Origin of the sequence: Paenarthrobacter sp. PPS72, assembly GCF_048537125.1 — a bacterium.
Lineage (GTDB): Bacteria > Actinomycetota > Actinomycetes > Actinomycetales > Micrococcaceae > Arthrobacter > Arthrobacter nitroguajacolicus_E.
The window spans coordinates 1-57509 of record NZ_JBLYIE010000016.1 but is presented as its reverse complement, the minus strand read 5'-3'; the positions used below and the strand labels follow the sequence as shown (position 1 = coordinate 57509).

At 62.0% G+C, this 57509-nt stretch carries 52 protein-coding genes and 1 pseudogene (1 of these 53 running past the window's edge); 39 read left to right on the top strand and 14 right to left on the bottom strand.

All coding sequences use genetic code 11. The annotated features are described in order from the left end of the window. Positions 1 to 1376 carry the 5' portion of a mercury(II) reductase gene (merA, locus tag ACLRGI_RS07545; RefSeq protein ID WP_419201050.1) on the bottom strand. Its footprint begins 55 nt before the window's first position, so 1376 of the gene's 1431 nt are visible here — the first part of the coding sequence; it begins with the start codon at positions 1374 to 1376; its stop codon lies beyond the left edge, outside the window. A 103-nt stretch (positions 1377 to 1479) separates the two neighbouring features. Between merA and ACLRGI_RS07540 the strand changes: the two genes are divergently transcribed. The 4 genes and pseudogenes from ACLRGI_RS07540 to ACLRGI_RS07525 all read left to right on the top strand — a co-directional run bounded on the left by ACLRGI_RS07540 (position 1480) and on the right by ACLRGI_RS07525 (position 6087). After that, positions 1480 to 1869, top strand: coding sequence for a heavy metal-responsive transcriptional regulator (locus tag ACLRGI_RS07540; RefSeq protein ID WP_419201049.1), 390 nt, complete (start codon positions 1480 to 1482; stop codon positions 1867 to 1869). 239 nt (positions 1870 to 2108) lie between these two features. After that, positions 2109 to 2681 (top strand): recombinase family protein, encoded by a 573-nt coding sequence (locus ACLRGI_RS07535; RefSeq protein ID WP_419201048.1) that lies wholly within the window; start codon positions 2109 to 2111, stop codon positions 2679 to 2681. 78 nt (positions 2682 to 2759) lie between these two features. Continuing rightward, positions 2760 to 5526 (top strand): annotated as a pseudogene (locus tag ACLRGI_RS07530) (Tn3 family transposase). 204 nt (positions 5527 to 5730) lie between these two features. After that, positions 5731 to 6087 (top strand): cupin domain-containing protein, encoded by a 357-nt coding sequence (locus ACLRGI_RS07525; protein ID WP_419201047.1) that lies wholly within the window; start codon positions 5731 to 5733, stop codon positions 6085 to 6087. 80 nt (positions 6088 to 6167) lie between these two features. On the opposite strand, the gene ACLRGI_RS07520 is transcribed toward ACLRGI_RS07525, so the two are convergent. From ACLRGI_RS07520 to ACLRGI_RS07500, 5 genes are all read right to left on the bottom strand, one after another. Further along, entirely contained in the window at positions 6168 to 6866 is a 699-nt protein-coding gene (locus tag ACLRGI_RS07520) for a GntR family transcriptional regulator (RefSeq protein WP_419201046.1), read from the bottom strand. A 32-nt stretch (positions 6867 to 6898) separates the two neighbouring features. Continuing rightward, the gene (locus ACLRGI_RS07515) at positions 6899 to 8353 is read right to left on the bottom strand and encodes an NAD-dependent succinate-semialdehyde dehydrogenase (protein WP_419201045.1); all 1455 of its coding nucleotides are present in this window, start codon (positions 8351 to 8353) and stop codon (positions 6899 to 6901) included. Between the two features lie 26 nt (positions 8354 to 8379). Beyond that, positions 8380 to 9633, bottom strand: coding sequence for an aspartate aminotransferase family protein (locus ACLRGI_RS07510; protein ID WP_419201043.1), 1254 nt, complete (start codon positions 9631 to 9633; stop codon positions 8380 to 8382). 77 nt (positions 9634 to 9710) lie between these two features. Continuing rightward, on the bottom strand, positions 9711 to 10844 hold the full coding sequence (gene solA, locus ACLRGI_RS07505) for an N-methyl-L-tryptophan oxidase (protein ID WP_419201042.1): 1134 nt from the start codon (positions 10842 to 10844) through the stop codon (positions 9711 to 9713). Positions 10845 to 10846: 2 nt separating this feature from the next. Next, a complete protein-coding gene (locus ACLRGI_RS07500; protein WP_419201041.1) occupies positions 10847 to 11023 on the bottom strand; it encodes a hypothetical protein in 177 nt (58 codons plus the stop codon). 342 nt (positions 11024 to 11365) lie between these two features. Between ACLRGI_RS07500 and ACLRGI_RS07495 the strand changes: the two genes are divergently transcribed. The 17 genes from ACLRGI_RS07495 (at position 11366) to ACLRGI_RS07415 (ending at position 31102) form a co-directional block, all read left to right on the top strand. Next, positions 11366 to 12040, top strand: a complete 675-nt coding sequence (locus ACLRGI_RS07495; RefSeq protein WP_419201040.1) for a haloacid dehalogenase type II — start codon at positions 11366 to 11368, stop codon at positions 12038 to 12040. A 28-nt stretch (positions 12041 to 12068) separates the two neighbouring features. After that, positions 12069 to 13346 (top strand): NAD(P)/FAD-dependent oxidoreductase, encoded by a 1278-nt coding sequence (locus ACLRGI_RS07490; protein ID WP_419201039.1) that lies wholly within the window; start codon positions 12069 to 12071, stop codon positions 13344 to 13346. 17 nt (positions 13347 to 13363) lie between these two features. Then, complete coding sequence (locus ACLRGI_RS07485; protein WP_419201038.1) at positions 13364 to 14914, top strand: aldehyde dehydrogenase family protein; 1551 nt, start codon at positions 13364 to 13366, stop codon at positions 14912 to 14914. Further along, positions 14911 to 16026, top strand: coding sequence for a tartrate dehydrogenase (locus tag ACLRGI_RS07480; protein WP_419201037.1), 1116 nt, complete (start codon positions 14911 to 14913; stop codon positions 16024 to 16026). Before ACLRGI_RS07485 ends, ACLRGI_RS07480 begins: the two co-directional genes overlap by 4 nt. A 2-nt stretch (positions 16027 to 16028) precedes the next feature. After that, the gene (locus ACLRGI_RS07475) at positions 16029 to 17024 is read left to right on the top strand and encodes a D-2-hydroxyacid dehydrogenase (RefSeq protein WP_419201036.1); all 996 of its coding nucleotides are present in this window, start codon (positions 16029 to 16031) and stop codon (positions 17022 to 17024) included. A 17-nt stretch (positions 17025 to 17041) separates the two neighbouring features. Then, complete coding sequence (locus ACLRGI_RS07470) at positions 17042 to 18598, top strand: ABC transporter substrate-binding protein (protein WP_419201035.1); 1557 nt, start codon at positions 17042 to 17044, stop codon at positions 18596 to 18598. Positions 18599 to 18623: 25 nt separating this feature from the next. Further along, the gene (locus tag ACLRGI_RS07465) at positions 18624 to 19565 is read left to right on the top strand and encodes an ABC transporter permease (RefSeq protein ID WP_419201034.1); all 942 of its coding nucleotides are present in this window, start codon (positions 18624 to 18626) and stop codon (positions 19563 to 19565) included. Beyond that, positions 19549 to 20394 (top strand): ABC transporter permease, encoded by an 846-nt coding sequence (locus tag ACLRGI_RS07460; RefSeq protein ID WP_419201033.1) that lies wholly within the window; start codon positions 19549 to 19551, stop codon positions 20392 to 20394. Before ACLRGI_RS07465 ends, ACLRGI_RS07460 begins: the two co-directional genes overlap by 17 nt. Next, positions 20387 to 21970, top strand: coding sequence for an ATP-binding cassette domain-containing protein (locus ACLRGI_RS07455; protein WP_419201031.1), 1584 nt, complete (start codon positions 20387 to 20389; stop codon positions 21968 to 21970). The genes ACLRGI_RS07460 and ACLRGI_RS07455 overlap by 8 nt, the downstream gene beginning before the upstream one ends. Before the next feature lie 174 nt (positions 21971 to 22144). Beyond that, the gene (locus tag ACLRGI_RS07450) at positions 22145 to 22549 is read left to right on the top strand and encodes a tautomerase family protein (protein WP_419201030.1); all 405 of its coding nucleotides are present in this window, start codon (positions 22145 to 22147) and stop codon (positions 22547 to 22549) included. A 162-nt stretch (positions 22550 to 22711) separates the two neighbouring features. Further along, a complete protein-coding gene (iolC, locus tag ACLRGI_RS07445) occupies positions 22712 to 23731 on the top strand; it encodes a 5-dehydro-2-deoxygluconokinase (protein ID WP_419201029.1) in 1020 nt (339 codons plus the stop codon). Continuing rightward, positions 23728 to 24690, top strand: coding sequence for a Cgl0159 family (beta/alpha)8-fold protein (locus tag ACLRGI_RS07440; RefSeq protein WP_419201028.1), 963 nt, complete (start codon positions 23728 to 23730; stop codon positions 24688 to 24690). Before iolC ends, ACLRGI_RS07440 begins: the two co-directional genes overlap by 4 nt. A gap of 6 nt (positions 24691 to 24696) precedes the next feature. Beyond that, positions 24697 to 26643, top strand: a complete 1947-nt coding sequence (gene iolD, locus ACLRGI_RS07435) for a 3D-(3,5/4)-trihydroxycyclohexane-1,2-dione acylhydrolase (decyclizing) (protein WP_419201027.1) — start codon at positions 24697 to 24699, stop codon at positions 26641 to 26643. Positions 26644 to 26673: 30 nt separating this feature from the next. Then, positions 26674 to 28185 (top strand): CoA-acylating methylmalonate-semialdehyde dehydrogenase, encoded by a 1512-nt coding sequence (locus tag ACLRGI_RS07430; protein WP_091467171.1) that lies wholly within the window; start codon positions 26674 to 26676, stop codon positions 28183 to 28185. Between the two features lie 32 nt (positions 28186 to 28217). Continuing rightward, complete coding sequence (locus ACLRGI_RS07425; RefSeq protein ID WP_419201026.1) at positions 28218 to 29135, top strand: sugar phosphate isomerase/epimerase family protein; 918 nt, start codon at positions 28218 to 28220, stop codon at positions 29133 to 29135. 68 nt (positions 29136 to 29203) lie between these two features. Next, a complete protein-coding gene (locus ACLRGI_RS07420; protein WP_419201025.1) occupies positions 29204 to 30217 on the top strand; it encodes a Gfo/Idh/MocA family protein in 1014 nt (337 codons plus the stop codon). Positions 30218 to 30229: 12 nt separating this feature from the next. Beyond that, positions 30230 to 31102, top strand: coding sequence for a sugar phosphate isomerase/epimerase family protein (locus tag ACLRGI_RS07415; protein ID WP_419201024.1), 873 nt, complete (start codon positions 30230 to 30232; stop codon positions 31100 to 31102). Between the two features lie 31 nt (positions 31103 to 31133). On the opposite strand, the gene ACLRGI_RS07410 is transcribed toward ACLRGI_RS07415, so the two are convergent. Both ACLRGI_RS07410 and ACLRGI_RS07405 read right to left on the bottom strand, forming a co-directional pair. Continuing rightward, positions 31134 to 32135, bottom strand: coding sequence for a sugar phosphate isomerase/epimerase family protein (locus ACLRGI_RS07410; RefSeq protein ID WP_419201023.1), 1002 nt, complete (start codon positions 32133 to 32135; stop codon positions 31134 to 31136). Continuing rightward, the gene (locus ACLRGI_RS07405) at positions 32132 to 33310 is read right to left on the bottom strand and encodes a Gfo/Idh/MocA family protein (RefSeq protein WP_419201021.1); all 1179 of its coding nucleotides are present in this window, start codon (positions 33308 to 33310) and stop codon (positions 32132 to 32134) included. The genes ACLRGI_RS07410 and ACLRGI_RS07405 overlap by 4 nt, the downstream gene beginning before the upstream one ends. A gap of 148 nt (positions 33311 to 33458) precedes the next feature. On the opposite strand from ACLRGI_RS07405, the gene ACLRGI_RS07400 reads away from it, so the two are divergent. The 7 genes from ACLRGI_RS07400 (at position 33459) to ACLRGI_RS07370 (ending at position 40798) form a co-directional block, all read left to right on the top strand. Then, positions 33459 to 34472 (top strand): LacI family DNA-binding transcriptional regulator, encoded by a 1014-nt coding sequence (locus ACLRGI_RS07400; RefSeq protein ID WP_419201020.1) that lies wholly within the window; start codon positions 33459 to 33461, stop codon positions 34470 to 34472. A gap of 145 nt (positions 34473 to 34617) precedes the next feature. Continuing rightward, entirely contained in the window at positions 34618 to 35613 is a 996-nt protein-coding gene (locus ACLRGI_RS07395; protein WP_419201019.1) for a substrate-binding domain-containing protein, read from the top strand. Between the two features lie 64 nt (positions 35614 to 35677). After that, positions 35678 to 36736, top strand: coding sequence for an ABC transporter permease (locus ACLRGI_RS07390; protein WP_419201018.1), 1059 nt, complete (start codon positions 35678 to 35680; stop codon positions 36734 to 36736). Between the two features lie 14 nt (positions 36737 to 36750). Next, positions 36751 to 37677 carry an ATP-binding cassette domain-containing protein gene (locus ACLRGI_RS07385; protein WP_419201017.1) on the top strand — a complete coding sequence of 309 codons (927 nt, stop codon included), beginning with the start codon at positions 36751 to 36753 and terminating at the stop codon, positions 37675 to 37677. Positions 37678 to 37716: 39 nt separating this feature from the next. Continuing rightward, positions 37717 to 38715 carry a Gfo/Idh/MocA family oxidoreductase gene (locus tag ACLRGI_RS07380; RefSeq protein ID WP_419201016.1) on the top strand — a complete coding sequence of 333 codons (999 nt, stop codon included), beginning with the start codon at positions 37717 to 37719 and terminating at the stop codon, positions 38713 to 38715. Continuing rightward, complete coding sequence (locus ACLRGI_RS07375; RefSeq protein ID WP_419201015.1) at positions 38712 to 39767, top strand: Gfo/Idh/MocA family protein; 1056 nt, start codon at positions 38712 to 38714, stop codon at positions 39765 to 39767. Before ACLRGI_RS07380 ends, ACLRGI_RS07375 begins: the two co-directional genes overlap by 4 nt. Next, positions 39764 to 40798, top strand: coding sequence for a Gfo/Idh/MocA family protein (locus tag ACLRGI_RS07370; protein ID WP_419201014.1), 1035 nt, complete (start codon positions 39764 to 39766; stop codon positions 40796 to 40798). Before ACLRGI_RS07375 ends, ACLRGI_RS07370 begins: the two co-directional genes overlap by 4 nt. Before the next feature lie 69 nt (positions 40799 to 40867). On the opposite strand, the gene iolB is transcribed toward ACLRGI_RS07370, so the two are convergent. After that, a complete protein-coding gene (gene iolB / locus ACLRGI_RS07365) occupies positions 40868 to 41761 on the bottom strand; it encodes a 5-deoxy-glucuronate isomerase (protein WP_419201013.1) in 894 nt (297 codons plus the stop codon). A gap of 46 nt (positions 41762 to 41807) precedes the next feature. Then, on the bottom strand, positions 41808 to 42548 hold the full coding sequence (locus ACLRGI_RS07360) for a GntR family transcriptional regulator (RefSeq protein ID WP_017199821.1): 741 nt from the start codon (positions 42546 to 42548) through the stop codon (positions 41808 to 41810). A gap of 228 nt (positions 42549 to 42776) precedes the next feature. Between ACLRGI_RS07360 and ACLRGI_RS07355 the strand changes: the two genes are divergently transcribed. From ACLRGI_RS07355 to ACLRGI_RS07330, 6 genes are all read left to right on the top strand, one after another. After that, entirely contained in the window at positions 42777 to 43202 is a 426-nt protein-coding gene (locus ACLRGI_RS07355; RefSeq protein ID WP_419201012.1) for a ChaB family protein, read from the top strand. A 149-nt stretch (positions 43203 to 43351) separates the two neighbouring features. Further along, complete coding sequence (locus ACLRGI_RS07350) at positions 43352 to 44374, top strand: 3-oxoacyl-ACP synthase III (protein WP_419201011.1); 1023 nt, start codon at positions 43352 to 43354, stop codon at positions 44372 to 44374. Next, complete coding sequence (locus ACLRGI_RS07345; protein ID WP_419201010.1) at positions 44368 to 47064, top strand: alpha/beta fold hydrolase; 2697 nt, start codon at positions 44368 to 44370, stop codon at positions 47062 to 47064. Before ACLRGI_RS07350 ends, ACLRGI_RS07345 begins: the two co-directional genes overlap by 7 nt. Further along, positions 47061 to 48119 carry an NAD-dependent epimerase/dehydratase family protein gene (locus tag ACLRGI_RS07340; RefSeq protein WP_419201009.1) on the top strand — a complete coding sequence of 353 codons (1059 nt, stop codon included), beginning with the start codon at positions 47061 to 47063 and terminating at the stop codon, positions 48117 to 48119. Before ACLRGI_RS07345 ends, ACLRGI_RS07340 begins: the two co-directional genes overlap by 4 nt. Positions 48120 to 48526: 407 nt before the next feature. Then, complete coding sequence (locus ACLRGI_RS07335) at positions 48527 to 48733, top strand: hypervirulence associated TUDOR domain-containing protein (RefSeq protein ID WP_419201008.1); 207 nt, start codon at positions 48527 to 48529, stop codon at positions 48731 to 48733. A gap of 4 nt (positions 48734 to 48737) precedes the next feature. Further along, positions 48738 to 49934, top strand: a complete 1197-nt coding sequence (locus tag ACLRGI_RS07330; RefSeq protein ID WP_419201007.1) for an NAD(P)/FAD-dependent oxidoreductase — start codon at positions 48738 to 48740, stop codon at positions 49932 to 49934. 66 nt (positions 49935 to 50000) lie between these two features. Here ACLRGI_RS07330 and ACLRGI_RS07325 read toward each other — a convergent pair whose 3' ends face one another. Together ACLRGI_RS07325 and ACLRGI_RS07320 are read right to left on the bottom strand one after the other, a co-directional pair. After that, positions 50001 to 50204 carry a cold-shock protein gene (locus ACLRGI_RS07325; protein ID WP_014921815.1) on the bottom strand — a complete coding sequence of 68 codons (204 nt, stop codon included), beginning with the start codon at positions 50202 to 50204 and terminating at the stop codon, positions 50001 to 50003. A 232-nt stretch (positions 50205 to 50436) separates the two neighbouring features. After that, the gene (locus ACLRGI_RS07320; protein ID WP_419201006.1) at positions 50437 to 51687 is read right to left on the bottom strand and encodes a cation:proton antiporter; all 1251 of its coding nucleotides are present in this window, start codon (positions 51685 to 51687) and stop codon (positions 50437 to 50439) included. Between the two features lie 194 nt (positions 51688 to 51881). On the opposite strand from ACLRGI_RS07320, the gene ACLRGI_RS07315 reads away from it, so the two are divergent. Then, entirely contained in the window at positions 51882 to 52490 is a 609-nt protein-coding gene (locus ACLRGI_RS07315) for a dihydrofolate reductase family protein (protein ID WP_419201005.1), read from the top strand. A gap of 27 nt (positions 52491 to 52517) precedes the next feature. On the opposite strand, the gene ligD is transcribed toward ACLRGI_RS07315, so the two are convergent. Further along, a complete protein-coding gene (ligD, locus tag ACLRGI_RS07310) occupies positions 52518 to 53762 on the bottom strand; it encodes a non-homologous end-joining DNA ligase (RefSeq protein ID WP_419201004.1) in 1245 nt (414 codons plus the stop codon). Between the two features lie 155 nt (positions 53763 to 53917). Between ligD and ACLRGI_RS07305 the strand changes: the two genes are divergently transcribed. The 3 genes from ACLRGI_RS07305 (at position 53918) to ACLRGI_RS07295 (ending at position 56276) form a co-directional block, all read left to right on the top strand. Beyond that, entirely contained in the window at positions 53918 to 54052 is a 135-nt protein-coding gene (locus ACLRGI_RS07305; protein WP_419201003.1) for a hypothetical protein, read from the top strand. 37 nt (positions 54053 to 54089) lie between these two features. Continuing rightward, positions 54090 to 54440 carry a DUF3846 domain-containing protein gene (locus tag ACLRGI_RS07300; RefSeq protein ID WP_419201002.1) on the top strand — a complete coding sequence of 117 codons (351 nt, stop codon included), beginning with the start codon at positions 54090 to 54092 and terminating at the stop codon, positions 54438 to 54440. A gap of 87 nt (positions 54441 to 54527) precedes the next feature. Beyond that, a complete protein-coding gene (locus tag ACLRGI_RS07295; RefSeq protein ID WP_419201000.1) occupies positions 54528 to 56276 on the top strand; it encodes a pyruvate dehydrogenase in 1749 nt (582 codons plus the stop codon). Between the two features lie 87 nt (positions 56277 to 56363). Here ACLRGI_RS07295 and arfB read toward each other — a convergent pair whose 3' ends face one another. Continuing rightward, positions 56364 to 56783, bottom strand: coding sequence for an alternative ribosome rescue aminoacyl-tRNA hydrolase ArfB (gene arfB / locus ACLRGI_RS07290; protein WP_419200999.1), 420 nt, complete (start codon positions 56781 to 56783; stop codon positions 56364 to 56366). Positions 56784 to 56907: 124 nt separating this feature from the next. Here arfB and ACLRGI_RS07285 point away from each other — a divergent pair, with 124 nt between their 5' ends. After that, on the top strand, positions 56908 to 57369 hold the full coding sequence (locus tag ACLRGI_RS07285; RefSeq protein ID WP_419200998.1) for an iron chelate uptake ABC transporter family permease subunit: 462 nt from the start codon (positions 56908 to 56910) through the stop codon (positions 57367 to 57369). Positions 57370 to 57509 lie beyond the last annotated feature (140 nt).

Genomic DNA, 57509 nt, shown 5'->3' with positions numbered 1-57509 from the left:
CTGATGCCCTCGGCCATGGTCAGGTACGGGCTCCACATGGCGGCGACCTGGGCGGTGGTCATGCCCGCCTCGAGGACGTAGACGCCGGCGGCAGCGAGTTCCCCGGCGTCCTTGGCTACGGCGGTGAGGCCCAGGATCCTGCCGGTGTCACGGTCGGCGACGACCTTGATGAAGCCGCGGGTGTCGCGGTTGACCAGCGCCCTTGGGACATTTTGCAGGGGCAGGACCCTGCAGTCACAGCGGATCCCGGCAGCGACCGCGTCCTTCTCAGTCAAGCCGACGGCACCCACAGCCGGGCTGGTGAACGTCACCCGGGGCAAGTACCGATAGTCGACCTCGGCCACGGAGTCGGTGAAGGCGTTCTCCACGGCCAATGTGCCGTGAGCCGCGGCGACGTACACGAACTCCCGATGGCCGGTCACGTCCCCGGCGGCCCAGACCCGCGGGTTGGAACTGGCCAAACGCGCATCGACCACAATCTCGCCGGACGTGCCGGTCTTTACACCGACGGACCCAAGGTTCAGGCCGTCGGTGACAGGCCGGCGGCCCATGGCCACGAGCAGCCGGGAGGCCCGGAATACTTCCTGGCCTCCGGCCACGGATGCGGTGGCGATCACCCCGCCGGCGGCCTCATCCAGGCTCACCGAATCCACGGTGGCCCGCCGGACCACCCGGATCCCCTCGTCCGCGAAGACACCGGCCAACGCCTTGGATACCTCCGGCTCCTCCTGCGAGGTCAACCGGGAGCGAACCAGCATGGTGACCCGGGTGCCGAGCCGGGAGAACAGCTGCGCCTGCTCCAAGGCAACATAGCCCCCGCCCAGGACCAGCATTGTTTCGGGCACCTCGTCCAGTTCCATCGCCGTCGTCGAGGTCAGATACCCGGTCTCCGCCAGTCCCGGAACAGGCGGCGCCCATGGTGTGGAGCCTGTGGCCACCAGGTAATGTCCGGCCTCGATGGTTCGCACCGCACCCTCCGTTGAGGTGACCTGGAGCAGCGGCGCGTCCTGGGTCCCGGTGAACGCCGCGTCCCCCTGGACCATGGCCCAGCCGTAATCCGCGGCCAGATCGATGTACTTCTCCGTCCGCATGCTTTCAACAAGCGCGGCCTTGCCCCCGACGAGGGCCGCCATGTCCACAGGGGCCGCCGAGGCCACGATGCCGGGGAAACGGGCCGCGTCCAACGCCAGGTGACGGGCATCCGCGGCAGCCAGAAGCGCCTTCGACGGCACACACCCCGTGTTCACGCACGTCCCGCCCACGGTCCCGCGCTCCACCATCACTACCCGCTTGCCCAGCCCCCTGGCCCGGATCGCAGCCGCAAACGCCGCTCCACCGGACCCAATGATCGCAAGATCGAACCCTTCGTTATCCATCCCGTCGTCCTTCCCCGTGACTTGAAAGTTCCTATGGCACCATCATGAACCTTCCAGTACGGTGGAAGGTCAAGTCGGGCGGCCACTGAAAGAATCAGCGCACATGAGAATCGGACAGCTTGCAGAAGCAACCGGAACCACGACCAAGACCCTGCGGTTCTACGAGGAGGCGGGTCTGCTCCCGCCCGCGGAACGCATGGCCTCCGGGTACCGGGACTACACCGACGACGCTGTGGGACGGGTCGGGTTCATCCACCGCGGCCAGGCCGCCGGGCTCACCCTCGCCCAGATCGGGCAGATCCTGAGGATCCGCGAACACGGCCAGCCGCCGTGCTCGCACGTCCGGGACCTGCTAGGCGAGCGTCTGCGGGAACTCGATGCCCAGATCGCCGAGCTCCTTACCCTCAGGGAAACCATCTCCCAACTGCACACCCCGGCCGCCGAACCGGAACCGGACACGTGCTCCGCTGACGAAGTCTGCCGCTACCTCTGATCGGCACTCACAGAATAAACGGGAGACATGCCGACACCGGCATCGAAACGGGGCCAGAAATAACCGTCCCACGCTGTGGACTGTCCAGTATCGCCTTTCTCAGCAGCGTCCGGTAACGATCGTTCGCAAGACACTCCCAGTCGAGTTCGAAGAAATGCGGAAACATGGTACCTCATTTGTAATGCTTCGCGTGTACCCTCCTATGTAACGTCCAGCAGGGTTACTGATACATTTTAGGGATGCGTATCGGATACGGACGGGTCTCCACCCATGACCAGCACCCCGAAGCCCAGCACGACGCCCTGACAGCGGCCGGCTGTGAGCAGATCTTCATTGACACAGCCTCCGGAAAACTCGCCCGCAGACCCGAGCTCGACAAAGCGCTGCTCTCGGCCAACCGGGCGGGTGATCAGCTCGTCGTCACCAAACTCGACCGGCTCGGCCGGTCGCTGGAAAACCTCATCGATTTATCCAACACGCTGCGGGAACGCGGCGTTGACCTGGTCGTCCTTGACCAGGGCATCGATACGTCCACCTCCATTGGGCGGATGTTCTTCCAAATACTTGGCTCGATCGCCGAGTTCGAACACGCCCTGATGTCTGAACGGACCCGTGACGGTCTGGCTGCCGCCCGTGCGCGGGGGCGGACCGGCGGGCAGAAACCAAAACTAGGCCCCCGCCAGGTCAGGCTGGCCCGCGAAATGTATGAAGAAAAGGGGCCCGACGGCAAGCGTGCACACACGGTCGAGCACATCGCCCAGGAGTTCGGCGTCACCCGGCCCACCATCTACCGGCACCTCGCCAAACCATGAACGGCGGGCCTTGCATGTCACAGCAGAACGGCAGCATGTCCGTGAGGCGTGGCCGTTTAGCAGATAAGGACTTCTGACGTGGCTCTGCGCTCTTTGCTCACGGCTGCCGAGCGTAGCCAGATCCTGGCAATACCCACCGGAGCAGAGGACATTGCAGCCCGTTACACGCTCAGTGAGGCGGATATGTCGTTGATCCGCCAGCGTCGCGGAGACGCGAACAAGCTGGGCTTCAGCGTGCAACTGGCCCTGCTGCGTCACCCGGGGATCCAGCTGGCGGAAGACACCCAAGTGCCCCTTGAAGTCGTTTCCTGGCTGGCATCCCGTCTGTCCGTTTCATGCGAGGCCTGGGACGAGTATGGAACCCGTGAGGAAACGCGGCAGGAGCACGGAAGGGAGATCCGCGCGTATCTGGGCATGTCAGCGTTCGGAATTGCAGACTTCCGCCAGCTCGTGGAGCACGTGGGCGCCGTGGCTGCGCAAACAGACAAGGGTTTGCTCCTGGTCGAAGGCGCGGGGGACTTCCTGCGGGCAAGGAAGGTGGCTCTGCCTGGCGTCAGCGTCATTGAACGGGCCTGCGCTCAGGCCCTGACCAAGGCGAACCGGAACATTTACGCCACTCTGTGTGAGCAGTTGTCCGTGGACCACTGCAAACGACTGGACGGGTTGCTTCTCCGCCGCCCTGAGAGTTCATCGACTGAAATCGGCTGGTTGCGGCAGGCACCGCTGCGCGCCAACGCACGGGCGATGAACGAGCACATCGATCGGCTCACTACCTGGCGTGCCCTTGATCTCCCGTGGGCGGCGGCCCGGCTGGTTCACCGGAACAGGCTGCTGAAGCTTGCCCGGGAGGGTGCAGCGATGACCGCGGCGGATCTGGCCAAGTTCGAACCCGCGCGCAGGTACGCGACTCTCTTTGCCATGGCCGTGGAAAGCATGGCAACCGTCACCGACGAAATCATCGATCTGCACGACAGGATCATCGGCCGGCTCATCCGGACCGCGCAGAACAAACAAAACCAGGCCACGCTTGCGTCCCGCTCCACCGTCACAGCCATGATGCGCCTGCACTCAAGGCTCGGTGATGCCCTCTTTGAGGCGAAGGAAAACGGCGAAGACCCCTTCGCCGCGATCGAAACAGCCATCGGCTGGGAATCCCTGGCCGAAAGCATCGCCCAGGCCAAGGAACTGACCAGGCCGGCCTTCGAAGATCACCTGGGCCTCGTCAGCGCACACTTCACCACGCTGCGCCGCTATACGCCGGCGTTTCTTGCCGTCCTTGACCTCCACGCCGCACCGGCGGCACAGGACCTGCTGGCCGCGATCAACGTCATCCGCACCCTGAACACCACCGGTGCCCGGGGGATCCCGGAGGATGCACCCACTTCGTTCATCCGGCCCCGGTGGAAGCCGCTGGTCTTCACCGACGACGGCTTCCACCGGGGCTTCTACGAGTTCTGCGCCCTCGCGGAACTGAAGAATGCCCTGCGTTCCGGGGACATATGGGTCACCGGATCACGTCAGTTCCGCGCCTTCGATGACTACCACGATCGTCCCCACGCATGCGCAGCCACTGATCGACCAGGCAAGCGCCATGTTCCCGCGGATCCGGATCACCGACCTGCTGATGGAAGTCGATACCTGGACCGGATTCACCCGCCACTTCACCAGCCTCAAATCCGGCCACCCCTCCAAGGACAGGCAGCTGCTGCTCACCGCGATCCTCGCTGACGGAATCAACCTGGGACTGACGAAAATGGCTGAATCGTGCACCGGCGTCAGCTACGCCCAGCTGGACCGCCACCAGGCCTCCTACATCAGGGACGAAACCTACAGCGCTGCGCTGGCGGAACTGGTGAACACCCAGCACGGCCACCCGTTCGCCGCACAATGGGGCGACGGGACCACCTCTTCGTCTGACGGGCAGCGCTTCCGGGCCGGCAGCAAGGCCGAGTCCACCGGCCACGTGAACCCCAAGTACGGTGCCGAACCCGGCCGGCTGATCTACACGCACGTCTCGGATCAGTACTCGCCCTTCCACAGCAAACTCGTCAACGTCGGGGACCGCGACGCGACCTACGTCCTGGACGGGCTGCTCTATCACGAGTCCGACCTGGCGATCCAGGAGCACTACACCGACACCGCCGGATTCACGGACCATCTCTTCGCCCTCATGCACCTGCTCGGCTACCGGTTTGCACCACGGATCCGCAACATCGGCGACACCCGCCTCTACACGCCCGCCAACGACTCCGGGCTGTCGACATTGGCTCCGCTGACCGGCGGGAGCATCAACACCACAACGATCGCCCTGCACTGGGACGAGATCCTCCGCCTGGCCGCGTCCATCAAAACCGGCACCGTAACCGCGTCCCTGATGATGCGGAAACTCGGCGCCTACCCTCGCCAGAACGGGCTCGCCCTCGCCCTACGGGAACTAGGCAGAGTGGAACGGACCCTCTTCCTGCTGGACTGGCTCCAGGACCCCGGCCTACGCCGCAAAGTCACCGCCGGCCTGAACAAGGGCGAGGCCCGGAACACCCTCGCCCGGGCCGTGTTCTTCAACCGGCTCGGCGAAATCCGCGACCGTTCCTTCGAGCAGCAGCGCTACCGCGCCAGCGGGCTGAACCTTCTCACCGCAGCCATCGTCCTCTGGAACACGGTCTACCTGGACCGCACCGTCGCCACCCTGACCAGCAACGGCGGTGACATCGACCCGGACCTCCTGCGGTTCCTCTCACCGCTGGGATGGGAACACATCAACCTCACCGGCGACTACACCTGGCCGCGCGCCAACCACATCAAACCCGGCAAATACAGGCCACTACGACGAACGGCAAAACCTTAGCGTCGGATATTTCACTTTTTCACAAGCCACCCCTAGCTGCCCGAGTGACGGAAGTTGCCTCGGCGCATGGGCTTAGGGTCCGATTGGTGGAAGATTCTCCCAAACCATATCGTTGATTGTTGACAATTGATAGAATAGAACCTGTGCCCTTCCAAGGACGGCGGGCACATAGACGCGGGGCTCAGACCCCAGAAGGAGTAATTTATGGTCAAGGCTACCGTCATGAAAAATGCGAACACCGAGAACCCTGGCGAGCACCTTCCAAAGCCCACATCAAGCACTCCCGGTCAGACGGAAGTGTCCCTCCGCCTTTGGGCCCGGGAAGGACTCAAGACCGGCATTTGGGAGGCAACGCCGGGTGTGTCCACGAGTACAAGGCCCGGCTATGACGAGATCTGTCAGGTCCTCAGTGGCACAGCGACCATCACGGAAGAGGATGGAACCAGCTTCGAAGTGGGTCCCGGCTCCTTGTTCGTCACGCCGGCCGGCTGGACGGGAACGTGGACCATTCACGAAACGCTACGGAAGATGTGGGTAGTGGCCGATCTTCCGAAGGTCTGATAACGAAGGTCCAATGGATGGAAGGAAGGGCCCGGTTCAGTGAACCGGGCCCTTCCTTTGATGCGGATATTCGACGGTGCCTAAGCGGTTATTCCTGTTGCTTCAGGTTTGGACGTAAGATCCTCCACCGCTTTCTGCATGTGACGTTTGATGGCGTTCTGAAGGCCACTGCGATCACGTGCTTCGAGAAGGTCCAGGATCCTTTGGTGTTCCTGCACCAGCGCATCGATACGTGGATAAGCTACTTCCAAGCTGAGGATACACATCCTGGATTCGGCAGCAAGCGTTTCGTAGATCCTGATCAGGCGTGTGTTCCCTGTTCCGGAGACAAACGCCGTGTGGAACTGCATATCCAGCCGGACGATAGCTTGCCAGTCCGACGCCGCAACCTGCTTGGCCATATTTCGGATGATGCCCTTGAGTTCCCTGCAGGTGTCGGTGACCTGGTCTGACTCGGAGTCCAGAAGCGTAATGGCGGCAGCCAGTTCCACTGCCTCGCGGACGGAATAGATCTCCCGGACGTCTTCCGTGGAGAGTTCCAGTACGAAGACACCGCGGTTGCGCTTGCTTACCAGGATGCCTTCCTGACACAGCCGCTGGAGTGCCTCGCGGAGCGGGCCCCTGGACGTGTTGAGCTGACTGGCCAAGGCGGATTCATTGACTTGCTGTCCAGGCCTAAAAGCTCCTTGAACAATAAGCTCCCGCAATTGGTCAGCGATCAGCTGCGCCGTGGGCCGGCCCTCTACAGCGAACATTCCCTCCGGTGCCGCCATTGACATCCCCTCATTCCATGCTTCGGCAATTGCATATATTAGACCGCTACAGCGGTGTACTTGTATTCCAAAAACTCTTCAATCCCAATTTTGCCCCCTTCGCGTCCCAACCCGGACTGCTTGACCCCGCCGAACGGTGCGGCGGGATTGGATACCAGGCCCGTATTCAACCCGACCATCCCAACTTCCAGCCCGGCGGAGAACCGCAGGGCCTTTTCCATGCTTTCCGTGAAGACGTACGCCACCAGTCCCCACTCAGTATCGTTGGCCAGGCGCAGAACTTCGTCCTCGCTGTCGAACGGAGTGATGGCAGCTACAGGGCCGAAGATTTCCGTGGACATCAGCATGGCGTTCATAGGCACGTCCACCAAAACGGTGGGCGAGTAGAAGTAGCCAGGCCCTTCCGGACGGCGTCCGCCGGTGAGGACCCGCGCGCCCTTGGAAATGGCGTCCGCAACAAGGCTTTCGACCTTTTCCAGGCCCTTCTGCTCAATGAGGGGTCCGACGTCGATCCCCGCCAAGGCACCGTTGCCCACCTGCAATTCTGACATCTTTTTGGAGAACTTCCCGCCAAACTCTTCCACTACGGAGCGGTGGACGAAGAATCGGTTGGCGGCCGTGCACGCCTCGCCCATATTCCGCATCTTGGCCTTCATGGCTCCCTCCACGGCCTTTTCGATGTCTGCATCAGCCAGCACTATGAAGGGTGCGTTTCCCCCGAGCTCCATGGAGGACCGCATGACGTTGTCCGCAGCCTGCCGCAGCAGGATCTTGCCCACTTCGGTGGAGCCGGTGAAGCTGATCTTGCGCGCGATCCCGCTGTCCGTCCAGGTCCGGACCACGCCGGAAGCGCTCGACGTCGTCACAACGTTCAGCACGCCGTCGGGAAGTCCTGCTTCCTTGAAGATTGCAACGAGCGCCAACGATGTGAGGGGCGTCAACTCCGCAGGCTTGAAAACCATGGTGCATCCTGCAGCAACGGCTGGGGCAATTTTGCGTGCGCCCATGGCCAGGGGGAAGTTCCATGGAGTCACCAGTACAGAAGGCCCCACCGGCTCCTTGGTGATGAGGATGCGGGTGTTGCCATCCACGGAGGTGGCACTGTCGCCGCCGATCCGGACTGCTTCCTCCGAGAACCAGCGGAGCATCTCAGCGCCGTAAGCCACCTCGCCTCTTGCTTCTGCCAGGGGTTTGCCCATCTCGGCAGTCATGATGGAAGCCAACCGCTCGGTGTTCGCAATGACCAGGTCGTAGGCGCGGCGGAGAATGTCGGCGCGTTCCCTCGGCGTCGACTTTCCCCACGCGGCCTGGGCGCGTCCGGCGGCCTCAATGGCCAGGGCGGCATCTTCAGGGCTGCCGTCGGCCACTCGGGCGATGATTTCGTTCGTGGCGGGGTTTTCCACAGCAAAGGTCGCACCGTCTGCGGCCTGCTGCCAGCGTCCGTCGATGAACAGGTCTGTTTGCAGTGAACTGGGATCAAGTGAGGGGGTCATGGTGGTTCTTTCAGTGGTCAGGGGGACTAGGAGGTGGCCGACTTGAGTGCTTGGGAGAACCTGGACAGGCCATCCTGGATCTCGTCGCTGCTGACGTTCAGGGCGGGGATGAGCCGGATGACATTGCCGTGCGGCCCGCAGGTGAGGAGGAGGAGCTCTTCCTTGATGGCAGCCTGCTGGACGGCCAGTGCAGTTGCCGCGTCCGGGGCATTATCTGCTGCAGTGAATTCGACGCCCTGCATCAGGCCTCGGCCGCGGACGTTCCCTATGCCGGCAAACTTTGTTTGCAGTGTCTCGAGTCCTGCCCTGAGTTCGTCGCCTCGGAGAAGGGCGTTTTCCACGAGGTTTTCCCGCTTGATGACACCTAAGGTGGCGATACCGGCTGCTGCCGCAACGGCGTTTCCTCCGTAAGTTCCGCCTTGGGAGCCGGGCCAGGCTTTGCCCATCAGCTCTGCGGAGGCGGCGATTGCCGAAATGGGGAAACCGCTGGCGAGGCCCTTGGCCGTGATGACGACGTCGGGCAGAATGTCGGCCCAGTCGTGGCCCCAGAACTTACCGGTACGGCCAACGCCGGCCTGAACTTCGTCGAGGATCAGCACGATTCCGTGCTGGTCTGCGCGTTCACGAAGACCTTGGAGGAAGGCAATGGGGGTGGGAATGTAGCCGCCGTCCCCGAGGACAGGTTCGATGATGAAGCCGGCGGTGTCGCTGGGTGCGCTGATGGTCAGCAGGAGGTGGTCCAGTTCCCTAAGCGCAAATTCGACGGCGGCGTCCTCGTCCCAGCCGTACCGGTACCAGTGCGGGAACGGGGCAACGTGCACTCCGCCCATGATCGGGGAGAATCCTGAGCGGAACTTGGTTCCTGCCGTTGTCAGCGATGCCGCGGCGACCGTCCGGCCATGGAAACCACCTTGGAAGGAAATGATATTTGGACGGCCTGTGGCCATGCGGGCCAAACGGATGGAGGCTTCTACGGCTTCGGAGCCTGAGGTCGCGTAAAAGACGCTATCCAAACCTTGGGGTAAGACGCTGCCAAGAAGTTCGGTAAGTTCCAGCAGCGGCTTATGCATCACGGTGGTGTATTGGGCGTGAACGATCTTGCCCACCTGTTCCCGGGCTGCGGCCACAACATCGGGGTGGCAGTGACCTGTGCTTGTCACCCCAATCCCGGTGGTGAAATCCAGGTATTTCTTGCCGTCGGTGGCGTGGATCCAGCTACCGGCCGCGTGGTCGACAACCACGGGGGTTGCCTGCTTCAAGATGGGGCTGAGTGTTGCCATGGCTTCATACTTTCTTAGGGGTTGTAGATTGTCAACAATATGCGATTGGGTGGTGTTTCCCTGTTGGTGCGAAGTAGCTAGGACGCCCGGAACCTCTGGGGGCGGAGAAAATCCAATCCGTCGTACCAGCGCTTACCGAGGGCTTCGAGGGCTGCGATTTCTCCATAGCCGGAGGCCATTTTGAAGCCGGCACCCGAGAATCCGGTGGCCGAGTAGATCCTGCTGGACTCGCCGAAGAATCCCATCAACGGCTGCGAATCCGAGGTGAAAAGGTCCGGGAAAGCGTCGGAGCGCACGATGCTGGGAATCAAGCCGGGGAAGAACTCTTCAACTGTCTCTATGGATTCCGCGATCTCAGCCGATGTGAGGTCGCGGGGCACAGAATCGGCCGCTGGAGTTGGTGCTCCACGGCCATCGAGCGTGGCTTTGACGGTTACGCCGTCCACCGCGGGTGCGCCGTACATGGAACGGTCCCCGGAAATCCTGATGAAGATCGGAAACTTCTCAGGCGCAAATTGCTCTGCGTCGCGGGCGACGAACCACGAAAGGAAGATCCGCTTGGTTTCGGTGTGGGCTTTGAGGTATTCGGGCATGAGTGCCTTGGACCAAGCGCCGGAGGCGACTACGACCCGTTCGAAGGTCCAGGAGTTTGCACCGGATGTAATAACGACGCCTTCGTCGGATTCAATGATGCTTTCAATAGGAGTGTTGGTGTTGACTGTTGCGCCATTGGCCTGCGCTGCTGTGATGGCCGCGGTGATGGCGCGGTCGGTCCGCAGGGCGCCGGCGTTGGGGTCATGGATCGCTATGTCGTCGCTTCGGAGGTTATGTTGCGGGTAGCGGACGGCCATTTCCTCACGACTGAGGATTTTGTGGGCGGCTCCGGTCATGCTTATGGTCTCGAACAGGCTCCGGAGGTAGGGCCCGTCGCTGGTGCCGATGGAGAGTCCGCCGCAGCGCGTGAGGATCTCTTGCCCGGTTTCCGCTTCGAGTTCTGCCCAAAGTTCGCGGGAACGTTCCAGGATGGGGTAGTAGGCAGGGTTGCCGCGGTAGACCATGCGGAACAATCGTGTGTCTCCGCCGGCGGCGCTGCGTGCGTGAGCGGGGGAGTGCGCTTCGAATCCCATCACTTCGTCTGTGAGCCTGGAGGCCTGCCAAAGGGCCATGCTTCCGATGCTGCCCAGGCCGATGACTGCGAGTTTTCCATCCATGGTTAAAGGACCTGCTTGAGGAAGGCCCGGGTGCGGGGTTCTTCGGGGGTGGTGAGAATTTCGCGGGCGCCCCCGCGTTGGGCGATCACCATGGCCATGCCATCTAAGGCGAGGTCTGGCATGACGACCGGGACCTCACCGCCTGCAACTGCGGTTGGCGCCTTGGTTCGAATCTTCATGATGCTTCCCTTCGAGGGGAGTCGGGCGGTGGAGAGGGGGAAGGTTTGGGCCTTGATGGGTGGCCTGGATCCATCTGTCATCTAGTGCAATGCAACCTCGTCCAAAGTGAATTGTCAACAATTTACAGAGGCCACCTTTTTCGGATCGCCACGGATGAGAATCGTTCTAATGTCGATATTGAAACTGTTGACAATTGACAATTCGGCGGCTTAGAGTCGAGTCATCGATCGAGGGGCTCCCGGACCGCCCATGAGGCGTTTTGCGGTGCGCCCGCCTCACTCGACACCCAAACAAGCGGGCCCGCCCGCCCGCCTCCATCTCCCACCAGAAACGGAATCGACATGGCAGAGACCAATTCCCGGCCGAAGTACATTTCCTTTGACATCTACGGCACGATCATCAACTTCGACATCGATCCCACCACCCGGCGTCTGCTCGACGGACGTATCTCTGAAGAACAGTGGCCCACCTTCAAGAAGCAGTTCCGCGGATACCGCTTCGACGAAGTGCTGGGGGACTACAAGCCGTATGAGCAGATCCTTCAGGACTCCTTTGATCGCGTGTGCAAGCGCTGGGGTATCGGCCCTACTGAAGGCGCCGGCGCAGCATTTGCCGACGCTGTCCGCGGCTGGGTCGCCCACGAGGACGTGCCCGCCCCGCTGAAGCTCATGGGCGACAACTACCAGCTCGTGGCTCTGTCCAACGCAGACACCAGCTTCCTGGACATCAGCATTCCCAAGCTCGGCGCCAACTTCCATTCCGTCCTCACCGCCGAGCAAGCCCAGGCATACAAGCCGCGCTACCAGGCCTTCGAATACATGCTGGACACTCTGAACGCCAAACCGGAGGACTTCCTTCACGTCTCGTCCCACACTCGCTACGACATGCACCCCATGCACGACATGGGCTTTAGGAACCTCTGGATGCTGGACCGCGGCTATGACCCCATTGGCCATGGTTATGACCTCAACACAGCTAAATCCCTGGACGAGATCAACAAGCACCTCGGACTCTAAACACGAACACGAGGCGAAAGGCCAACCCGTGAAACTTGTTCCCTACTGGCTTGATACTGCAGAGCCCTCCGGCGATTACCGCCGTACTCCGGTCCCGGAGAATGTTGATGTTGCGATTATCGGCGCGGGCTTTACCGGGCTGTCCGCAGCAATTGAATTCGCTAAGCAAGGCGCCAGCGTTGCCGTCTTCGAACGCCATACCGTTGGCTGGGGCGCATCGGGCCGCAACGGGGGCATGGCTACCACTGGCTTGGCCATTGGCTTCAGCGCGGCAGTCAAACGGTACGGCGCGCCGCGCGCGGTAGAGATGTTCCGTGAATACAACGACGCCATCGAAACCATCGAGAAGCTGGTGCATGACAACGGCATTGACTGCGATTTCAAGCGCTTCGGCAAACTCTCACTCGCGTTCCATAAGTCGCACTACGATGGCTTCCTGAAGTCGCAGGAGCTGCTCGCGAACCTTGTTGATCACCACGTCAAGGTCATCCCGAAATCCGAAATCCACAGCGAGATTGGAACGGACTTCTACCAGGGCGCCATGATGGATCCCTTGGGTGCGGGCCTGCATGTGGGCAAGTTCGTTCACGGATTGGCCAAGGTGGCAACCGACAACGGAGCCCACATCTGCGAGAACGCAAGTGTTACGGAGCTGAACAAGATTTCAGGCACGGTCCATGACGTCCACACCACCCGCGGCATTACCCGTGCCAAGCAGGTCCTGGTGGCCACCAGCGGCTACACCGGCAACGTCACCCCGTGGCTTCAGCGTCGTGTGATCCCGGTGGGCAGTTTCATCATTGTCACCGAAGCCTTGCCGGAAGACGTGGTGAACCGCATTCTTCCGAACAGGCGCCAGGCCTCTGACAGCAAGATGCTGACGTACTACTTCCGGATCACACCGGACAACCGGCTGCTCTTCGGGGGCCGGGCGCGGTTCGCCATGTCCAACCCCGAATCAGACGTCAAGAGTGGCGAGATCCTGCACAAAGCCATGACTGAGCTCTTCCCATATCTGGCCAACGTGAAGGTGGACTACATCTGGGGCGGCTTGGTGGACCTTTCCATGGACCAAATGGTGCACGCCGGCGTACATGACGGTCTGTTCTATTCGCTCTGCTACAGCGGTCATGGTGTGCAAATGGCCGCCCACATGGGCAAGAGAATGGCGCATTACATGGCAGGGGATAAGCAGGCGAACGTTTGGGAAGACCTGAAGAACCCGCCAGTGCCTGGCCACTTCGGCCCGCCATGGTTCCTGCCGTTTATTGGCGGAGCCGCGAAGATCATCGACCGCGTCAAATAGGCAGGGTAAAGGATCCCATGAGTTCATCAACCAAAGTCGCTGTAGCGCGCCCGAAAACAGGGGAAGAAACTGCCTACAGGCGGGCAGGCATCGCCGCCCTGCCAGGCGGAGCCTATCTGGAGGGGCGCTGGGAGACGGCTGACAGGATCCTCGAAGTCCGGGATCCGGAAGATGGCGTTTTGCTAGGAACGGTCTGTTCCTCCGCACCACAGGACGTGCGCCGTGCGGTCGCCTATATTCACCGCCACCTTCAAGAAGATAATTGGCCTCTCCGGGAACGGAGGGAGGCTTTGGAGCATGCTGCCGTGCTGCTTGCGGACCAAGGCGAGCGCTTTGCCGAGATCATTGCCGCGGAAAGCAGCAAGACCATCACCGAGGCTGGGCGTGAAGTCCGCAGGTGCATTGAGACGTTACGGCTCTCGGCTGCGGCGTCGAGCGAACTCGTTGGAGAGACTCTCGCCTTTGAAGACAGCATGGTCGGAGCAAACAAAATCGGCTGGTACAACCGCAAGCCGGTGGGAATCATTGCGGCCATTACACCTTTCAATGATCCGCTCAATCTTGTGGCACACAAGCTGGGCCCCGCCCTGATCGGAGGCAACGGCGTCGTACTTAAGCCTTCAGGCCGCACGCCGCTTACGGGCCTTGCCTTCGTCCAACTGCTGTTGGAAGCGGGTGTCCCCGCCGGTCGCCTCGCGGCAATCGTCTCGGGACCGGGCGTCTCGGAAGCGATTGTGACGGACCCGCAGGTGGACCTCATATCCTTCACCGGTGGACCGAAGACGGCCGACCGCATCGCTGCCGCCGCTGGAGCAAAGAAGATCCTTTCGGAACTTGGCGGCAACAATGCAACCATCGTCTGTGCGGACGCTGACCCCAAGGCAGCCGCCGAGGCGATAGTGTCGGGGGCTTTCGGGGTGGCAGGCCAAAATTGCCTGTCCGTGCAGCGGGTCTACGTTCACATTTCCCTGTTCGATCAAGTCCTTGAGAATGTGGTCGCGGGAACCCGGGCGCTTCGTGTCGGGGCCAAGTTCGATCGCACCACGGATGTAGGGCCGCTGATCACCGACGCCGAAGCCCGCCGCGTGGAGGAATGGGTGGAGGAGGCCAAAGCGCTTGGCGGAACCGTGCATGTCGGTGGCCAACGCCACGGCGCGTTCTACCAGCCCACCGTACTCACGGACGTGCCCTCAGACGCCCTGGTCATTAGGGAAGAAGTGTTCGGCCCGGTGGTCAGCATCATGCCTTTCATTCAGCTCACCGATGCCATCCACGCCGCAAACGACTCCGATTACGGGCTTCAAGCCGGCGTATTCACGGAGTCGATCGAACTGGCCCTGGCCATAGCCGACAAGCTGCACGTGGGTGCCGTGGTGATCAATGAGACCAGCGACGTCCGCATTGACTCGATGCCCTTCGGCGGCTTCAAGAAATCCGGCGTGGGACGTGAAGGCGTCAAACACGCGGTTCGCGAGATGACCGAACCCAAGAGCACCATTATCAAACTGGCCGAGCCGGCCGCCCGCTGGCAGCAACTCTCCGCCACCTCAGAAGGGAATGCATCGTGACGACCCACAAAATTGCAGTTATCGCGGGCGACGGAATCGGCAAGGAAGTAGTCCCGGCAGCCATCGAATGCCTCGAACGGATCGCCCAGCTCCACGCCATCAACCTGGAGTTCACCCACTTCGACTGGGGCTCGGACTACTACGGCGAGCACGGGCGAATGATGCCCGTCGACGGGCTGGAACAGCTGGCGCAGCATGACGCCATCTTCCTGGGCGCCGTCGGCTCACCGGACGTTCCGGACGCTGAATCGTTGTGGGGACTGTTGATTCCCATTCGCCGCGAATTCCAGCAGTACATCAACCTCCGCCCCGTGAAAACGCTCGACGGCGTCAAGTCGCCACTTGCGAACAAGGAGCCGATCGACATCCTCATCGTGCGCGAAAACAACGAAGGGGAGTACTCGGAGGTCGGCGGGCGCGCTTACCGCGGGCTGCCCCATGAGACCGCCGTCCAGGAAACCATCTTTACCCGCCTGGGAGTTTCGCGTGCCGCACACTACGCGGCATCGCTGGCGTCCTCCCGTAAAGGTCACCTGACTTCTGCCACGAAGAGCAACGGGATCATTCACACCATGCCCTTCTGGGACGAAATAGTGGAGGAAACCACCCGCCTCTACCCGGATGTAACACTCACCAGCGAGTTGGTGGACGCGCTTGCCGCGCACCTGGTCCTGAAGCCGTGGACGTTCGACGTCATCGTGGCCTCGAACCTGTTGGGGGACATTCTTTCGGACCTGGGCAGCTCTGTTACCGGTTCCATCGGGGTGGCCCCCAGCGCCAACCTGAACCCCGAAGGCGACTTCCCGTCGCTCTTCGAACCCGTTCACGGATCAGCCCCGGACATTGCGGGCAAGGGATTGGCGAACCCGGTAGGTCAGATTTGGTCCGGTGCAATGATGCTTCAGCACCTGGGCCATCCTGAAGCTGCCGAGCACTTGCAGCTTGCTTTCGAATCGGTGCTGCGTGAGGGTTTGGGCACCCGCGATGTTGGAGGACCGTCGTCTACCTCGGAATTCACGGACGCCGTCCTGGCTGCCATTAACGTCTTGGAGACTGTAGGCCAGGCTGAGGCCGGCAAGGCAGCGAACCCAGCGGCAGCAGCGGCGTCGTAAGCATGACCGTTGTCCATGGCAAACGGCCCACCGTGGCTGTCCTGTACCGGGAGACGTTGCCGCCCCGGTTGGAGGAGATCGAGGAACTTGCCGACGTCCGGCTGACGAAAGGCGAAGGGCTCGCTGAAGCTATGAAGGGTGCGGATGTGCTGTATCAATGGCATTCGTTCTCGTCTGCGCTCCGCGAAAACTGGACTGCAGCCTCTTCGCTGCAGTGGGTCCACGTCTCAGCGGCGGGTGTCAGCCAACTCCTGTTCGATGAGTTGATTAACAGCGACGTGGCCTACACGAACTCGCGTGGCGTCCTCAGCCGAGCGATAGCCGAGTTCGCGTTGGGTTTTGTCCTGGACATCGCGAAGGATGCTCAAGGTTCACTGAGGCTCCAGCAAGCCCGGCGTTGGCAACACCGGGTCACCCGGAAAATCCAAGGCCAGCGGGTGCTGGTGGTGGGGACAGGGTCCATCGGGCGGGAAATTGCGTCCCTGTTCCGTGCCGTTGGCTTGCGCGTCAGCGGTGCCGGACGGACCAGCCGCCGCGGGGACGAGTACTTTGAAGAAATCCACTCCTCAAAAGACCTGGCGTTGGTCGTCCGAGATTTTGACTACGTTGTACTGGCCGCACCCTTGACTGAAGACACCAAGCACTTGGTGGATGCCAACGTCCTTTCCGCCATGAAGCCAACAGCCCACCTCATCAACATGGGGCGGGGCGGGCTGGTTCACACTGACGCCCTGGTGGACGCGCTTCGCTCGGGAGTTATCTCCGGCGCAGCGCTGGACGTGGTCCAACCTGAACCACTGCCTGCGGAACACCCGCTATGGGGCATGGACAACGTCATTCTCACGCCTCATATGAGCGGTGACACCGAAGACCACCTCGACGATCTCGGCAAGCTGTTCGTGGAAAACCTATGGCGGTACAGCCGAGGTGAACGGCTGCACAACATCGTGGACAAAAGGCTTGGGTTCGTACCCCCACGCCCACCCCTTCAGGCATAGTTAGCAGGCGGTTCCCTTTGCGCACTCCCAAACGATCCACGGCAGCCCTCGGGCTGGCAGCCCTTCTCGCTCTTTCCGGTTGTGGCCTCAGCGGGGGCCAGCCCGCGACAACAGAGAAAGTTGCGGATATCAACCAGCGCATCGTCGTGGACAACTTCCGTGCGCCCGTTGCCAACTGGGCCCCCGAGTCCGACGCCGCGTACATCCTGTCGCTGTCCGGCTGCTTGGAAACCCTCACGAAGTACGATTCCGCCCGGAAAAAAGTGGTCCCGTTCCTGGCTACGGAATGGAAGCAGGCCTCCCCGCTCGAATGGGACTTCACCCTCCGTGAAGGCGTGAAATTCCAGGATGGCACCGACCTCACCGCAGAAGCTGTGGCCGCCTCGCTGAATCACGTGCTCAAAGCCAAAGTTCCTGCCCGGGCATTCAGCCCAAGCGTCGTCACTGCTGTCCAGGCAACCGACGCCAAGACAGTTCGTGTAAGTACGCCCGTGGAGAACCCGCTGGTACCGTTCCGCCTTGCAAGCGTGAATACCGGCGTTCTCGCTCCAGCCGCCTACAGAGGTGCCACCGTTGACCCGTTCGGTCACTGCACAGGCCCCTTCACGCCGGTATCGGAGAAACCGAAACAATCCCTGACTCTGGACCGCAATGACAATTATTGGGGCGGAGACGTGCAGCTGGCAGGGGCGGAGGTCCGCTTCATCACCAATGGCGCAACACGCGCCGCACAGGTACAAACCGGAGAAGCTGATATCTCCCTTTCCATCCCGGCCTCGGCTTTGTCCGCAGTGGAGAATGCGCCCGAAGTCTCGGTGCTGAAGGCAGACTCTCCACGCACGGCCACGTTGTACATGAACAACGGCCGGGCACCTTTTGACAACGCCGATTTCCGGATGGCCCTCCGCTCGGCCCTGGACCTTGAGGCATTGGCCGCCAGCGTATACGAGGGCGCTGCGCTTCCGGCAGCCGGTCCTTTTGCAACTTCGGAACCCTGGGCGTACAGCGATGCGACCTCGCCCAAGCAGAACGTTGAGGAAGCGAAGAGGCTCCTGGCTGAGGCAGGCTACACTGCGGCGAAGCCCTTGGAAATCGTTGCGATTGTAGAACGAGCCGAATTCGCCGACGTCGCAACCGTAATCCAGGACAATCTCAAGAACATTGGTGTTCCGGTCGCCGTCCAGGCCAAGGAGTACGCCTCCGCCGAGCCCGATGTCCTGGCGGGGAACTACGACATGATCCTGAGCCAGCGCAACCGGCTCATTGACATCGCTGATCCCCTTGGCTTCCTGACGGCAGATTACACGTGCAAGGGTTCGTACAACCTCAGCCATTACTGCAATGAGGAGTTCGACGCGATCATCGCCCAGGCAGCTGGCACGTCCAACACCGAGGACCGCTACAAGCTCTACGCCAAGGCCGGACAACTGCTCAATGCCCAGGCCGTCAACCTGTGGCTGGTCAATGAGCAAGCCATCGACGCCGTTCGCAGCAACGTTCTCTCTTACGTCCAGGATCCGCTGTCCCGTTACGTCCTGACCGCGCAAACGGCCAAGTCCGGCTCCTGGCAATAAAACCGGGACCGATAGACGAATCAGCATGATCACATTCCTTGCGAAGCGGACGGCGACCCTCGTGGTCGCCGTCCTGCTGTCGTCCTTTGCCGTATTCCTTATTCCCTACGTCACCGAGGGCGACCCTGTAAGGAAAATCATCCGTTCCCGCGTCGCCGGGGACGTGGTGGATGAGGCCACCGTTAGGGCCCTGGGTGAGAGCCTGGGACTCAACGATCCTCTTCCGGTCCAGTACTTGCGTTGGTTGGGGGATTTATTTGCGGGGGATATGGGGTTATCCCATATGAGCAGGACCCCGGTGGTTGACCAGGTACTACCCGCTTTGGGCATCACCCTGAGCCTGGTGCTCGTCGCCCTGGGCACGGCCTTGGTGGTGTCGATGCCCCTGGGCATCGTTGCGGCACTCAAACAGGGAAGCAAAACGGACAAAGTGATTACCACGGTTACGCAGTCCTTCATCGCCATGCCTGAATACTGGTTGGCCCCGCTGTTGGTGCTTGTGTTCGCCCTCAAGCTGTCCTTGTTGCCCTCCGCAGGATGGAACACGGCCTCATCCATCGTCCTCCCGGCAGCCACTCTGGCATTGCGGCCCATTAGTTTCTTCACATCGGCCGTGCGCTCAGGAATGATCGACGCCCTCGAAGCGGAACATATATCCGCCGCGCGAGCCCGCGGATTGAGCCACGTCCAGACGGTGATGCGGCATGTCGTGCCCAATGGTCTGGTCCCGTTGTCCACCCTGTTCGCCGTGTGGTTCGCAGGCCTCCTGGGCGGTTCGGTCATTGTGGAGGTGATCTTCGCGATTCCCGGCATGGGCAGGCTCCTATACGACGCCGTGGTCAACAGCGACATACCGTTGGCCCAAGGTGGCGTGGTGGTGGTAGTGGCACTGGCTGTCGCTATCACCACGCTTGCCGATTTCCTGCACCGGGTCCTCAGCCCGAAGGTGGGTGGCGCCCTTGCGTAAGCGCTCAGCGATCGACGGGGCCGCCGTCGTGATTCTTTCCGTGATAATTGCCGCCGTGGCAGCCGCGCCCTGGCTGGCGCCGTTCCCTCCGGACGATCAGAACCTCGCGGCCCGGCTTGTACCGCCCGGTGCCACTCATTGGCTGGGAACGGACCACCTGGGGCGGGACACGCTGAGCCGCCTACTCGACGGCGGTCGCTTTTCTTTGGTGGTAGCCGCACTGGCCACGGTGCTGACCGGAATCATTGGATTAGCGATCGGTGTGCTCAGCGCCCGCCGTAAGGGCTGGGTGGATGAGCTGTTCACGCGCACCAATGACGTCCTGCTGGCACTGCCGGAGATGGTGGTGGCGCTGTTCATCGTCGCTGCCATGGGCACTGGTTTCACGTCGCTGCTGGTGGCGCTGACCGTGACAGGATGGACACCAATTGCGCGGCTGGCCCGGACGCTTGCCTATGATGTTTCGGCACGCGGCTTTGTAGAAGCCGCGCGGGTGGTGGGCTGTTCGCCGTCGTTCATAGTTTTTCGCCACATCCTCCCGCACCTGTCCGCTCCCATGCTGGGGCAGGCGACGTTGCGCTTCGGGCAGCTCCTGATCAGTGTCGGTGCCTTGTCCTACCTCGGACTTGGCGTTCAACCACCTCAATCTGACTGGGGCTCGATGCTGGCCGCGGCGCAACCATATGCGGAAAGGGCTCCGTGGGGGATCATCGCTCCCGGACTCGGCGTGTTCCTTGTTGCCCTGTGCGTGACATTGATCGGCCAACGGGCATCACGCCGGGCCTCGGATGCTGTGAACATTCTCGTAGTGGAGGGCCAGCATGCCTGAGCTCGTGGTTGAGGATCTGACAGTCCTTAACGAGGGTACGGGGCGCCCGGTCCTCGCCGGTATCAGCCTGGCCGTGAAGCCCGGCGAGTTTGTTGCGCTCGTGGGAAGTTCCGGTTCGGGCAAGACCATGACTGCGCGGTCGGTCCTGCAGTTGTTGCCTCAGCAGTTGAAGATCGAGTCCGGTTCCATCCGGCTAGGGTCCTCGGACATTGCCCAAGCCTCGGAAACAGAGCTGAACCGCATTCGAGGCGGCCGGCTGGGGATGCTGTTCCAGCAGCCAAAGAAAATGTTCAACCCCAACAAGACAATCGGTTCCCATCTCCGGGAAACCCTCAAGCTGCATGCCGGCCTGCGCGGCCAAGTCGCAAAGGTGAGGGTTCTCGAACTCCTGGCCGAGGTGGGCTTCGAAGATGCGCAGCGGGGTGCGCGATCCTACCCTCACCAGCTGTCAGGTGGCATGGCACAGCGGGCCATGACTGCCATGGCTTTGGCTGGGCAGCCTGAGATACTGCTGGCCGACGAACCCACGTCCGCCTTGGATAAAGTGCTGGAGCAACAAATCCTGGAGTTGCTCGATCGGCAACGGATCCAGCGTGGTCTGGGCATCCTCTACATCACGCATAACCTTGCCTCGGTGGCTGCTTTCGCCGACAGGGTGTTGGTGATGGATGCCGGCGTGATCGTTGAATCCGGCACCACCGAGACGGTTCTGAGCAGCCCCAAAACCGCTTACACGCAGAGGTTGATTGAAGCGTCCAACTTGGCGCCCACCAGTATCCCGGCTGCCCCCGACCACCCGCACAGCGCCCTGACGCTGACCAAGGTGGTTAAGCGGTTCGGGTCAGGCAAACGCAGCGGGCGACCTGCCCTGGATTCGGTCTCGTTGGAGGTAAAACAGGGTGAGATTTTGGGTGTCCTGGGCCAATCAGGATCCGGTAAGAGCACCCTTGCCCGAGCCATTGTTGGCTTGGAGGGAATCAGCAGTGGCAGCATCGCCAGGACGCTTAGCGCGGCTCGTGCAGGGCCCACGGCCGTACAGATGGTGTTTCAAGAACCCCACGACTCCTTCGACCCGCGCATGACCCTGCGTGGCAGCCTTGAAGCGCCGCTCCGCTCGCAAAAAGAGCTCACAGCAGCTGAACGGACCCGCAGGCTCGTGGCAGCCATGGAAGAAGTGGAGCTTGATCCCGTCCTCCTGGACCGGCGCCCGGGTCAATGCTCCGGAGGGCAGTTGCAGCGGGTCACCATCGCCCGGGCCTTGCTGTTGGAACCGGAAGTTCTCATCTGTGACGAAGCGACCTCTGCCTTGGACGCGCTGACGCAGCGGACCATCCTTGAACTCCTGCAACGTCTGCACCGGGACCGCGGTCTGACGCTGATGATCATCACCCACGACATGGACGTGGTGAGGCATATGTGTCAGCGCGTGGCAGTCCTCTACCAGGGACGCCTTGTGGAGCTTACGGACACGGACAGATTCTTTGCGGATCCGCGACACCACCACAGCCAGGATCTGGCTTCGGCTGCGATCCCGTGCCGCGGGCTGCACCTCAAGAAAATCAGGGCGGCACTGTAATGGCTCGCTGCCAACAACCCCGATAGAACCAGAACTCTAACCCCCTTGCCTGCCGGCCAGGGGGTTGGGCGTCGTTCCAAGCCGGAGTCCAAGCGCTTTGAGAGCAGGTGAACGTCCTTGAGTTTCAATGAAGCTCTTTGTTAGTATGACAGGACAAACTTAGGGAGTGAGAAAATGCCACTTGTCCGAATTGACCTCAATCAGGGCCGCTCGCCGGAAGAGCTGACCGCGGTGAGCCGCGCCATCCACGATGCCATCCTCGCGGAGTATGGCATTCCAGAGCGGGACTACTTCCACATTTTGACTGAACACCCTCAGGGTCAGATTGTGGCCCAGGATGCCGGCTTGGGATTCGAGCGCAGCTCCGGCGTTGTCATGATCCAGATCTTTACCCAGGGTGGCCGGAGTCAAGAGGCTAAGAACTCGCTTTTTGAAGCTATCGCGGACAGCCTCGTCAAGGTGGGGATTGCGGGTGAGGATGTCTTTGTGGGCTACGTAGAGAACACGCCGGGCGACTGGTCGTTCGGCTTTGGGCGAAGCCAGTATGTCACCGGCGAACTGGCCGTACCGCGCAAGTAATGCCGTCCCGTGTCATGTTGTAAATATGTCAGTACAATCCTTTGACAGGACATTGATTCTGGTGCAGAGTAGACGTGTGGCCCCGCTCACTGAGGGGTGGCAAGGCATTGGGGCCCAGCGCTCAAAGGTTCAGAGTTCACAAGAGAAAGGTCAACGATCATCGTGACCCACGAACTGCTTACGATCGGGCGCATCAGCGTTGATATTTACCCGAACGATGTCGGGGTGGACCTGGAGGACGTGACGTCCTTCGGCAAGTACCTTGGAGGTTCACCGTCCAACGTTGCCGTCGCCGCAGCCCGTCATGGACGCCGCGCGGGAATCATCACCCGCACTGGAGACGACGCTTTCGGAAACTACCTTCACCGGGAACTGAACAAGTTCAACGTGGACGATTCCTTCGTCTCTGCGGTCAAGGAATACCCCACGGCTGTGACCTTTTGTGCCATCAAGCCGGCTACGGACGAGTTCCCGCTTTACTTCTACGGCCGTTTTCCCACGGCCCCGGACCTGCAGATCAAGGCTGAAGAACTTGATCTCGCGGCCATCCGTGATGCGGGCATTTTCTGGTCAACTGTTACCGGCCTCTGTCAGGAGCCCAGCCGCAGCGCGCACATCAAGGCGCACCAGTCCCGTCCGCGTACCGGCCTCAAGGAAGGTCAGTTCACCATCCTGGACCTGGACTACCGTCCAATGTTCTGGGCCTCCGAAGAGGAAGCCCGCGCCGAGATTGCCAAAGTCCTCCCGCACGTGACTGTTGCAATCGGAAACGACAAGGAATGCGCTGTCGCCGTAGGCGAAGGCACACCCGATGAGCAGGCGGACCGCCTGCTGGATGCCGGCGTCGAGATTGCCGTGGTCAAGCTCGGACCCGACGGCGTCATGGCCAAGACCCGCTCCGAGCGTGTGGTCTCTGCTCCGGTCCCAGTGGAAACCGTCAACGGCCTAGGCGCCGGAGACTCTTTCGGTGGTGCCTTCTGCCATGGCCTTTTGTCCGGCTGGCCCCTTTCGGAAGTCCTGGATTATGCGAACGCGTCGGGCGCGATCGTCGCCTCGCGCCTCTCCTGCGCGGATGCGATGCCGACGCCGGATGAGGTGACCGCGCTGCTCGCTGAACGCGGCCGCCCCATCCCCGGTGCCGCCCTCTCAGCCAACACTCTCAGGGAAGGAGCAGTTCGTTGAGCCTCAACAACGATCCCCGCCGCTACGAGCACTTGAGCCGTATACGGTTGGAGGACCCCGAGGCCATCGCACGTGCTGCAGCCACCCGCCGTCGGCACCCCGGCCTTAAACACAGCGCGCAAAACTTCATCGTCGCCGCGGACCACCCTGCCCGGGGTGCCCTTGCCGTTGGTTCGCAGCCGATGGCCATGGCTGATCGCAGGGACCTTCTGGACCGTCTGCAGATTGCGTTGGCGAACCCTGCCGTGGATGGCGTACTGGCCTCGCCGGACATCATGGACGACCTCCTGCTCTTGGGAGCCTTGGAAGGCAAGCTTGTCTTCGGCTCCATGAACCGCGGCGGCCTGGCCGGCCTGGTCAACGAGTTCGATGACCGCTTCACCGGACACACTGCAGCTGCATTGGAGGCGCTGGGCGCCGATGGCGGCAAAATGCTCACACGCATCTGCCTGGGCGACCCGGACACCGTGACCACCCTCGAAGCCACAGCGAGAGCCATAGATTCGCTGGCGGAGCGCAAGCTCATCGCCATGGTGGAGCCCTTCCTCTCTGTCCGTGATGCGCACGGAAAGGTCCGCAACGATCTCCGCGCAGATGCCGTGATCAAGTCCGTGGGTATCGCCGAAGGCCTTGGATCCACCAGCGCCTACACCTGGATGAAATTGCCTGTCGTGGCAGAGATGGAGCGCGTCATGGCTTCCACCACCATGCCTACCGTGTTGCTGGGTGGCGATCCTGACGGAAGCCAGGACGAGGTTTTTGCCAGCTGGCAGGCAGCTCTGGCTTTGCCGGGCGTTCGTGGCCTCACCGTAGGTAGGACGTTGCTTTACCCGCACGACGGCGACGTGGCGGGTGCCGTTGCCACTGCGGCCTCGCTGCTGAACAACCCCGCGCCTGTGGCCGCCGCAACGGATGAGCACACCATGTCAGACCGTATTCCAGTAAAAGTATCGGAGTAGCTAGCAATGGGTACAGCAACCCGTCGGATGACCGTGGCGCAGGCCGTGGTGGAGTTCCTTTCCAAGCAGTACACCGTGGATTCCATCGATGGCGTGGAGTACCGCGAAAGGCTCATTCCGGGCACGTTCGGCATCTTCGGGCATGGCAATGTTGCCGGTGTGGGTCAGGCATTGAAGCAGTATCAGGCTGCCGATCCCACCATCATGCCGTATTACCAAGGCCGCAATGAGCAAGCCCAGGTGCACCAGGCTGTTGGCTATGCACGGCACACCCGTCGTCGCCAGACTTTCGCCATCAGTACCTCCATTGGCCCTGGGTCCTCGAACCTCTTGACAGGCGCTGCGTTGGCTACCACCAACCGCTTGCCGGTCCTCCTGCTCCCGAGCGACACCTTCGCAACCCGTGCGGCTGACCCTGTTCTGCAGCAATTGGAACTTCCGTACGCTTACGACATCACGGTCAACGATGCCTTCCGGCCGCTGTCCAGGTTCTTCGACCGGGTCTCCCGCCCTGAGCAACTGTTCTCCGCCTTCCACCATGGACTGCGGGTCCTGACTGACCCGGCGGAGACCGGTGCTGTAACCATTTCACTGCCGCAGGATGTCCAGGCCGAGGCGTTTGATGTTCCGGAAGAGTTCCTGGCCGAGCGGGAGTGGCGGATCCGCCGTCCCGAGGCCGAGGACGATGACATTCGCCGCGCCGCCGAGGCCATCCGCGCCGCGAAGTGCCCACTGATCATCGCCGGCGGAGGTGTTCTCTACGCTTACGCCAACGAGGAACTCGCCAAGTTCGCCGAGCTGACGGGCATTCCGGTAGGAAACACGCAGGCCGGTGTGGGCGTCCTTCCCTGGGACCACCGGTTCTCCCTCGGCGCCGTCGGGTCCACAGGCACGACGGCGGCCAACGCCATCGCAGCCGAAGCGGACCTCGTCATCGGGATCGGCACGCGCTATGAGGACTTCACCACCGCGTCCCGAACGGCATTCCAGAACCCGGACGTGAAGTTCGTGAACATCAACGTCGCGCCGATCGATGCCTACAAGCACGGCACCACACTGCCGATCGTCGCAGATGCCCGCAAGGCGCTGGTGAAGCTAAACCAAGCCCTGGGCGGTTACCGCGTTGGTGCCGATCTTGAAGAAAAGGTCGCGGCGGAAAAGAAACGCTGGAACGGAATCGTGGACGAAGCGTTCGAGACACGCTTCACGCCGTTACCTGCGCAGAACGAGATCATCGGCGCCACCAACAAGGCCATGGATGACCAGGACGTGGTCATCTGCGCGGCGGGTTCGCTGCCCGGTGACCTGCACAAAATGTGGCGGGTCCGGGACCCCTACGGTTACCACGTGGAGTACGCGTACTCCTGCATGGGCTACGAAATCCCGGGCGGTTTGGGCGTCAAGCGTGCGGCGCTGGCCGAAGCTGCTGCAGGCGGCCCGGAGCGAGATGTGGTGGTGATGGTGGGGGACGGCTCCTACCTGATGATGCACACCGAACTGGTCACCGCCGTCGCCGAACGCATCAAGCTGATTGTGGTCCTCATCCAGAACCATGGCTATGCCTCGATCGGGTCGCTGTCAGAGTCTCTTGGTTCGCAGCGGTTCGGTACGCAGTACCGGGTCCTGGACAAGGAACAGCACAGCTTCGACGCCGGTGAGAACCTGCCCATCGATCTGGCCACCAACGCAGAGTCCCTGGGCGCGAGGGTTATCCGGATCGAACCGGGGGAGCACGTGATTGAAGCCCTGGGCGCCGCGATCAAGGAAGCAAAGGCGGCCCCGGAAACGGGCCCGATCGTGATCCACGTCGAGTCTGATCCTTTGCTGGATGCCCCGAGCTCCGAGTCCTGGTGGGACGTTCCGGTCTCGCAGGTTTCCGAGCTCGAATCCACCCGGCAGGCCTACAAGACGTACACCGACCACAAGAACCGCCAGCGCAAGCTGCTCGGCTAGAAACACCAAAGACTAGAAGGAAGTCCGCACATGTCGACGACGACCACACTGACCACCATTCACCATTTCATCAACGGCGCTGAAACCACAGGCGAAGGCGACCGCACCCAGCCCGTATATAACCCCGCCACCGGCCAGGTGTCCGCTGAACTGCGGCTGGCCAACGAGGCCGACCTGAACGCAACCGTTGCCGCGGCCCGCAAGGCGGCGGATTCGTGGGGTGATATTTCCCTGGCCAAGCGAACCGCAGTGCTGTTCAAGTTCCGTGAACTCGTTGCAGCGCACGTGGACGACCTCGCTGAGCTGATCACCGCCGAGCACGGCAAGGTCCTCTCCGACGCGAAGGGTGAGATCGGCCGCGGCCTGGAGGTCATCGAGTTCGCTTGTGGCATCCCGCAGCTGCTCAAGGGCGACTACTCGGACCAAGTGTCCACCGGCATCGATGTTTTCTCCTTCCGCGAGCCCCTGGGCGTCGTGGCAGGTATTACCCCGTTCAACTTCCCGGTCATGGTGCCGCTGTGGATGGCGCCCATGGCCATCGCCACCGGCAACGCGTTCATCCTTAAGCCCTCCGAGCGTGACCCGTCCGCCTCGATGCTGCTCGCGAAACTGTGGAAGCAGGCCGGCCTTCCCGATGGCGTGTTCCAGGTCCTGCACGGCGGCAAGGAAACCGTTGATGGGCTGCTGACCCACCCGGACGTGGACGGCATCTCCTTTGTGGGCTCTACCCCGATCGCCCAGTACGTCCACGAAACCGCCACCAAGCACGGCAAGCGCGTCCAGGCCCTGGGCGGGGCAAAGAACCACGCCATCGTGATGCCCGACGCCGACCTGGACAACGCCGCAGACCACCTCGCGGCCGCCGCTTTCGGCTCCGCGGGGGAACGCTGCATGGCGATCTCCGTCGCCGTCGCCGTTGGTGACGCTGCTGACCTGATCGTGAAGAAGGTCGAAGAACGCGCCCTGGCCGTGAAGGTCAAGAACGGCACCGAGCCCGACGCGGAAATGGGTCCGGTCATCACCCCGGCCTCCAAGGAACGGATCGTCAAGATCGTCACCGAAGCCGAAACCGCCGGCGCGGCCATGGTGGTGGACGGCCGCGACCTGGTGGTCCCCGGCCACGAAGACGGCTTCTGGGTCGGCCCCACAGTGATTGACCACGTCAAGACCGAAATGACCGCCTACACCGAGGAGATCTTCGGACCCGTCCTGGTAGTGGTCCGGGTCGCTGACCTCGAAGAAGGCATCGCGCTGATCAACTCCAACCCCTACGGCAACGGCACCGCGATCTTCACCTCTTCCGGCGCCGCAGCCCGGAAGTTCCAACGCTCCGTGACCGTCGGCATGGTGGGGATCAACGTGCCCCTGCCCGTCCCGGTGGCCTACCACTCCTTCGGCGGTTGGAAGAACTCGCTCTTCGGCGACAAGCACATCTACGGACCCGAAGGCGTCTCCTTCTACACCCGCGGTAAAGTCATCACTTCCCGCTGGCCCGAACCCACCCACGCCTCCGGCGCCTCCTACAACTTCCCTTCCAACTAATCCGCACCGCCACAAAGGAAGACAACGCCGTCATGACTGATGTTGAGAACAAGCTGATCATCGGCACCGCCCCTGATTCCTGGGGCGTCTGGTTCCCTGATGATCCCCAGCAGACTCCGTGGGAACGGTTCCTTGATGAGGTTGCGGAGTCCGGCTACAAGTGGATCGAACTGGGTCCGTACGGCTACCTGCCGAACGACCCCACCCGCTTGGCTGAGGAACTGAAGCAGCGCGACCTCCAGGTCACCGCAGGTACGGTCTTCACCGCCTTCCACCGTGGTGCCAAGCAATACGACGAAGCATGGGAACCCGCCCGAAAGGTTGCCGAACTGACGGCAGCCATGGGCGGTGAACATATTGTGGTCATCCCCGCGATGTGGCGCGACGACGTCACCGGTGAAGCGGTGGAGAACGGTGAACTTACCGACGAGCAATGGGCAGATCTGTTCGCAGGCCACAACCGCATGGGCAAGGTCCTGTTGGAGGACTTTGGTTTGCACCAGCAGTTCCACTCGCATGCTGATTCGCACGTCGGTGCCCAGAAGGACATCGAAACTCTGTTGGCTGCGACCGATCCGCAGTACCTGAACCTGTGCCTGGACACGGGGCACGCTGAGTACTGTGGAGCGTCCAGCCTGGAGCTCATCAAGAACTACCCGGATCGTATCGGTTACCTGCACCTCAAGCAGATCAACCCCGAGGTCCTCGCCGAGGTGAACGGGAAGAACATGACCTGGGCAGCCGCCAACCTCGCCGGCGTCATGACCGAGCCGCCGAACGGCCTCCCGGACCTGCGCGCTGTCATCGAAGCCGTGGAAGGCCTCAACCGGCCCATCTTCGGCATCGTGGAGCAGGATATGTACCCGGTAGCGTTCGATGTGCCGATGCCAATCGCCAAGAGGACCCGGAACTACCTGCTTTCCTGCGGATCCCGCACCCGCGTCCAGTAGCGCGGCCCACTAACGCACACGGCGCAGCAATGCCATTCCAGCCAAGAACTTCACGAAGGACAGATAAAGTGACCAAGACTCTCCGCGTTGCCGTCATCGGCGCAGGCCGCATGGGTGCGGACCACATCAAGCGCCTGCGCACCCGCATCCACGGCGCTGAAGTAGCCGCCGTCGTCGACGTCGACCTCGCGCGGGCCCAAGCAGCCGTTGAAGGAATCGACGGCGCCGTGGCGCTGGCCAGTGCCGATGAGGCGCTCAACAACGGTGACGTCAACGCCGTTCTGATTGCCACGCCGGGTTTCCTCCACGAGGAAATTCTCTACAAGGCGTTGGAAAAAGACTTCCCGATCCTGTGCGAGAAGCCACTGACGCCCGACGCCGAAAGCGCTTGGAAGGTTGTCGAGGCTGAGCAGGCTTTGGGCCACAAGCGTATCCAAGTGGGCTTCATGCGCCGCTTCGACGCAGAGTACTCGGCGTTGGGTGCGATCATCCGGAACAGCGAATTGGGGGAGTTGTTGATGCTGCACCACCAGCACCGCAACCCGAGTACACCCGAGGGTTTCACCAACGAGATGCTGATCAACGACTCCGTAGTCCACGAGTTCGATGCCATCCGCTACTTCACCGGTGAAGAGATCACCTCCGTCCAGGTTCGGTTGGGCAAGCCGACACGCAGCGCGCCCAATGGCCAGCATGATCCGCAGCACGTGCTGCTGGAAACCGAGTCAGGTGTGCTTGCCGACGTCGAAATCTACGTCAACGCCAAGTTCGGCTACCAGGTGGCCACGCAAGCGTCCTTCGAAGAGGGCATTGTGAGCATCGGCGGCGACAACGGCCCGTACGTCCAGTCCGCAGGCAAGTGGGGCGGCAACGTCACCCCCGGCTTTGAAGAGCGTTTCGGAGCGGCGTACGACGTCGAGGTGCAGGCTTGGGTGGATGCCGCACTTCGCGGTGAGATTGGCGGTCCAACCGCCTGGGACGGCTACGCCACCGCGGCATGCTGCGAGGCCGGCGTCGAAGCCCAGAAGTCGGGCGAAAAGGTGAAGGTTCAGCTGAACACCAAGCCGGAACTGTACAAGTAGAGGATACGCATCATGAAAATTGCACTGGATCCCACACCGTTCCATCACAGCCACACCCTGCTGGAGTTCCCGCGCGTGGCAGCCGATCTCGGTTACAAGTACCTGCAAATGACCCCGCATGCGGATCTCATCCCGTTCTTTAACCACCCAAAGGCCGATGACGAACTCGTAGGAAAGCTGAAGGCAGCCTGCAAGGACACCGGCGTCGAAATCGCCTCGGTCCTGCCGGTCCTGCGGTGGTCAGGTCCGGACGAGGACGCCCGCGAAGCCGCAGTCCGGTACTGGAAGCGCGCCATCCAGATCACGGTGGACCTGGGTGTCCAGACCATGAACACCGAGTTCAGCGGCCGACCGGAGAAAGCAGAGGAGTCTGAACGTGCGTTTTACCGTTCCATGGAGGAGCTGCTCCCGATCATCGAACGCGAGGGTCTGGACGTCCTCATTGATCCGCACCCGGACGACTTCGTGGAGGACGGCCTGGCCGCTCTCCGTGTCATCAGGGGCGTAAACTCCCCGAACATCGGGATGGTCTACGTCGCTTCGCACAGTTTCCACATGGGTAACAAGCCGTTGGAGATCATGCGGGCAGCGGGAGACAAGCTGCGCTTGGTGCACGTCTCGGACACCATGAACCATCATGCCTCCCACGGCCTCCGCTACATCACCAACCCGCCCGGCAATGCCGTCCGCGTTCACCAGCACCTCAAGATCGGCGACGGCGACGTGAACTGGGACGAGTTCTTTGGCGGCCTGAAGGAGATCGGCTTCCTGGACAAGGAAAACACCGTGATGGTCTCGTCGGTTTTCGCTGAGGATGAGAACGCGGAGGATGTTTCCCGCTACCAGCTCAAGACGATGGTCGATTACGTCGCCCGGACGAAGTGAAGCGGTAGCGGGAAAGGCGCCATTGTTGGGGTCAAGCGGAGAGCGCGGCATCAGCGTCCAGCAGGACCTGGGCTGCCACCTGCAGCCCTTCAATGCGCCCCAGGGAAACGTCCTCATGCTCGATGTTGACCAGCATGTCCGGGTCCACCTCGTGCAGCGCGCGCAGGAACTCCGTCCAGAAGGCGGTGTCGTGGCCTCGGCCCAAGGCCACGAAGTCCCACGCGGAGTTCTTCGGCCATTCATTGGCCCACTCGTCGCCGCCAAGGTTGGTGCGGTTCCCATCCGGAGAGAGACGGCGGAAGCTGTTGTCCAGTACGCCGTAGAGGGCCGCATTCCCGGTATTCACCCGGACATCTTTTGCGGCCGCCTGGAACACCAGCGGACCGAGCTCGCGGACCACCGCAACGGGATCCATCTGCTGCCAGAAAAGGTGCGAAGCATCCAGTTCCACCCCAACGTGCGTGGCGCCGGTGAGTTCGATGAGCTTGTAGACGTCCGCAGTGTTGAACACGATGTTCTGCGGGTGCAGTTCGAGTGCCACCTTGACGTCGTGGTCCGCAGCAAGGCGGTCGGTTTCCCTCCAGAAATCGGCGGCGACGCCCCATTGATAGTCCAACACGTCAAGCGCCCCAGAGTTCCAGGCATTGACCACCCAGTTGACGGTAGTGGCACCGGGCTCGCCGCCGGGCAGCCCGGACATGGTGACTACCCGTTTCTGTCCCAGCCGATGCGCCAGTCGAATGGAGCGGCGGATATCTTCAGCATGCTTTTCGCCGATTTCGCGCTTAGGGTGCAGGGGATTGCCGTTGCAGTTCAGGCCGGCGATCGAAACGCTGGTCCCCTCAAACAGCGCCAGGTAATCATCGCGGGCCGCGTCGCTCTCCAGGATCTGATCCATGGTGGGTACATGAACTGCCGGCAGGAAGCCGCCGGTATTGATTTCAATGCCGGTCAGTCCCAGGTCTGCGATGACCTTGAGCGCCTCCGGGAGTGGCCGGTCGTGCAGGATTGCGTTGTAGACGCCGAGTTTCATAGTGTGATCTTCTTCCCGTTGTAGAGGGCGGATTCGGTGACGGCACCGAGAAGTTCCATGTTGCGCACGCCTTCGTCGAAGGAGGCGCAGCGGGGCAGGGAGGTGTCTTCGTCAAGTCCTGCGACCTCCTCCAGGAACGCGCGGGCTTGGTACCCGAACGCGTCATTCTGGCCAAAACCGACCTCCGGCGCATCCATGGCGAGGCCGCCGGCAATATAGGGATGGCCCGGACCGAGGATCACCTGGCGGTAGCCGTTGTCGTTGCCGGAACCGTCGTTAAGGAACAGTTGGATTTCCGATGGGCGGCGCTGGTCGAACTTGGCTGCGCCCTTTTCGCAAAAGACCTCGAATTGGAGGCTGTTGGCGTGTCCTGCCGCTACACGTGATACTTCGAAGCTGCCTGCACCGTTTGCGAACTCAGCGTTGAATGCTGCGTAGTCGTCGTTCTCAACTGCTTCGAAGGTGTCGCTGACGGCCGCGTGGTCATGGCCCATGACGGCGCTGAGTGGCAATGGACGCTTGTTGATCGCAGTGGTGAGCCGACCGCCGCTGATGGACTTGATGTCACCGCACAGGAACTCGGAGACATACGTCAGATGGCTTCCGACGTCGGCCAAGGCGCCCGAGCCTGGTCCGCCTTTGTAACGCCAGCTCATCGGTGCTTCGGGACTGAAACCGTAGTCGGTCCAGTACCGGCCGCTGAAGTGCAGGACATTCCCCAAGGTTCCGTTCCGGATAAGGTCACGGATGTAGGCGATGCCCGGAGTGCGGCGGAAGGTGAATCCGATGCGGGCGATCGAGTTGGCGTTGCGGGCAGCCTCCGCCATGGCGCGGGCGTCTTCCAGCGAATCGCTCAACGGCTTCTCGCACAACACGTGCTTCCCGGCGGCCAACAGTCCTTCCACCACTTCGCGGTGCAATGAGTTCGCTATGACCACGCTTACGACGTCAATATCGTCAGCTTCTGCGATTGCCTGCCATGAGGCGTCGTGGCGTGCGTAGCCAAAGCGGCGGGCTGCCAGCGAGCCGAATTCGGCGTTCACGTCACCAATGGAGACCAATCGGATATCCGGAAGTGCCGGGCTGTACAGTGTTGACGCAGTCCGATAGGCCGCTGCATGAGCCTTTCCGGCCATACCTGCGCCGATGACCGCGACGCCAAGGCTTTCAGCCATGATTTCTCCTTTGAAATTTTGCCGCGGCGGGGAGATTCGGCGGCATTTTGTAGCGCTACAATTTTGTAAACTGGATTCGACAGTAGCTATGTCCATATGTCCTGTCAATAGTTCATCTCAACTTGACGACCCCATGAAAGTTGGCCTCATGAGCATGAGTACACCGCAGGCGCGGCGCCCAACGATTTACGATGTTGCACAACTGGCCGGCGTCTCGCCATCACTGGTTTCACTGGTCCTCCAGAATCCAGGGAAAGTCAGTGGCAAGCGCCGGGAGGCGGTTCGCGCCGCCATCGCTGAGCTGGGATACCGTCCCAGCCGGGCCGCCACGACGTTGGCGAGTAGCCGGACCAAGAGTATTGGCCTCGTCATTGACGACTATCGAAACCTTTGGTTCGTTGACCTGCTGCGCGGTTTGGAATCCGTGTTGTCGGACCATGGCTACCAGGTGACGCTGGCCGATTCACGCCCCGGAGAAAACCGCGTCAAGGAGGCTGCGGACGGCTTGCTTGCCATGCATGTGGATGGCTTGGTGATCGCGGCCGAGCCTGGTGCGGCGGCGCTGAGTGGAACGGGTGTTCCCACCGTGGTGGCGGGGTGGCGGAATGGAGTGCCGGACGACGCTGACCTCATCACCAACGACGACGACGCTGGCGGCGCAATGGCCGCGGATCACCTCCTGGGACTGGGGCACAGGCGGATCGGGCACCTTTCGGGCTTAGGCGGCGCAGCAGCCCATCGCAGGGACGGCTTCCAGGGCCGACTCCGCGAAGCCGGTGTAGAACCGCTGATCGTGGGCGAGGAGGGTGACACTACGGAGGAGGATGGTTATGCTTCGGCCTGCTGGATCCTTGACCACCATCCCGAAACCACGGCGATTTTTGCCGCCAACGACACCATGGCACTGGGCGCCTTGGGCGCGATCAAGGCCCGCGGCTTGGCGGCACCGGCGGATGTATCCGTCATTGGTTATGACAATTCCGCGCTGGCGAAGTCCCGTTATCTCGAGCTGACGTCCGTGGACAACCGCAGTGACGTGGTGGGAGCGGAGGTTGCCCGCGCGCTGTTGAATCGCATCCAAGGCGCCGCTCAGGTACCGCAGCGCACGTTGATCGACCCCATTTTGCTGGTACGGGGCACTACGGTGGCGCCGCGATCCTGAGCATCTAAAATGATTTACTACGTACAAACATACTAATGTCAGGACAAAGTATTGACATTTGTGAGTCGGGTCACCATGATCGAGGTAGCAGGCAATCCGGGCACGAGTCCCCGGACGCCCGAAGCTGACATCAAAGGAGATAACAGTGGCAAATTTCTCGTGGCGCAAAGCGGCAGTCGTCGCAGCAGTGGTTCCATTGGTGGCCCTGAGCGCCTGTTCGAGCCAGGGTGGCAAACCGGCAGATTCCGGTGGAGGGGCAGCCGCCGGCCAGGTAGCCGGCACATCCCGCATCAAGGTGGCCCTGATTACGCACGCAGCGGCTGGCGACACCTTCTGGGACATTGTCCGCAAGGGCGCAGAAGAAGCATCAAGCAAGGACAATGTAGAACTCCTGTACACCAGCGATCCCGAAGCAGGACGCCAGGCGCAGCTTGTTCAACAGGCCATCGACCAGAAAGTTGACGGCATTGCCGTCACGGTTGCAACGCCGGATGCGCTGAAGGATGTACTGAAGAAGGCCACCGATGCGGGTATCCCCGTGGTGAGCCTCAACGCCGGCGAATCCGTTTCCACCCAGCTCGGCGCTTTCACGCACTTCGGATCCAACGAACAGCTTGCCGGCGAGGCGGTAGGCACGCGGCTTGCCGCAGAAGGCTACAAGCACCCGGTTTGCGTGATCCAGCAACAGGGCCACGTGGGCCTGGAAGCGCGCTGTGCCGGCGTAAAAGCCAAGGTGCCGGCAACGGAAATCCTCTACGTCGATGGCAAGGACATGACCGCTGTTCAGTCAACGGCCACGGCGAAACTTCAGGCGTCCAAGGATGCTGATGTGATCATCGGTCTCGGCGCCCCCATCACCCTCACACTCCTCAAGTCAGTCGCTGATGCCGGCAGTTCGTCCAAGGTAGCCAGCTTCGACCTCAATGCCGAACTTGCCCAGAAGATCGTCGACGGCCAAGTGATCTTCACCGTCGACCAGCAGCCATGGCTTCAGGGCTACATGTCAGTTGATGCCTTGTGGCAGGCAAAGCGCGGCGGCTTCAAAATCGGCGGCGGCCAGCCCGTCCTGACCGGCCCAACCATCGTGGACAAGGCCAACGCCTCCGACGTCCTTAAGTTCGCCCAGCAGGGCGTCCGCTAGATCCAGGCATCCGGCTGCGTGGCGGAGAACCGCCACGCAGCCTGACCAACAAGGAGTCATTCCCATGGCAAATACAACAACGCTGCCGCCGGCCGGGTCTTCGGCCCCTGGCGACGAACGGGTCGGACGCCGGAGTCCGGTCCAAAAATTCCTGGCGAGGCCCGAGGTCGGTGCATTGGTAGGAGCAGTTGTCCTGTTCATCTTCTTCGCTTCTGTTTCCCAGACGTTTACGCAACCGAACGCACTGGCCACTGTGCTCTACGGTTCATCGACCATTGGCATCATGGCGGTGGGAGTGTCGTTGCTGATGATCGGCGGAGAGTTTGATCTCTCCACCGGAGTCGCGGTTATCTCGTCGGCACTGACGGCCTCACTCTTCAGCTGGAACTTCTCACTGAATGCATGGGTTGGCGTCACGCTGGCCCTGGTAGTCTCGCTGGGCATTGGATTCATCAATGGCTGGATTCTCGTCAAGACAAAACTTCCCAGCTTCATCGTCACCCTGGCGACCTTCCTCATGCTGACAGGCCTCAACCTCGCACTGACCCGCCTTATCGGCGGCAGCGTCTCCTCGCCGTCGATCTCCAAGTTGGACGGGTTCGAATCAGCACGGGCGGTGTTCGCTTCCTCCATCAGCATCGGCGGTGTGGAAGTGAAGATCACAGTGTTCTTCTGGATCGTCCTTGTGGCAGTGGCATCGTGGATCCTGCTGCGCACCCGCGTTGGCAACTGGATCTTCGCCGTTGGCGGTGATGCCAACGCCGCCCGCGCCGTTGGCGTCCCGGTGACCAAGACCAAGATCGGCCTTTTCATGGCGGTTGGCTTCTGCGGCTGGATCCTGGGCATGCACAACCTCTTTGCCTTCGATGCCGTGCAGTCCGGTGAAGGTGTTGGAAACGAGTTCCTCTACATCATTGCTGCAGTCATTGGGGGCTGTCTCCTGACTGGCGGCTACGGCTCGGCCGTGGGTGGGGCCATCGGTGCGTTTATCTTCGGCATGGCCAACAAGGGCATTGTGTATGCGCAGTGGAACCCGGACTGGTTCAAGTTCTTCCTGGGCTTGATGCTTCTGCTCGCCACCATCGTCAACCTCATCGTCAAGCGCCGCGCGGAACTCAAGTAAGGGGCCTCGGAAAAATGAATGCCAAAGCCATCGACCAGGAAACGTTGCTTCAGAATGAGCGCGATCCCCTCACCCATACGCCCGTCCATCTCCTGTCCCTGGAGGGAGTGGGCAAGCACTACGGCAACATCATCGCCCTTCGCGACGTCACCATGGCCGTGGACAACGGTCGCGTTACCTGCGTGCTGGGCGATAACGGCGCGGGAAAGTCAACGCTGATCAAGATCATCGCCGGCCTCCACCAGCACGACGAGGGCGTACTGAACATCATGGGTGAGGAACGGAAGTTCGGTTCCCCCCGCGATGCCTTGGATGCCGGCATTGCCACCGTGTACCAGGACCTGGCCGTGGTTCCGCTGATGCCCATCTGGCGGAATTTCTTCCTCGGTTCCGAGCTCACCAAGGGCCTCGGACCGTTCAAGTACATGGACGTCGAACAGATGAAGGCCATCACCCTCAAGGAATTGGCCGAGATGGGCATTGACCTGCGCGATGTGGAGCAACCCATCGGACAGCTCTCCGGCGGCGAACGCCAGTGTGTCGCCATTGCCCGTGCCGTGTACTTCGGAGCGAAGGTCCTCATCCTGGACGAACCCACTGCAGCACTTGGTGTGAAGCAGTCCGGTGTGGTCCTGCGCTACATCCTCCAAGCCCGCGACCGCGGACTCGGGGTCATCTTCATCACCCACAACCCGCACCATGCTTTCCCGGTTGGGGATCGTTTCCTGCTGCTCAAGCGTGGCAAATCCATTGGCTACTACGACAAGAAGGACATCACCCTGGACGAACTCACCGCCCAGATGGCAGGCGGTGCTGAACTTGCCGAACTCGCACATGAGCTGGAGCAGCTGGGCGGTCACGGTGATGTGGTCAAAGAGGTCAAAGCCGAAGTCGCGGAGGTGACGGACAGCGTGAACTCCGGCGCTCCGAAACACGCCTAGCGGCACCATCCGCACAGACTGCAACCAGAAGGGAACACCATGCCGATCCGGGTAGGTGTCATTGGCGCCGGAGTCATGGGCGCGGACCACATCAGGAACCTCTCCACTACCATAGGCGGCGCCGAGGTCACCTTCGTGGCGGATCTCGACGTCGACCGGGCCGCCGCGGCGGCACCGCCCACCGCACGTATTACCTCAGACCCGTCGGAGCTGATCAACTCCAGCGAGGTGGACGCCGTCGTGGTTGCCTCGCACGACTCCACCCACGCCGGCCTGGTCCTGGAGTGCTTTGAGGCGATGACGCCGGTGCTGTGCGAAAAGCCGTTGGCACCAACGCTTCTGGAAAGCCTGGAAGTGGTGGCGGCCGACGCGGACATCGTGGCTGCAACGGGCGCTTCGCTGCTGTCGCTCGGCTTCATGCGGCGCTTCGATCCTGGCTATACGGCACTTCGGGAATCCGTGCGCAGCAGAAAGCAGGGCGAGGCCCTCATGGTGCACTGCGTCAGCAGGAATGGCTCAGCAGCGCCCGGAACAACCACGGAATCCGCCATTACCAATTCGGCCGTCCATGAGCTGGACATCATTCCCTGGCTGCTTGGCTCGCCCATCACGGAAGTGTCATGGCAGGCGGGAAAGAGTACACGGCGTGCCGAAGCGGGGCTCAGGGATCCTTCGTTCATGACCCTCCGCACTGCCGACGGGACACTCACTACTCTGGAGCTGTACCTCAACGCCCAGTATGGCTACACCACCCGCTGTGAGGTGGTTTCGGAATTGGGTACCACTTGCCTTCAGGAGTCGTCCCTGCTGGACATCGAACAGGAGGGAACCAGGCAGTCTCTGATCCCTGCAGACTGGCGGCCCCGCTTCGCCGATGCATATCGGCTTCAGCTGCAGGCTTGGATTTGGGCTCTGGCGGCAGGAGAAACGCCGTCCCTTGCCGGTGCGCAGGACGGACTCAACGCCGCCCTCGTTGCACAGGCCATGATCCAGTCGCTGCATAGCGATGGGTCAACTACGAAAGTCAGCTATTCGTGACTGAACCAAGGCTCCCGCATTCCCGCGTGCCGCACTCGCGCGATGCTCCAAGTTTGCGCTGGGGCATAGTGGGTCCCGGGTGGATTGCCGAAAGGTTCACGGAATCCATCCAGGCGCACACGGGACAGGTGATAGCCGCCGTCGGATCGCGTTCCCTCAGCAGATCAAAGGCGTTTGCCGAGGCCTTCAACATCCCCGCCGCCTATGGCAGCTATGAGGAGCTCGCGGCAGCGCCCGACGTAGACATCGTCTATGTGTGTACACCCCACACCGGGCACCACGCAGCAGCTGTCCTGGCAATCGAGGCGGGTAAGCACGTCCTGGTCGAGAAACCCCTTGGGCTCAACGCAGGACAGGCGCGGGATATTGCCGTGCGTGCCGAGGCCGCCGGCGTCTTTGCCGCCGAGGCCATGTGGACGTTCTTCCTGCCGAAGTTCGATGTGATCCGGCAGATACTCGATTCCGGAATGCTGGGCACCATCACCACAGTGCTTGCGGAATACGGTGAGCACTTTGATCCCTCGCATCGCATCTTTGATCCTGAATTGGCCGGCGGCCCGCTGCTTGACCTGGGCACGTATCCGCTGGCCCTGGTCACGGAAGTGCTGGGCAGCCCGAACCAGCTGAAGGCCATTGGCCAACCACATGCGACAGGGGTTAACGCCCAGCTGTCCGCCGTCATGCAGTTCGACGGCGGCGCGCAGGCAATGGTGAACACCCATATCCACAACTTCACGCCCACCACGGCCATCATTGTCGGCACAAAGGCCACCTTGGCAATCGAGGGTCCCTTCAACATGCCCGGCGCGTTCGAAGTCAGGTTCCCTGACGGGCGGCGACTACGCCACGATGAACCAGCCGGTGGACACTTCGAGGGCCTTCACTACGAGGCCGCAGCCGTGGCCCGGATTATTGCCTCAGGCGGTACCCAAGCCAGCGAACGGATGCTTGAGGACTCCATCCGCACTCTGGACGTGGCCGATGAAATCAGGAGCCAGCTGGGTCTGGTGTTCCAGGAACCAAACACTTCTACCTTCGAAGGAAAATCATGAATGATGTCATTCTTGGCCTGGTTGGCGTAGGGCGCATCGGCCTCATGCACGCCAACAACATCATGGCCCTCAAAGAAACACTCCGCCGCAGGGGTGTGAATATCCGCCTGAAGCTCACAGACGTTGCCACGGACCATGCGCGGACAGTCGCAGCCGGACTGGGCGCAGAATTCGTCCCCTCAGTGGCGGAGCTCCTCGCCTCCGGTGTGGATGGCTTGGTAGTTGCGACGGGAACGGCGACCCATCCGGAGTTGATCCGCGCCGGGGTGGATGCGGGGGTCCCGGTCTTCTGCGAAAAGCCTGTAGCCATGAACGTCTCCGATGCGCTGCCGGTGCTGGACTACATCAGCGAGAACAACGGCGTGGTGCAAATCGGCCACCAGCGACGCTTCGATGCCGGCTATTTGGAGGCCAAGCGGGCGTATCAAGCCGGGGAGTTGGGATGGATCCATTCCCTGCGTGCCGTTACCTGCGACATGACGCCGCCCCCGGTGGAGTTCCTGGCAACATCCGGGGGCTTGTTCAGGGACTGTTCGGTCCATGACTTTGACATCCTTCGCTGGCTGACGGGCCGCGAAATCGTCGAGGTGTATGCCAAGGGTTCCAACAACGGCGATCCAGCCATTGGGGACGTGGGTGACGTGGACACGGCTTTGGCGCTCGTCACTTTCGACGACGGCACGGTGGGCACGGTTTCTGCCAGCCGTTACAACGGGGCCGGGCACGATGTGCGGCTGGAGATCCAAGGCTCAAGCGGCTCGGTCATGGTGGGTTTGGATGAGAAGACTGCGTTGTCTTCGGCTGAGCCGTCGGTGACCTTCCCCGGAGGGAAGCCGCATGAGACCTTCGCCGGCCGTTTCGACCAGGCCTACCGCTCCGAAATAGTCGCCTTCGTGGAGTTGGTAATGGGGGAGCGCGCGAATCCCTGCACTCCGGACGACGCGGTGGCTGCATCCCGTGTGGCAGATGCAGCCCAGGAATCGCTGGCAACCGGCGTGCCCGTGAAGGTTGCACTCAAGGTGTCCAGCTGACGCTTCGGCGCAAAAAATGCCCCTTCCCTGGTCCAGTGGATCAGGGAAGGGGCATTTTCATGCCTGAAGCTAGGCGCCGAATGGCAGCCGGGGGTCGATGTCTTGGCCTTCCCAGCTCTGCCGCACCCAACCATGGTGGGGGTCGTCGCTGATCAGCCACTCGCGGACGGGCCCTGGGCCTGCCATCACGTTGAGGTAATACATGTCGTAGCCCGGCGCTGCCATGGCGGGACCGTGCCAACCATAGGGGACCAGAACGACGTCGCCAGTGCGTACTTCCGCGGAAACGTCGATGGGCCGCTCATCCGAGGCATAGACCCGCTGGTAGCCGATTGCGTCGGCGTCGGCCGGTGCGCCGGAACCGGCGGCTACCTGCGTCTCGAAGTAATAGATCTCCTCGAGGTGGGTTTCGCCGTCCTTTTCCTCATCGTGCTTGTGCGGGGGATAGGAGGACCAATTCCCGGCAGGAGTAATGACCTCGCACACGATGAAACGGTCCGCCTCCAGCACCGCCGGCGTGCCGAAATTATGCACTTGTCGCGAACAGTTGCCGGCGCCCCGCAGTTCCACGGGTGTCTCGGCAGCCTTGACCAAGCGGGTTGGATAGGACGTGTGGGCAGGGGCGGTCGCGACGGCGACGCGTCCGCCGTCGGACGAGCTGATGGTGACAGACTTTCCGATGCCGGAGTACAGGACGTCGCTGGGTCCGTGGAACACGGAGGACCGTCCCGCAAGTTCGTGGCCGAAGCCGTCGACCGTTACTGTGAACGCGCCATTGAGCGGAACCACGATGCGTTCCTCTCCAACAGCGGGCAGGTCAACCACGGCGCCCGCCGCGATGGTGGCCACCTTGAGGCCGGTGTGCGCCCAGCCATCGATGGCTATGGAGGAATCGGAAGTGCCTAGCGAAATGTCCCAAGCGCCATCGGCGGCGGAACCCAAGGGGTAAACCCAATTGGTCATGGAAGGGGAGTCCTTTGTAGTAGCTGTACCGGCTGTTGCGGCTGAATCAGCGCTGTACGAGTGTCATTTCAAAACTGTAGGAATCGGCGCGGTAAACGTGGTGGCCCGTCTCCACGTGGCGGCCGGTATCGTCCACGGCAGTGCGTTCCATGGTGACCAGGGCGGAGTTGACCTCGGTCTCAAGGAGGGGTGCTTGGTAGTCATTGGCGATCATGGCGCCGATGCGTTGGGTGGCAAGGCGGAAGTTCACGCCACCGCGGCGCAGGATTGAGTAAAGGCCTTCAGCCGCAAGCATCGCTTCGTCCATGGTGGCGATGTCATCGCGCACCCAGTTTTCCATCAGGGCCAAGGGTTTTCCCCCCACTTTGCGCAGGCGGGTGAAGTGGTACACCTTGGAGCCGGCCGGAAGTTCAAGCGCCGCAAGGGTGGCGGCGTCGGCTTCCTCGTGGGAAAAGCTCAGCACGGTGGTGGTGGGCTTCTTGCCGTTATTGGTGAGGTCGTCAAAAAGGCTGGAGAGTTCCAGGGGGCGGCGGACCTGGCTGGATACCACCTGGGTTCCCACGCCGCGTTTGCGGACCAGGAGCCCGGACCGGACAAGTTCATCCATGGCTTTGCGCATGGTTGGCCTGGACAGGTTGAGCTGGGCCGCGAGGTCGATTTCGTTCTCAAGGCGACTTCCGGGTTCCAATACTCCGCTGTGGATGGCAGCTTCGATACCCTGAACCACCTGGTGGTACAGGGGCACAGGCGAAGAGCGGTCGATGTTGAGACCAAGTTTGGTAACCACTGGAATACCCCGGATTTCAGGCTCAACCTCGTGCCTCCTTGTGGAAGCTTGGGGTATGTAGCCATTTGTTCGCTTGATAGGACATACTTTCTCCCTCGATGGTAGCAGCCTACTTCCGTCGGTCAAGAGGACTTCCGGCTTCGCCGGTTCCGGTTCTTGATCCCGGCCCTGTCTTCACGTCAGACTTGAATCGCTGCGGACAAACAGGACGTCGGGAGGTTGAGCACCATGCCCAAGACCGGAAAGAACAATCACGCCCGTAAGGACGAGTTGCCGTCCACCTTGCAGCGCTCGGACCAGAAAGCCCAGGACACTTTTGCCAAGACCTACGATTCGGCCATGGAGTCCTATGACAATGATTCGGGCCGGGCTGCCCGCACCGCCTTCGCTGCGCTGAAGCACAGTTACGAGAAAGTGGGTGACCACTGGGAGCCCAAAGAGGAACGAGGCCCTTCCGACGACCGCGCGGAAGAAGGTGCGGACTCGGATAAGCCGACGGCCGGGGGAGTGGATGCCCACGCTTCCAAGGAGCACCTCTACCGACGGGCCCGGGAACTGGATATCAAAGGCCGCTCGAAAATGGACAAGGATGAGCTCGTGGAAGCGCTCCAAAAGGCCAACGACGCCGCGACGCGGAAGGCACGCGAAGGCTAGCCCTGCTCATCCCGACTCGGTCTTGAGCCGCCCCGGGGGACCCGAATGTGCAGGAACCGGTTCACACCGGCATAGTTAACGTCTCGGGGTTGCACTTTATGGGTACAGTCACCGCATGAAGGCAGGACAGAAACGAACAGGGGCTTAACTTGGCAGGGAATGCGACCTTCCGGCACAGCAACACCGCGCTGCTCTCGGTGAGCAGCGTCGAGGCTCCGAGGATAGTGAGCTCCACGGATTTCGACCGGAGATTGGCTTCGACCCTGCAGCGGCTGAAGTTTCCACCACGATTACTTGAACGCGTTGCCGGCATCACGCACCGCCGCTGGTGGGCCGCGGGGACCTCGTTCGACGACGCTGCCGTGGAAGCAGGCGCAAAAGCCCTTGCCGAGGCTGGTGTGGAAGCCTCCGAAATCGGTTTGCTGATCAACACCTCGGTTACCAGGCGCAACCTTGAACCCTCCGTGGCAGTCAAGATCCACCACGAGCTCGGCCTGCCGTCCTCGGCCATGAACTTTGACTTGGCCAACGCCTGTCTCGGATTCGTGAACGGCTTGATCCTTGCGGCCAACATGATCGACTCGGGGCAGATCAAGTATGCGGTCATAGTCAACGGCGAGGACGCCCAGGGCACGCAGGAAGCCACGCTGGCGCGACTCCAAAGGCCAGAGACCACACGGGAAGACTTCAACCGGGAATTCGCCACGTTGACCCTTGGATCCGGAGCCGCCGCGGCCGTCCTGGGCCCTATTGATGAGCACCCCGGCGGGCACCGGCTCGTGGGAGGCGTCATGCGCGCCGGCACGGAACACCACGAATTGTGCGTTGGCGGCATCGATGGCATGTCCACCGATACCAAAGGCTTGCTCGACGGCGGCCTGCAGCTGGTGGTGGATGCCTGGCATGAAGCCCAGCCTGAGTGGGACTGGGCCAGCATGGACCGCTACGTCACGCACCAGGTCAGCAACGCCTACACCCAGGCGATCATCAATGCCATCGACCTCGACCCGGACAAGGTTCCCATCACGTTCCCGCATTGGGGCAATGTGGGCCCTGCGTCTCTGCCCATGACTCTCGCAGCCCAGGCACAATCGTTGACCTCAGGCGACCGGGTCCTATGCATGGGCGTGGGATCCGGGCTGAACGCAGGAATGGTGGAAATCGTTTGGTAGCCACCAACTGGCCCGGTGTGGACCCGGAATGGTCCCGGACAATCCGGGTAAGGTCCACGTCGGAGGTGGACACGCCGGGCGCTGCTCGCCGCTGGCACTTGCTGGATAACTCTGCCCAACTCTCTGCACGTGGCCTGACTCCGGTCGGTACCTTGTTGTGCGTGCACGGCAATCCCACCTGGTCCTACCTTTGGCGGACATTGTTGAGGGCGGGCGCAGACCCGGCCCATTCGTGGCGTGTGGTCGCCGTGGACCAGCTCGACATGGGCTATTCAGAGCGCACCGGGACATTCCGTCGCCTGGCTGACCGGATCAACGACCTCGGTGACCTCACCGATGCGCTGGGCCTGGAAGGGCCGGTGGTGACGGTGGGCCACGATTGGGGAGGCGTGATCAGCGCGGGCTGGGCCTTGGAGCACCCGCAGCTCGTCACGGGTGTGGTGCTGACCAACACAGCCGTCCATCAACCCGCGGATTCCCCGATCCCCTCGCCCCTCCGGCTCGCCTTGCATCCCGCCGTACACAGGTGGGGCACCACGACGTCGGACGCGTTCCTGCGGGTAACCCACTCGCTGGCGAACCCACCGCTGCCGGCCGACGTCGGAAGGGCTTTCATGGCCCCCTACCGCGGAGCAGGGCGCCGGTCCGGCGTGGGGAACTTTGTTGCTGACATTCCCGCAAGCCCTTCCCATCCGAGCTTTCCTGCGCTCACACGCGTGGCGGAAGGCCTGCGCGGGCTGAAGGTGCCCGCGCTGATGCTCTGGGGTCCCAAGGATCCGATATTTTCGGACCGATACCTCAAAGACCTCATCGCTCGGCTTCCGCACGCGGACGTACATCGATTCGAAGGTGCCGGACACCTCTTGCCGGAGGACCGGGATATTGCCACGCCGATCTTTGACTGGCTTGCTGTGCACGCCGCCGAAATCGCCGGCGGTGATTCCCCGATGGTCACCGCTGATGCCAAGGCGCCCGCTCTGAGGGACTCTGCGGAAAACGAGGAGACAGTTTTCCGACCCCTCTGGGACTCGCTCAGTAAATTGGCTGCGGGAACGGCAAAGGAAGACATCGCCGTTGCGGAGATGGCGGCCGACGGTCGCGTGAATCGATCCCTCAGCTGGGAGGAGTTGGACCGGGGCATCCTTGATGTGGCGGACGGGCTCCGGAAAGCCGGTGTGGGAAAGGGCAGCCGCGTAAGCCTCATGGTCCCGCCTGGAAGTGAACTCACCGTGGCCCTCTATGCCTGCCTCAAGCTGGGTGCCGTAGTAGTGGTGGCAGACGCCGGACTGGGAACCAAAGGCATGAGCCGCGCCGTCAAGGGCGCTACCGCCGATTTCATCATCGGCATCGACAAAGCACTTGCCGCGGCCTCGGTGCTCGGCTGGCCGGGACGGCGCATCAGCGTGCAGGACCTCCCTCCCGCCCGACGTCGAATCCTGGGGGTTGAGACCTCGCTTGCGGCCTTGGCGAGGAAGGGCGCCGGGCAAAGCAAGCAGCCGTCCATGACGAGCGTGGATCCGGATGCGCCGGCTGCTGTCCTGTTCACGTCCGGCTCCACTGGCCCCGCGAAGGGCGTGCTCTATACGCACCGCCAGCTAGCCGCTATGCGCGACACGGTTGCCGCGACGTTTGGGATCCGTCCCGGTTCCCGGCTCGTGGCGGGCTTCGCCCCGTTTGCCTTGCTGGGCCCGGCGCTCGGAGCGGTTTCGGTGACCCCGGCCATGGACGTCACTGCGCCCCGAACCTTGACGGCCCGCGCACTGGGCGACGCCGTGGCTGCCATTGACGCTACCGTGGTGTTCGCCTCACCTGCGGCCCTGCGCAATGTCACAGCTACCCGACCAGACCTTAGCCGGTCAGCACACGATGCTCTTGCAAAGGTGCAGTTGCTGCTGTCCGCAGGCGCGCCCGTCCCTGAGCCACTTCTGGCAGAGGTTCAGGAGTTGATGCCCCACGCCTCCTTGCATACGCCGTACGGTATGACCGAGGCCCTTCCGGTGACGGATATCAGCCTGGAAGAAATCCGCGCCGCTGATGCCGATGCGGCTGCCGGGACCGTCGTTGGCGCCGGCAATGGGGTGTGCGTGGGGAAGCCGGTTCACGGAGCCAAACTGGCGGTTGTCCCGTTGGCAGCGGATGGAACCTCCGCCGGATCGGCTTGCGTGACCGAGGCGGGGGTGACCGGGGAGATTTTGGTCAGCGCGCCGCACGTCAAAGAAGCCTATGACAGGCTGTGGCTGACCCAACGGCAGAGCGCCGGCCTGCCCGGATGGCACCGAACGGGCGACGTAGGTCACTTCGACGCCGCCGGCCGGCTTTGGGTGGAGGGCCGCCTTGCCCATGTGGTGACGGCGCCTGGAACGGTGGTGACACCTGTCGGGGCAGAACAATCCATCGAACGCTTGGACGGCGTGCGGATGGCTGCGATCGCCGGTGTTGGACCGTCGGGGACGCAGGCCGTGGTCGCCGTCGTCGAAACCGTGCCTCCCGTTCCCAAAGCCGGCCCGGCTGCGCCCGAACTCGCGGGGAGTGTCCGGCGCGCGGCTTCCCAGGCCGGCGTCGATGTCAGCGCCGTGCTCGTGGTCCCCTCGCAGCCCACCGACATCAGGCACAACGCCAAGATCGACAGGACCCGTCTGGGACGCTGGGCGTCCCGGGTGCTCGCCGGCGGACGTCCGGGGAAGCCATGAGGATTCTCGTCACCGGCGCCAGCGGGCTCCTTGGAGGGGAAGTCGCACGGCAACTGCTCCGCCAAGGTCATGCCGTGGCCACGTTCCAGCGCCGCCCATCGGGGGTTGACGGTGTTGAGGACTTCCGGGGGTCCATCAACGATGATGCGGCTCTCCGCAGCGCAGTAGACGGGGCGGAGGGAATCATCCACCTCGCCGCTAAAGTGTCCATTACCGGACCTGCAGCAGAATTTGACGCTCTGAATGTGGGGGGAACACGCCGGTTGCTCCGTCTGGCCGGGGCGGCCGGGGTGCGGGACGTGGTGTACGTGTCCTCACCATCGGTGGCGCACTCCGGCGCAGCAATCGTGGGATTGGGTGCGGAGCAGGCTGACCCATCCCATGCGCGCGGCGACTACGCCCGTACCAAGGCGGAGGCAGAATTGCTGGCCCTGGCAGCGGATCGACCTGACTTCCGGGTGGCAGCAGTGCGTCCCCACATTGTGTGGGGTCCAGGCGATACCCAGCTGGTTGAACGGGTCCTGACGCGCGCCAGCCATGGCCGGCTGCCGTTGCTTGACGCCGGCGCTGCACTGATCGATACCACCTATGTGGACAACGCCGCGGCCGCCATCGTCGCCGCGCTACACCGTATGGAGCACGTCCATGGCAGGGCCGTAGTGGTCAGCAATGGTGAGCCACGGCCGATTGGCGAGTTGCTGGCCGGCATCTGTACGGCAGGTGGCGTGGCACCGCCGTCGTGGTCTGTGCCCGGTGCTGCGGCAAGGGCAGCCGGAGCAGTAGTGGAAAAACTTTGGACCTGGGCAGGGCGTAAGGAGGAGCCGCCGATGACCAGGTTCCTCGCCGAACAACTGTCCACTGCCCATTGGTTCGACCAACGGGCCACCCGTGAACTCCTGGACTGGGCACCTGCCGTGTCGATTGATGAAGGACTGGCCCGGCTGGCCGAGTACTACGGCAGAAATTTCAGGTCAGATGGTCGAAGTCTCCCCGCGTCCATGCTGCATGCCGCTGGACAGAATCGTGCAAAACGCCTTTTGCTCCGGAACCGCTGACATTGTTGCCATTGCCGTAGATCCGATCAAACGCTGGCCCTTCCTTGTGCTCCCGGACCAATAGACAATGCCCGGGTCGCTGCACCCCACCCACTGGCGGTATGCCTCGGCCACGAGGACCGGGACGTTTCCAAAGCGACGCGACCACAATCGCTATGACGGGGCCATGTTCGAGGACCGATGCCACACGTCGTCATCGAGGTAACCCAGCGGGTCCCACAGCCGTGAGCCCTCTGATGTCACTACCGGCCGGGCAATCTGTCCGATACCGACTTTCTTCGTTTCCCGCTGAGCTCGCTTTCGGCCACCGGGTTTTCGACCACCCGGGCTGGTACCGCAAGATGATCATCATGCTTACTATTGTGGAGCAGCCCAAGTTGAAGAGGGACACCACACTAGGAGCGGACATGGCACTGAGCAAGGGAACACGTGTGGAGTGGAACACCCCACAGGGCGCAACGCACGGAAAGATCGTGGAAAAGAAGACCAGTGACTTTGTACTGGACGGAAACAAGCACGTGGCCAGTGACGACGAGCCGCAGTATGTGGTGGAGTCAGATAAAACCGGTGCCAGGGCCGCTCACAAGAGCTCAGCGTTGACCGAAAAGAGCTAGCGGCATGGACCGGCAGCACGAGGTGGTCATCATCGGAGGCGGCAATGCGGGCGTGTCACTGGCTGCGCGCTTGAAGCGGTACGGCGTCAAGGACATCGCCCTCATCGAGCCGAAAGAGCATCATCTTTACCAGCCCTTGTTCTCCCACATTGCAGGCGGCCGGGCCGAGGTCAAGGAAGCCGTCCGGAGCCAGGAGTCAGTCACCCCCAACGGCGTTGCCTGGCTTAAGGACGAAGCTGTCAACGTGGATGCGGACGCCAATTTGGTGACGTTGGCGTCCGGGTCAACGGTGTCCTACGGGCACCTTGTTGTGTGCCCGGGCCTGCAGTACAACTGGGACGCCGTGCCGGGGATGGCCGAGGCTGTGCAATCGCCGTACGGCGCCTCCCATTACGAGTTTGAGCTTGCTCCCAAACTTTGGACCCTCTTGAGCACCTTGAAGTCGGGCACCGTCATCTTCACCATGCCGTCGGGACCTGCCAAGTGCGCCGGGGCCAGCCAGAAACCGATGTATTTGGCCTGTGATTATTGGCGGGAACAAGGCGTCCTGGAGAATATCCGGGTGGTTATGGTCCAGCCGTATCCCACAGTCTTCGGCGTTCCCGAGGTTGACCGTGAGCTTGACCGGAAGATTGCCGAATACGGAATCGAATTGCGGACCAACAGCGAAGTGGTGGCCGTAAATCCTGGCGGTCGGACGGCCACTATCCAAAACAGTGCGGACGGCACTACGGAGGAACTGCCCTACGATGTCCTGAATGCCGTTCCGCCCCAATCGGCGCCGGACTGGCTCAAAGCCACGGACTTGCCGGCCGAAGGGGAGCAGCACGGCTTCGTTGAGGTGGATACAGAGACGTTGAGGCATCCCAGGTACCCCAACGTCTGGTCACTGGGCGATGCTGCAGGAACCGCTAACTCCAAAGCCGGCGGGGCGCTGCGCAAGCAGAGCAAAGTCCTGGCGAAAAACTTGGTTTCGGCGCGCAAAGGCGAACCGCTTGCCCGGAAGTACAACGGATACTCCGTCTGTCCGTTCACCGTGTCGCGGAACACCGTGGTCTTTGCCGAGTTCGACCCCCGGTACCGGCCCATGCCGACCATCCCGAAGGTACCCACATGGAAGGAAAGGCGCCTCTCCTGGTGGGTGGACCGTGATATGTTCCCGCAGGTTTACTGGCACCTGATCCTCAAAGGCCGGGCGTAGACGCCAAAAGACCGGTCAGGCCATCAGGCCCGACCGGTCTCGTGTTGTGCAGCTTGCTTTGTGAAACTACGCCGGCTGAATGTTTTCCGCCTGCGGACCTTTGGGACCCTGCGTAATATCGAACTGGACCTTCTGGTTCTCCTCCAGCGAGCGGTATCCGCTCGACGTAATCGCTGAGTAGTGAGCAAACACGTCCGGGCCTCCATCGTCCGGGGCGATGAATCCGAAACCCTTTTCAGCGTTAAACCACTTAACTGTTCCTGTTGCCATGCCTTTATTTCCTTCACCCGGTCGCTGGTCGGTCCCGCTGGTCGGTTTGCCGTCCCTGCCACTCACCATATGAGCCTATGGGCCGGTTCCGCTTGGGGCAACACATTTACGCCAGTCGTGTGGGAGTCGTTTAGTAGTCGGTGGGAAGAACGTCCGACGGCGGGAGGCCGCCGTCGGACGCTTGTTGCTTCTGCCTGGGCTGCTTCATGGCTTCATGGCCGGCCTGGCGGCGTCAGGCGTCCGGGGCGAGCAGCGTAGGGTCCGCAGCCTCTGCGCGGCGGAGCTGGCGAAGCGCAAGCAACGGAAACAGGAGTACCGAGAGCATCCCCGCCCCGATGAGAGCGGAGGAGGTTCCGCTGGTGATTAATCCGTGCTCCCGGCCAATGGTTGTTACAGCCACGATGATTGGCAAGCCTGTAGCCCCGAACAGCACGAGGGCACTTTTGTCTGCCCGGCTGGAGCCGGGAGGCGCGGCGAGCAGGGACGGCAGGCCGCGGATGATCAACAACAGCGCAAGGAACAGCGGCACCATGGCCAGGGTCACGGGACTGGAAATCAAGGCGCCCAGATCGAAGTCAATGCCGGTATCGATGAAGAAGATGGGCACCAGGAAGCCAAAAGCCACAGCGTCGATCTTGGTCTCAATGATCTTCCGGTCTACTTCGGGAGCCCGCGCGATGGTGACTTTCCAGAGGACTCCGGCCGCGAAGGCGCCCAGCAGCATATCGAGCCCCAGAACCATGCTGAGTACCACCAGCGTGCTGAGGACCAACAGGATGGACCGGATGGCGAACTGGCTGCTGGTATGCAGCGTGGCTGTGACTTGGGTGTGGAATAAGGTGTGCCGTGCCTGGGAGGCAAAGTAGATCGCCACCCCGGTCAGGAGAACGAAGCCGAGGAGGACTCCTGATGCCACCCCGAGTTCTCTGCCGCTGAAGAACAGCGAAATAGCTATCAGCGGACCAAACTCGCCGGCCGCGCCCAACGCCGTCACGGCAACACCGATCGGCGTCTTGGAGGCGCCGGCGTCCCGGAGTATCGGCAGCAACGCCCCCAGGGCCGTGGAGCACAAGGCCACGCCGATAATTACGGCAGCCTCCGCTGAGGGGACCAGGATAAACCCTGCCCCAATACCTGCGGCCAGCGAAATTACCCACCCGGTGGATGCACGGTAAAGGGGGCGACCGCGGATTGCCGTGAAATCGATCTCGTTTCCAGCCACGAAGAACAGCATGGCCAGTCCGAAGTCGGCCAGCGTATCGGTAAACACCGTGGACTGAACCCACCCCAGGAGACTGGGACCGAGCACGATGCCAAGAACAATCTCAAAAACGACGATGGGCACTTTGACCCAATGATCCAGGAGCCTGGTGGCAAGGGGCGCCACCACAGCTATCACGGCGATGAGGACCAGTGATGCCGATAAGCCTTGCATGGGCAGTGCCTCCGGTACCTCGGCTGCTTCAAGGAAAAGTACTCCCAAAGCTACCGCCGCGTCCCACCGTGCGCCACGATTCCACCGGCCATAATTCCAGGGCCAAAAAAGCCAGTCGGGAAATCCTGCGCCTCCAGCCCCCAACGCCGGGTTCCGTGAACCACCGCGATGCAGCATACTGATTCGACGAACATGCCACAGCGCCGCGGCATCCGGCCACGGGCCATGGGAAGGAGCGCACCGTGGGAATCCTTACCGCCAACCTGTTCATCACCCTTGACGGCGTTTATCAAGCACCGGGCGGCCCTGAAGAAGACAGGGGCGGTGGCTTTGAATTCGGTGGCTGGCAGGCCGCATATTTTGACGATGAAACAGCGGAAGCCATTGGCATGGCAATTGACCGTATGGACGCTCTCCTGCTCGGACGAAAAACTTACGACATCTTCGCGAATTTTTGGCCTCAGCAGAAGGACCACATCGGACAGACGTTCAATGCCTTGCCGAAGTTCGTGGTGTCGCAAACACTAAAGCAGCCGGAATGGGAAGGCACCACCGCAATGTCAGACCTCTCTGGCCTTGCCGAACTCAAGGAGCGCTTCGACGACATCCACATGTTCGGCAGCGGCCACCTCATTCGCTCCCTGCTTGAGGCTGACCTCCTCGATCGACTGCATCTCTTCCTTTATCCGCTCACGTTCGGCTCCGGAAAGCGCCTGTTTTCCGATGGCACCGGCGTCCCCGCGGCCTTCAGGTTCGCCCAACCACCCATGGCGTTCCCGAAGGGCGCGGTCCTGCTCTCCTATGAGCGTGCCGGCGCCCCGGTGACGGGAATCACCATCGGTCAGGACTAGCCGCACGTCTCCAGTTTTTGGCCAGCGTCAGGAACCCGGCCGGCCCGGCCATTCCTTGCCTGCCCACGGGTCGTAGTCCGTAGTGAGTTCCTCCTGTGATGGGCGCCGGTTTTCGGGGACGTGCTGAAGGTTTATCCGAACCCGGTACCACAGCGAACTCGATCCCCGCATGCCGTCGACCAGGACGTCGGCAGGGTGCAGCAAGGAGGCAACCTCCGCGTGCCGCTCCTTCCACTCAGTGAGGGCCGCCTCCGCTTCAGGCTTGGTCTTGGTCCGTGCCACCTCGATGAGCGGCATCGTTGAAATCCGGCGACCGGAGCCGTCGCCGCTCCGGGGCGCCTTTTCCGCGGGACCGAGTTCGGCAGCCAGGGCAAGAAGTCCTTCGAGCGAGCCGGCAGCGTCATCGATCCCTGCATGTGGGTCGCCCAGTTCCGCGAAACGCGCAGGTACAGAGCGGACCGTGAACTGCTCCGGCCGGACGGAGCGCACCTCCTCCCACGTCAGGGGCGTTGAGACGCGGGCATCGGGCCGTGAACGAACAGAGTATGCGGAAGCTACGGTCCGATCCTTAGCGTTCTGGTTGAAGTCGACGAAGACGCTCTCGCCACGCTCTTCCTTCCACCATTTGGCCGTTGCCAGCCCCGGAGCGCGATTTTCCACTTCACGGGCAAGGGTCTCGGCGGCGAGCCGCACGTCGCGGTAAGACCACTGCGGTGCAATCCTGACCAGGATATGAAGCCCCCGGGAGCCGCTCGTCTTTGGCCACCCCACCAACCCGACGTCCTCCAGCACGTCTTGTGCGACGTAGGCGGTGTCCACGATCCGGGACCAGTCGACGCCGGGCATGGGGTCCAGGTCCACGCGAAGTTCGTCCGGATGGTCGAGGTCCTCGGCGCGCACAGGGTGCGGGTTGAGGTCCAGGCATCCGAGATTTACCACCCACGCCAAGCCGGCAGCATCGCGGATGACTGTCTCCTCGGCAGAGGTGCCGGATGAGTAGTGGAGAGTTGCCGTGTCAATGAAGTCAGGGTGGTTCTCAGGCACGCGTTTCTGAAAGAACGGTTCAGCATCGATGCCCTTGGGAAAGCGTTTGAGCACCATGGGACGGCCGCCCGCACCGCGCAGCGCACCCTCTGCCACTGCGAGGTAGTACTTCACCAGGTCGAGCTTGGTCACCCCGGGCTGGGGAAACACCAGCTTGTCCGGATTGGAGATGCGGACCTCGTTGCCGGCGATGTCGAGGATCTCGGCCGGGGGCTTCGACGGATTCATGCGGGCCACGCTAGCAATGAACAGCGCTCCCAGCCAGAGTCGCGTCGCAGAAAAGGCATAAATCCCCTGATGGGAAGTGTGGAAATTTGCGACTGGCTTTAAAAATATAAGTAGGTATGGTGTTGTCATATCGAAAACTACAAAGGGAGTCGAAAATGTCCGGAAAATCACCCAGCGGTGCCAAGTCGAAGAAGTCGGGGAAAAGCATTCTTGAAAAGAGGGCAGAAAAGCGGGCAAAGGCCGAGGGGAGTGACAACCTCTTCTCAAAGCCCAGGAAAAACCAGCGTTAGGAAAGGCCACGTAGCAAGAGAAAAGGAAATCACGGCAATGCAGCAACTCATTACTTCTCTCATTATTCCTGCAAGCATCAGTGAGTGTATTCGAGTGGCGGGAATCGAGCCTGTCATGACAATTCAGCAGTCCCTCGTGGGAGGAAATGTTGAAGCAATAACCGGCCAGGGGTGGCACGTTCTCCTGAATGACGAAGCAATCCACATTCCGTTGCCCCCCAACCCGCGGGCCGAGGTCTTGATTCGCGAGGCAGGGGCTCCAATGGAAAACACCGTCAGTGGCACTGCCGTTTTTCTCGGTCACGGGACCAGCGGTAGTGATGAGGATGTGCCGCGCCATCTGTTGAGCCTGGCGGAGCGCCTGTTCGAGACACGGCTGGCAGCTTAGGCAGGAGGCGTTCACAGGTGGGGACGGGGCGGGCCGACTATATTGGCCCTGTCAGCCCAACACCACCATTGAGGGAGCCTGCACATTATGGCCAAGGAACTCGCCACCCAACTTATCGAACAACTTCAGGCTGCCGGTGTGCAGCGGATCTACGGAATCGTTGGCGACAGCCTTAATCCAATCGTGGATGCCGTCCGGAAAACCGGAGGCTCCAAAAAGGGCGGCATCGACTGGATCCATGTTCGCCATGAGGAAGCGGCCGCATTTGCTGCCGCCGCCGAGGCCCAGTTGACCGGGAAGTTGGCTGTTTGCGCGGGATCATGCGGTCCTGGCAATCTGCACCTGATTAATGGCCTGTATGACGCCAACCGCACCGGAGCTCCGGTGCTCGCCATCGCTTCGCACATCCCCAGCAAACAGATTGGCAGCGGCTTCTTCCAGGAGACCCACCCGGACCGCCTTTTCACTGAGTGCTCCGTGTATTCGGAGATGATCAGTACGGCCGAGCAAGCGCCTCGGGTCATGCACAGCGCCATCCAGAACGCCGTAGGTCTCGGGGGAGTCGCAGTCGTTACTCTTCCGGGAGATATCGCCGGGCTTGAAGCTACGGCCCCGACCCCGCTGCCGGCAACGTTCCGTCCGGCGGCCCTGGTGCCCCATCCAGCCAGTGTCCGGGAACTGGCTGACGCCATTAACGACGCCGGTAAGGTGGCCATTTTCGCCGGCGCCGGCGTAGAAGGCGCCCATGATGAGTTGATCGCTCTGGCAGAACTGGTCAACGCACCCATCGGCCACTCCCTGCGTGGCAAGGACTTTGTCCAGTACCAGAACCCTTTCGACATCGGGATGACCGGGTTGCTCGGCTATGGAGCGGCTGCCGAGGGCATTGAGGACGCGGACCTGCTGATCCTGCTTGGCACTGATTTTCCCTATGACCAGTTCCTGCCGGACACCCGAACGGCCCAGGTGGACCGGGCCGCGCAGCGGCTGGGGAGGCGGACCGACGTCGACATCGCAGTCCATGGCGACGTCCTGCCGACGCTGACTGCCTTGCTGCCGTTGGTGACGCCGAAGAAGAGCCGTCGGTTCCTTGACCAAATGCTGAAGAAGCATGACCGCCTCATGAACAAAGCCGTGGGCGCCTACACCCGCAAAGTGGAGAAGAAGCAGCCCATCCACCCTGAGTACGCGGCCTCGCTGCTGGATCAGGTGGCGGCGGAAGACGCCATCTTCACGGCCGATACCGGCATGTGCAACGTGTGGACGGCGCGCTACATCAACCCGTTGGGCACCCGGCGGCTGATTGGCTCGTTCCTCCATGGGTCCATGGCCAACGCCCTTCCGCACGCGATCGGCGCACAGGCGGCTTATCCCGGACGACAGGTGGTTTCTGTATCCGGAGACGGCGGCCTGTCCATGCTGTTGGGTGAGCTCATCACCGTGGCCGCGCACCAATTGCCCGTGAACGTGGTGGTGTTCAACAACTCCACGCTGGGCATGGTCAAGCTCGAAATGCTGGTGGACGGGCTACCCGACTTCGGAGTGGACGTGCCGGACGCCGATTACGCTGCAGTGGCCAAAGCCCTGGGTTTCCATGCCGTGCGCGTCACCGATCCGGCGGACATCGAGGCGGCCTACCGGGCGGCGTTTGCGCATCCCGGCCCGTCCTTGGTGGAGCTCATCACTGACCCGAATGCCCTGTCCATCCCTCCGAAAATTTCGGGTTCGCAGGTCATTGGCTTCGCTACTGCCATGTCCAAAGTGGTCCTGAACCGTGGTGCCGGAGAAGCTGTGAGCATGGCGCGAAGCAATCTGCGCAATATCCCACGGCGATAAATGCAGTCCCGAAATCGATGATTGAGGTAGGTGCGGTGCGGCTTGCCTCGGAACGTCCACTGAACGCAGGACCGACGAGGAGTCAGGCTATTCGGGGGCAGGCCGGCGTCGTTGCTGTTTGGTTGCTGACCTGAGTTCTTTCGCTACACGGTGGCGTCTGGCGGAGCCGCGGGTAGGTTTGGACGCGCGACGGATGGACTCGGGGACAAGTCCCGCTCTTATGAGCCCGGCGAGCTTGGCTGCGGCGATCTCGCGATTGCGCAGCTGGGATCGCTCCTCCGAAGCGGACACGGTGATGTTGCCACCCACAAGTTTTCGCCCCAGGCGTTTGAGGAGCAACTGCCGCTGCTCATCTGTCAGTGCCGCGGAATCTGCGATATTCCACGTCAACTCCGCTCGGCTATCCGTGGTGTTGACGTGTTGACCGCCCGGCCCGGAAGAGCGGGAGAACCGCCAGCTGAGTTCCGGGGCGGGGATAGTCAGGGAAGGCGAAATCTCCAAGTCCATGAGACAAGCCTCGCATGTCCAGGACACCCCGGGCCCGAGCCCACGCTGGCTGTGAACGCCGGCGCACATTTTGCGATCGTGGCTGTGGCGGGGGTCGGCCTGGCCCTACCGGCGCTGTTGTCCGGTGGCATCGCTTTCAGTCCTCGTGGCCGTCGCCGCACTCTTTCTCTTCTCGCGTCGGATGGACCTGATCGCAATGGACGACGATTCTCCGCGTGTGCTCGGCATTGGGTTGTCCGGATCCCGGCTGCTCCTGTTGTCCCTGGCTGTGTTGTTGACCGCTGGTGCCGCCTCTTCGGTGGGCGTCATAGCCTTCGTGGGACTTGTGGCACCCCACGCCGCCCGCACGCTCACGGGAGCACGACACTCGCGGGTTCTACCGGTGGCCGCGCGGATTGGCGCCTGCAGGGTGGTGCTGGCCGACGTCATCGGTCGGACGGTGGTAGCGCCGGTCCAGATACCTGGCCGGAATCATGACCGCGTTAGTGGGCGCCCCCTACTTCGTGTATCTGCCCTGGCGTTCACGGGTGGACCGCACCGTCTAACCCGGGGTTTTCATGGGTTCGGCGCTGGACGGTGTGTTTAAAGGCGAAAAGGTGCTCTGACACGGGAAAATAGTGGTGTCTAAGCCAATAATCCCGGTCGTGAAGGAGCACCCTTTCGATGCACCAGTCTACCCCTGTTTTCCCCTCCATCCCGGTCTCTTTCACCGGCCAGTCGCTGATC

Bases quoted from the DNA above. Each gene is read 5' to 3' on its own strand.
- ACLRGI_RS07540 (WP_419201049.1), top strand. From the start codon at position 1,480: ATGAGAATCGGACAGCTTGCAGAAGCAACCGGAACCACGACCAAGACC.
- ACLRGI_RS07535 (WP_419201048.1), top strand. From the start codon at position 2,109: ATGCGTATCGGATACGGACGGGTCTCCACCCATGACCAGCACCCCGAA.
- ACLRGI_RS07430 (WP_091467171.1), top strand. From the start codon at position 26,674: ATGTCGACGACGACCACACTGACCACCATTCACCATTTCATCAACGGC.
- solA (WP_419201042.1), bottom strand. From the start codon at position 10,844: ATGGATGGAAAACTCGCAGTCATCGGCCTGGGCAGCATCGGAAGCATG.
- ACLRGI_RS07485 (WP_419201038.1), top strand. From the start codon at position 13,364: ATGAGTTCATCAACCAAAGTCGCTGTAGCGCGCCCGAAAACAGGGGAA.
- ACLRGI_RS07380 (WP_419201016.1), top strand. From the start codon at position 37,717: ATGCCGATCCGGGTAGGTGTCATTGGCGCCGGAGTCATGGGCGCGGAC.
- ACLRGI_RS07525 (WP_419201047.1), top strand. From the start codon at position 5,731: ATGGTCAAGGCTACCGTCATGAAAAATGCGAACACCGAGAACCCTGGC.
- ACLRGI_RS07520 (WP_419201046.1), bottom strand. From the start codon at position 6,866: ATGTCAATGGCGGCACCGGAGGGAATGTTCGCTGTAGAGGGCCGGCCC.
- iolD (WP_419201027.1), top strand. From the start codon at position 24,697: ATGGGTACAGCAACCCGTCGGATGACCGTGGCGCAGGCCGTGGTGGAG.
- ACLRGI_RS07400 (WP_419201020.1), top strand. From the start codon at position 33,459: ATGAGCATGAGTACACCGCAGGCGCGGCGCCCAACGATTTACGATGTT.
- ACLRGI_RS07355 (WP_419201012.1), top strand. From the start codon at position 42,777: ATGCCCAAGACCGGAAAGAACAATCACGCCCGTAAGGACGAGTTGCCG.
- ACLRGI_RS07385 (WP_419201017.1), top strand. From the start codon at position 36,751: ATGAATGCCAAAGCCATCGACCAGGAAACGTTGCTTCAGAATGAGCGC.
- ACLRGI_RS07410 (WP_419201023.1), bottom strand. From the start codon at position 32,135: ATGAAACTCGGCGTCTACAACGCAATCCTGCACGACCGGCCACTCCCG.
- ACLRGI_RS07305 (WP_419201003.1), top strand. From the start codon at position 53,918: ATGTCCGGAAAATCACCCAGCGGTGCCAAGTCGAAGAAGTCGGGGAAA.
- iolB (WP_419201013.1), bottom strand. From the start codon at position 41,761: ATGACCAATTGGGTTTACCCCTTGGGTTCCGCCGCCGATGGCGCTTGG.
- ACLRGI_RS07335 (WP_419201008.1), top strand. From the start codon at position 48,527: ATGGCACTGAGCAAGGGAACACGTGTGGAGTGGAACACCCCACAGGGC.
- ACLRGI_RS07475 (WP_419201036.1), top strand. From the start codon at position 16,029: ATGACCGTTGTCCATGGCAAACGGCCCACCGTGGCTGTCCTGTACCGG.
- ACLRGI_RS07450 (WP_419201030.1), top strand. From the start codon at position 22,145: ATGCCACTTGTCCGAATTGACCTCAATCAGGGCCGCTCGCCGGAAGAG.
- ACLRGI_RS07295 (WP_419201000.1), top strand. From the start codon at position 54,528: ATGGCCAAGGAACTCGCCACCCAACTTATCGAACAACTTCAGGCTGCC.
- ACLRGI_RS07325 (WP_014921815.1), bottom strand. From the start codon at position 50,204: ATGGCAACAGGAACAGTTAAGTGGTTTAACGCTGAAAAGGGTTTCGGA.
- ACLRGI_RS07495 (WP_419201040.1), top strand. From the start codon at position 11,366: ATGGCAGAGACCAATTCCCGGCCGAAGTACATTTCCTTTGACATCTAC.
- ACLRGI_RS07340 (WP_419201009.1), top strand. From the start codon at position 47,061: ATGAGGATTCTCGTCACCGGCGCCAGCGGGCTCCTTGGAGGGGAAGTC.
- ACLRGI_RS07500 (WP_419201041.1), bottom strand. From the start codon at position 11,023: ATGAAGATTCGAACCAAGGCGCCAACCGCAGTTGCAGGCGGTGAGGTC.
- ACLRGI_RS07415 (WP_419201024.1), top strand. From the start codon at position 30,230: ATGAAAATTGCACTGGATCCCACACCGTTCCATCACAGCCACACCCTG.
- ACLRGI_RS07300 (WP_419201002.1), top strand. From the start codon at position 54,090: ATGCAGCAACTCATTACTTCTCTCATTATTCCTGCAAGCATCAGTGAG.
- ACLRGI_RS07455 (WP_419201031.1), top strand. From the start codon at position 20,387: ATGCCTGAGCTCGTGGTTGAGGATCTGACAGTCCTTAACGAGGGTACG.
- ACLRGI_RS07370 (WP_419201014.1), top strand. From the start codon at position 39,764: ATGAATGATGTCATTCTTGGCCTGGTTGGCGTAGGGCGCATCGGCCTC.
- ligD (WP_419201004.1), bottom strand. From the start codon at position 53,762: ATGAATCCGTCGAAGCCCCCGGCCGAGATCCTCGACATCGCCGGCAAC.
- ACLRGI_RS07515 (WP_419201045.1), bottom strand. From the start codon at position 8,353: ATGACCCCCTCACTTGATCCCAGTTCACTGCAAACAGACCTGTTCATC.
- ACLRGI_RS07510 (WP_419201043.1), bottom strand. From the start codon at position 9,633: ATGGCAACACTCAGCCCCATCTTGAAGCAGGCAACCCCCGTGGTTGTC.
- ACLRGI_RS07425 (WP_419201026.1), top strand. From the start codon at position 28,218: ATGACTGATGTTGAGAACAAGCTGATCATCGGCACCGCCCCTGATTCC.
- ACLRGI_RS07390 (WP_419201018.1), top strand. From the start codon at position 35,678: ATGGCAAATACAACAACGCTGCCGCCGGCCGGGTCTTCGGCCCCTGGC.
- ACLRGI_RS07465 (WP_419201034.1), top strand. From the start codon at position 18,624: ATGATCACATTCCTTGCGAAGCGGACGGCGACCCTCGTGGTCGCCGTC.
- ACLRGI_RS07405 (WP_419201021.1), bottom strand. From the start codon at position 33,310: ATGGCTGAAAGCCTTGGCGTCGCGGTCATCGGCGCAGGTATGGCCGGA.
- arfB (WP_419200999.1), bottom strand. From the start codon at position 56,783: ATGGACTTGGAGATTTCGCCTTCCCTGACTATCCCCGCCCCGGAACTC.
- ACLRGI_RS07330 (WP_419201007.1), top strand. From the start codon at position 48,738: ATGGACCGGCAGCACGAGGTGGTCATCATCGGAGGCGGCAATGCGGGC.